At 67.1% G+C, this 50279-nt stretch carries 41 protein-coding genes and 1 pseudogene; 16 read left to right on the top strand and 26 right to left on the bottom strand.

What is annotated here, in order from left to right; genetic code table 11:
• Positions 1 to 1756, bottom strand: a 1756-nt coding sequence (gene hemDX, locus CF70_RS10250) for a fused uroporphyrinogen-III synthase HemD/membrane protein HemX (RefSeq protein WP_081862114.1), incomplete at its 3' end; no start/stop codon positions are given.
• A 9-nt stretch (positions 1757 to 1765) separates the two neighbouring features.
• Complete coding sequence (gene hemC, locus CF70_RS10245) at positions 1766 to 2770, bottom strand: hydroxymethylbilane synthase (protein WP_035863780.1); 1005 nt, start codon at positions 2768 to 2770, stop codon at positions 1766 to 1768.
• Positions 2771 to 2865: 95 nt separating this feature from the next.
• Here hemC and ppc point away from each other — a divergent pair, with 95 nt between their 5' ends.
• Complete coding sequence (gene ppc, locus CF70_RS10240) at positions 2866 to 5871, top strand: phosphoenolpyruvate carboxylase (RefSeq protein WP_035863778.1); 3006 nt, start codon at positions 2866 to 2868, stop codon at positions 5869 to 5871.
• Between the two features lie 168 nt (positions 5872 to 6039).
• On the opposite strand, the gene CF70_RS10235 is transcribed toward ppc, so the two are convergent.
• Positions 6040 to 6666: a ferritin-like domain-containing protein gene (locus CF70_RS10235; RefSeq protein ID WP_414629441.1), complete on the bottom strand. Its 627-nt coding sequence runs from the start codon at positions 6664 to 6666 to the stop codon at positions 6040 to 6042.
• A gap of 146 nt (positions 6667 to 6812) precedes the next feature.
• Between CF70_RS10235 and CF70_RS10230 the strand changes: the two genes are divergently transcribed.
• From CF70_RS10230 to CF70_RS10210, 5 genes are all read left to right on the top strand, one after another.
• Positions 6813 to 7484, top strand: coding sequence for a sigma-70 family RNA polymerase sigma factor (locus CF70_RS10230; RefSeq protein WP_081862113.1), 672 nt, complete (start codon positions 6813 to 6815; stop codon positions 7482 to 7484).
• Entirely contained in the window at positions 7481 to 8218 is a 738-nt protein-coding gene (locus CF70_RS10225) for an anti-sigma factor (RefSeq protein ID WP_035863775.1), read from the top strand. The genes CF70_RS10230 and CF70_RS10225 overlap by 4 nt, the downstream gene beginning before the upstream one ends.
• 107 nt (positions 8219 to 8325) lie before the next feature.
• The gene (gene argH / locus CF70_RS10220) at positions 8326 to 9735 is read left to right on the top strand and encodes an argininosuccinate lyase (RefSeq protein WP_035863772.1); all 1410 of its coding nucleotides are present in this window, start codon (positions 8326 to 8328) and stop codon (positions 9733 to 9735) included.
• Positions 9736 to 9939: 204 nt separating this feature from the next.
• A complete protein-coding gene (locus CF70_RS10215) occupies positions 9940 to 10482 on the top strand; it encodes a TRAP transporter small permease subunit (RefSeq protein WP_035863770.1) in 543 nt (180 codons plus the stop codon).
• Positions 10479 to 12218 carry a TRAP transporter large permease gene (locus CF70_RS10210; RefSeq protein ID WP_035863768.1) on the top strand — a complete coding sequence of 580 codons (1740 nt, stop codon included), beginning with the start codon at positions 10479 to 10481 and terminating at the stop codon, positions 12216 to 12218. The genes CF70_RS10215 and CF70_RS10210 overlap by 4 nt, the downstream gene beginning before the upstream one ends.
• A gap of 83 nt (positions 12219 to 12301) precedes the next feature.
• Here CF70_RS10210 and CF70_RS10205 read toward each other — a convergent pair whose 3' ends face one another.
• The 16 genes from CF70_RS10205 to apbC form a co-directional block, all read right to left on the bottom strand.
• A complete protein-coding gene (locus CF70_RS10205) occupies positions 12302 to 13282 on the bottom strand; it encodes a quinone oxidoreductase family protein (RefSeq protein WP_035864069.1) in 981 nt (326 codons plus the stop codon).
• 190 nt (positions 13283 to 13472) lie between these two features.
• The gene (locus CF70_RS10200) at positions 13473 to 15737 is read right to left on the bottom strand and encodes an arginine/lysine/ornithine decarboxylase (protein ID WP_035863766.1); all 2265 of its coding nucleotides are present in this window, start codon (positions 15735 to 15737) and stop codon (positions 13473 to 13475) included.
• 153 nt (positions 15738 to 15890) lie between these two features.
• The gene (gene dcd, locus CF70_RS10195) at positions 15891 to 16457 is read right to left on the bottom strand and encodes a dCTP deaminase (protein WP_017230746.1); all 567 of its coding nucleotides are present in this window, start codon (positions 16455 to 16457) and stop codon (positions 15891 to 15893) included.
• A gap of 202 nt (positions 16458 to 16659) precedes the next feature.
• Positions 16660 to 17490: a formate dehydrogenase accessory sulfurtransferase FdhD gene (locus tag CF70_RS10190; protein WP_035863762.1), complete on the bottom strand. Its 831-nt coding sequence runs from the start codon at positions 17488 to 17490 to the stop codon at positions 16660 to 16662.
• Positions 17491 to 17546: 56 nt separating this feature from the next.
• Positions 17547 to 18089: a superoxide dismutase family protein gene (locus tag CF70_RS10185; RefSeq protein WP_035863760.1), complete on the bottom strand. Its 543-nt coding sequence runs from the start codon at positions 18087 to 18089 to the stop codon at positions 17547 to 17549.
• 13 nt (positions 18090 to 18102) lie between these two features.
• Positions 18103 to 18504 carry a hypothetical protein gene (locus tag CF70_RS10180; protein WP_035863759.1) on the bottom strand — a complete coding sequence of 134 codons (402 nt, stop codon included), beginning with the start codon at positions 18502 to 18504 and terminating at the stop codon, positions 18103 to 18105.
• 48 nt (positions 18505 to 18552) lie between these two features.
• Positions 18553 to 19761 (bottom strand): formate dehydrogenase subunit gamma, encoded by a 1209-nt coding sequence (locus CF70_RS10175; RefSeq protein WP_035863758.1) that lies wholly within the window; start codon positions 19759 to 19761, stop codon positions 18553 to 18555.
• A 40-nt stretch (positions 19762 to 19801) separates the two neighbouring features.
• Positions 19802 to 20035 (bottom strand): hypothetical protein, encoded by a 234-nt coding sequence (locus tag CF70_RS10170; protein WP_035863756.1) that lies wholly within the window; start codon positions 20033 to 20035, stop codon positions 19802 to 19804.
• Positions 20032 to 20697: a formate dehydrogenase FDH3 subunit beta gene (gene fdh3B / locus CF70_RS10165; protein WP_035863754.1), complete on the bottom strand. Its 666-nt coding sequence runs from the start codon at positions 20695 to 20697 to the stop codon at positions 20032 to 20034. The genes CF70_RS10170 and fdh3B overlap by 4 nt, the downstream gene beginning before the upstream one ends.
• A gap of 37 nt (positions 20698 to 20734) precedes the next feature.
• Positions 20735 to 23752: a molybdopterin-dependent oxidoreductase gene (locus CF70_RS10160; protein ID WP_035863752.1), complete on the bottom strand. Its 3018-nt coding sequence runs from the start codon at positions 23750 to 23752 to the stop codon at positions 20735 to 20737.
• 56 nt (positions 23753 to 23808) lie between these two features.
• Positions 23809 to 24018 (bottom strand): formate dehydrogenase, encoded by a 210-nt coding sequence (locus CF70_RS10155; RefSeq protein WP_035863749.1) that lies wholly within the window; start codon positions 24016 to 24018, stop codon positions 23809 to 23811.
• A 216-nt stretch (positions 24019 to 24234) separates the two neighbouring features.
• Positions 24235 to 24873, bottom strand: a complete 639-nt coding sequence (locus tag CF70_RS10150; protein WP_035863747.1) for a TorD/DmsD family molecular chaperone — start codon at positions 24871 to 24873, stop codon at positions 24235 to 24237.
• A gap of 82 nt (positions 24874 to 24955) precedes the next feature.
• Positions 24956 to 27124 carry a 4Fe-4S binding protein gene (locus tag CF70_RS10145; RefSeq protein ID WP_035863744.1) on the bottom strand — a complete coding sequence of 723 codons (2169 nt, stop codon included), beginning with the start codon at positions 27122 to 27124 and terminating at the stop codon, positions 24956 to 24958.
• 99 nt (positions 27125 to 27223) lie between these two features.
• A complete protein-coding gene (locus CF70_RS10140) occupies positions 27224 to 27835 on the bottom strand; it encodes a DUF3306 domain-containing protein (protein WP_035863742.1) in 612 nt (203 codons plus the stop codon).
• A 16-nt stretch (positions 27836 to 27851) separates the two neighbouring features.
• On the bottom strand, positions 27852 to 28430 hold the full coding sequence (locus CF70_RS10135; protein WP_035863740.1) for a DUF3305 domain-containing protein: 579 nt from the start codon (positions 28428 to 28430) through the stop codon (positions 27852 to 27854).
• A 5-nt stretch (positions 28431 to 28435) separates the two neighbouring features.
• A complete protein-coding gene (gene apbC / locus CF70_RS10130; protein ID WP_035863737.1) occupies positions 28436 to 29524 on the bottom strand; it encodes an iron-sulfur cluster carrier protein ApbC in 1089 nt (362 codons plus the stop codon).
• A 305-nt stretch (positions 29525 to 29829) separates the two neighbouring features.
• Here apbC and CF70_RS10125 point away from each other — a divergent pair, with 305 nt between their 5' ends.
• Together CF70_RS10125 and metG are read left to right on the top strand one after the other, a co-directional pair.
• Complete coding sequence (locus tag CF70_RS10125) at positions 29830 to 30462, top strand: OmpA family protein (protein WP_035863736.1); 633 nt, start codon at positions 29830 to 29832, stop codon at positions 30460 to 30462.
• A gap of 313 nt (positions 30463 to 30775) precedes the next feature.
• Positions 30776 to 32845 carry a methionine--tRNA ligase gene (metG, locus tag CF70_RS10120; RefSeq protein ID WP_035863734.1) on the top strand — a complete coding sequence of 690 codons (2070 nt, stop codon included), beginning with the start codon at positions 30776 to 30778 and terminating at the stop codon, positions 32843 to 32845.
• 104 nt (positions 32846 to 32949) lie between these two features.
• Here the strand turns inward: metG and bamE are convergent, their stop codons facing one another.
• The 4 genes and pseudogenes from bamE to CF70_RS37635 all read right to left on the bottom strand — a co-directional run.
• Complete coding sequence (bamE, locus tag CF70_RS10115) at positions 32950 to 33498, bottom strand: outer membrane protein assembly factor BamE domain-containing protein (RefSeq protein ID WP_035863732.1); 549 nt, start codon at positions 33496 to 33498, stop codon at positions 32950 to 32952.
• A 58-nt stretch (positions 33499 to 33556) separates the two neighbouring features.
• Complete coding sequence (locus CF70_RS10110; protein WP_035863731.1) at positions 33557 to 37729, bottom strand: translocation/assembly module TamB domain-containing protein; 4173 nt, start codon at positions 37727 to 37729, stop codon at positions 33557 to 33559.
• 64 nt (positions 37730 to 37793) lie between these two features.
• Positions 37794 to 39169: pseudogene (locus CF70_RS10105) on the bottom strand (autotransporter assembly complex protein TamA); the annotation flags it as partial.
• A gap of 1 nt (position 39170) precedes the next feature.
• A partial coding sequence (locus CF70_RS37635; RefSeq protein ID WP_304413166.1) for a POTRA domain-containing protein occupies positions 39171 to 39695 on the bottom strand: 525 nt, incomplete at its 3' end.
• A gap of 215 nt (positions 39696 to 39910) precedes the next feature.
• On the opposite strand from CF70_RS37635, the gene CF70_RS10100 reads away from it, so the two are divergent.
• The 3 genes from CF70_RS10100 to panC all read left to right on the top strand — a co-directional run bounded on the left by CF70_RS10100 (position 39911) and on the right by panC (position 42004).
• Complete coding sequence (locus CF70_RS10100) at positions 39911 to 40099, top strand: DUF3460 family protein (RefSeq protein WP_035863727.1); 189 nt, start codon at positions 39911 to 39913, stop codon at positions 40097 to 40099.
• Positions 40100 to 40133: 34 nt separating this feature from the next.
• On the top strand, positions 40134 to 41015 hold the full coding sequence (locus tag CF70_RS10095) for a segregation and condensation protein A (protein WP_035863726.1): 882 nt from the start codon (positions 40134 to 40136) through the stop codon (positions 41013 to 41015).
• A gap of 140 nt (positions 41016 to 41155) precedes the next feature.
• Positions 41156 to 42004 (top strand): pantoate--beta-alanine ligase, encoded by an 849-nt coding sequence (gene panC, locus CF70_RS10090; RefSeq protein WP_035864067.1) that lies wholly within the window; start codon positions 41156 to 41158, stop codon positions 42002 to 42004.
• A gap of 117 nt (positions 42005 to 42121) precedes the next feature.
• Here the strand turns inward: panC and CF70_RS10085 are convergent, their stop codons facing one another.
• Entirely contained in the window at positions 42122 to 43309 is a 1188-nt protein-coding gene (locus CF70_RS10085; RefSeq protein WP_035863725.1) for a PepSY-associated TM helix domain-containing protein, read from the bottom strand.
• Between the two features lie 220 nt (positions 43310 to 43529).
• Between CF70_RS10085 and CF70_RS10080 the strand changes: the two genes are divergently transcribed.
• Entirely contained in the window at positions 43530 to 44081 is a 552-nt protein-coding gene (locus CF70_RS10080; protein WP_035864065.1) for a GNAT family N-acetyltransferase, read from the top strand.
• Here the strand turns inward: CF70_RS10080 and CF70_RS10075 are convergent.
• Both CF70_RS10075 and CF70_RS10070 read right to left on the bottom strand, forming a co-directional pair.
• A complete protein-coding gene (locus tag CF70_RS10075) occupies positions 44062 to 44712 on the bottom strand; it encodes a ParA family protein (protein ID WP_035863724.1) in 651 nt (216 codons plus the stop codon). The genes CF70_RS10080 and CF70_RS10075 overlap by 20 nt on opposite strands.
• Positions 44713 to 44867: 155 nt before the next feature.
• Positions 44868 to 46316 carry a cobyric acid synthase gene (locus CF70_RS10070; RefSeq protein WP_035864063.1) on the bottom strand — a complete coding sequence of 483 codons (1449 nt, stop codon included), beginning with the start codon at positions 46314 to 46316 and terminating at the stop codon, positions 44868 to 44870.
• A gap of 154 nt (positions 46317 to 46470) precedes the next feature.
• On the opposite strand from CF70_RS10070, the gene cobU reads away from it, so the two are divergent.
• From cobU to CF70_RS10050, 4 genes are read left to right on the top strand one after another with little or no spacing between them, the layout of a single operon-like run.
• Positions 46471 to 47184 carry a bifunctional adenosylcobinamide kinase/adenosylcobinamide-phosphate guanylyltransferase gene (cobU, locus tag CF70_RS10065; protein WP_081862112.1) on the top strand — a complete coding sequence of 238 codons (714 nt, stop codon included), beginning with the start codon at positions 46471 to 46473 and terminating at the stop codon, positions 47182 to 47184.
• A complete protein-coding gene (gene cbiB, locus CF70_RS10060) occupies positions 47184 to 48173 on the top strand; it encodes an adenosylcobinamide-phosphate synthase CbiB (protein WP_051648247.1) in 990 nt (329 codons plus the stop codon). Before cobU ends, cbiB begins: the two co-directional genes overlap by 1 nt.
• Positions 48170 to 49249 (top strand): threonine-phosphate decarboxylase CobD, encoded by a 1080-nt coding sequence (gene cobD, locus CF70_RS10055; RefSeq protein WP_051648233.1) that lies wholly within the window; start codon positions 48170 to 48172, stop codon positions 49247 to 49249. Before cbiB ends, cobD begins: the two co-directional genes overlap by 4 nt.
• Before the next feature lie 11 nt (positions 49250 to 49260).
• The gene (locus CF70_RS10050; RefSeq protein ID WP_051648231.1) at positions 49261 to 50169 is read left to right on the top strand and encodes a cobalamin-binding protein; all 909 of its coding nucleotides are present in this window, start codon (positions 49261 to 49263) and stop codon (positions 50167 to 50169) included.
• The last annotated feature ends 110 nt before the right edge of the window (positions 50170 to 50279 follow it).

The raw sequence follows: 50279 nt of genomic DNA, 5'->3' as shown, positions 1-50279 counted from the left end.
CCTTATCGGCCTTATCGGCCTTATCGGCCTTGTCGGCTTTTTCGGCCACGTCCGCCTTTGCGTCCGATTTGCGCGCATCGGCTTCGCTGCGCTCGAGCATGCGCTCGCTCGACAGCAGTGGCAGCGTGTCGATCTGGTTGATGGCTTCGTCGAGCTTGATGGCGGCGCCGGTCAGGTCGGTATCCGGCACGGCTTTCATGCGCGCCACATCGCGTGCGATGGCCCGGCGCAGCAGGTTGTATTGCGGCTTGTCAGTGCGCGCCAGGCGCGTATCGGCGCTTTGCAGCGCCGCCAGCGCGACCTGCACATTGCCTGTCAGCTGCAGTTGCTGGCCCGCGTTGGTCAGCAGTTGCTGGATCTCCGCGATCTCCCAGTCGTCACGGTTGCGCATCAGGTCCTGGTAGACCTGCTCCAGCGCGGCTTGCTTGTCGCGCGCCTCGCCCACCTGTCCGTCCAGCGCGCCAACCTTGGCCTGCAACTCCTTCACGGTTTCCTGCGCATTGCGCGACAGCACGCGGGTCTCCTGCACCAGCGCATCGTTGCTCTGCTGGCGCCGCGCCAGCTCCTGGGTCAGGTGGTCGACGCGCTGCTGCAACCACCAGAACCCGCCGCCAATGGCGAGGATCAACAGGAGCAGCAGCACCCACCACGGGTTGATGCGAGGCGTGCCGCGGACGGGCAGCGGGGCGCCAGCCGCGGGGGGCGGACTGGAGGCGGGAGGAGCGGTATTGTCTTGCGTCACGCGATCGACCTTCGTTGACGTTGCGGGCGGTGGATTGATTTGCGGGTCCGGCGCAAGCACCGGTGGCGGTGCCACGGCCGGGACTGGCGCCGGGGCGGCCGGTGGCGCGGGCATCGGCTCCGGCGGACCGGCATGCGCCTGCGCCCACTGGCGGCAAGCCGCCAGCAGGCCATCGTCCCCCGGCGCCGCGCGCAGCAGGTGCGAGAACCCCAGGGCCTGGGCCTGTTCGGCGATTCTCGCATGGGGCGCGATGCACTGCACCTGGCGCAGGCAAGCCAGTTCTTGCGGGCTCAGTGCCTGGCACGCCATTTCATCGAGATTGCGCACCGCCTCGGAACTGGTCAGCAGCCACGCCTGCGGCGGCGCGCCTGGCCTGAGGCCGTCGCGCACGGCCTGCCATTGCATGCTGCCGGGCGTGGGGACGGAGCGCTGGTAGGCCTCGACCGCGCGCACCTCGGCGCCCGCGCCGCGCAGGCGTTCGGCCAGCCAGTCGCGTCCCCCGTTGCCACGGATGATCAGGACCTGGCGCCCTTGCAGGGCGCCGGCGTCAAGCTGGGCTTCGAGTTGCTGCCACAGCGCCTCGGAATCGAAGCGGGCTTCGGCGCCTTCGCCACCATTGGCGGCATCACCGTTGTCGGCCTCATGGCCGGTCGTGCAGCCGGCGGGCGCGATCACCCGGCAGGCAGGCGCGGCAATGCCACGCTCGGCCAGTGCGGCCACGCTGGCTGGGCCGACCACGGCCACCGGCACGGATTCAGGCCATTGCGGTACGGGCTTGTCCTGAACCTGGGCCAGCGCGTCGAGCGCGAAAGCCACCGCATTGGGGCTGACGAAGACCACCAGCGCAAAGTCCGCCAGTTGCGCCAGCGCCGCGCGCAAGGGTGCATCGTCGGCCACGGGGCCGATCGCCAGCAGGGGAAAGCCAAGCACGTCCAGGCCCGCGGCCGACAAAGCCTCGGTGAGTTGCCGGGACTGCCCGGCGGGTCGTGTTACAACGACAGTCGGGCGGGGCATGGGCCGGTCTCAGGCAGGAGGAGCTTGATGGGAGGCGGGATCCGCCAGCGTCGCCAGGATCTCGGCTGCGCCTTGTCCCAGCAGATCCCGGGCGACGGCCTTGCCGAGCGCTTCCGCCTGGCGGGCTGCATCGGCACCCTCGACCACCGCTTCGGACCGGGCCCGCACGCAGCGGCTGCCGTCGGGCAAGGCCACGAAGGCCTCGATCTTCAGCGTTGCGCCATCCCAGCTTGCGTGGGCTGCCAACGGCACCTGGCAGGAACCGCCCAGCATGCGCGACACGGCGCGCTCGGCGGTAACGGCCAGCGCGCTGGGCGCATGGTTGAGCGGCGCCAGCCAGGCGGCCAGCTCGGGACGCCCGGCCGGAATCTCGATGCCAAGCGCGCCCTGCCCCGCGGCCGGCAGCGAGCTGACGGGATCGAGCACGGCGCGGATGCGATCGCCCAGGCCCAGGCGCTTGAGGCCGGCGGCGGCCAGGATGATGGCGCCATAATCGCCGCGGTCGAGCTTGCCTAGCCTGGTGTCGAGATTGCCACGCAGCGGCTGGATCACAAGATGCGGGTAGCGGGTGCGCAGCGCGGCCTCGCGGCGCAGGCTGGAAGTGCCGACCACGGTACCCGCGGGCATGTCCTCGAGCGAGCCGAAGCTGGCCGAAACCAGCGCGTCGCGCGGATCCTCGCGTTCCATGATGGCGGCCAGGGCAAAGCCTTCAGGTAACTCCATCGGCACATCTTTCAGGGAGTGCACGGCGAGGTCGGCGCGGCCTTCGGCCATCGCGATCTCGAGTTCCTTTACGAACAGGCCCTTGCCGCCGACTTTGGACAAGGTACGGTCTAGAATCTGATCTCCGCGCGTAGTCATTCCGAGAATGGACACATCGCACGCGGGATAGTATTGTTGCAACGCAGCACGCACATGCTCGGCCTGCCACATAGCCAGACGGCTTTCGCGGGAGGCGATGACTAGCTTGCGCGGTGCGGCGCTGGAGGAAGACGGGGGAACGGATGCTTGCATCCGCGAATGTTAGCACGCACCCCAAGCGTCTCCGGGCCAATAGACAGCAAGACAGCAAGACAGCAGACATTAAATAAGAGACGACAGGAGATTGCATGACGCAGCAAGCTGCGCGCCCCGCCGGCCGGCGCAAGCCAACCGCCAGCCGGGCAGACGCCCCCGATACCGTAGTAGCTTCCGCTTTGGTTCCCGCAAGCAGCCCAGCCACGCCATCTGCCAAGACCGCCAGCCGCAAGCGCGCCGCCGTCGCGAAGCCTGCGGCAAGCGCCCCGGCGCGGCGCGCCAGTGACAAGGACGTTCCCCTGCGCGAGGACATCCGCTTCCTGGGCCGCTTGCTGGGTGAGTGCCTGCGCGAGCAGGAAGGCGACGCCGCCTTCGAGGTGGTCGAGACCATCCGCCAGACCGCCGTGCGCTTCCGCCGCGAGAACGACCGCGCCGCCGGCGCCGAGCTGGACCGGCTGCTCAAGCGCCTGTCGCGCGACCAGACCAACTCGGTGGTGCGTGCCTTCAGCTATTTCTCGCACCTGGCCAATATCGCCGAGGACCAGCACCACAACCGCCGCCGGCGCGTGCACGCGCTGGCCGGCTCGCCGCCGCAGCCGGGCAGCCTGGCGCACGCGCTGGAAGCCATCGACGCGGCCGGCGTGACCGGCAAGACCTTGCGCAAGTTCTTCGATGAAGCGCTGATCGTGCCGGTGCTCACCGCCCACCCGACCGAAGTCCAGCGCAAGAGTATTCTCGACGCCGAGCGCGAGATCGCCCGCCTGCTGGCCGAGCGCGATCTGCCGATGACCGCGCGCGAGCGCGACCACAACACCGCACTGCTGCGCGCCCGCGTCACCACGCTGTGGCAGACCCGCATGCTGCGCAATACGCGGCTGATGGTGGTTGACGAGATCGAGAACGCGCTGTCCTACTACCGTACCTGCTTCCTGCGCGGCATCCCGCAGTTGATGAGCGAACTGGAAGAGGACATCGCCGCGGTGTTCCCCGCCACGCGCAAGAACAAGGCCGCGCCGGCCGCCTCCACCCAGCTCGCGCCCTTCTTCCAGATGGGCTCGTGGATCGGCGGCGACCGCGACGGCAACCCCAACGTCACCGCCGACACGCTGGAGCAGGCTGCCAGCAAGCAGTCCGCGCTGATCCTGGAGTGGTACCTGGACGAAGTCCACGTGCTGGGCGCGGAGCTGTCGATGTCGAGCCTGATGGTGGAGGCGAGCCCGGAACTGCTGGCGCTGGCCGAAGCCTCGCCCGACCATTCCGAGCACCGCGCCGACGAGCCGTACCGGCGCGCCCTGATCGGCATCTATGCGCGCCTGGCGGCAACCTGCCTGGCCGTCACCGGGCAGGCCGCGCCACGCCACCCGGTGGCCGACGCCGCGCCCTATGCCGACGCGCAGTCCTTCGGCGCCGACGTGCAGGTCGTGATCGACTCGCTGCGCGCCCACCACGGCGAGGCGCTGGCACGCACCCGCATCGACGCGCTGGCCAAGGCCATCGCCGTGTTCGGCTTCCACCTGGCATCGATCGACATGCGCCAGGTGTCCGACGTGCACGAGGCCGTGATCACGGAACTGTTCGCCGCCGCTGGTGTGGAGGCCAACTATGCCGCCCTGACGGAAGCGCGCAAGCTGGAGCTGCTGCTGGCCGAGCTGCGCCAGCCGCGCCTGCTGACCCTGCCCTGGCATACCTATTCCGAGCAGACCCGCAGCGAGCTGGCCATCCTGAACATGGCCCGCGAGCTGCGCGCCCGCTACGGCGCGCGCGTGGCCCGCAACTACATCATCTCGCACACCGAGACGCTGTCGGACCTGGTCGAGGTGATGCTGCTGCAGAAGGAAGCCGGCATGCTGCGCGGCACGCTGGGCAGCAAGACCGACCCGGCACGCCCGGAACTGATGGTGATCCCGCTGTTCGAGACCATCGAGGATCTGCGCAACGCTGCTGGCATCATGCAGTCGCTGCTGGAGTTGCCGGGCTTTGCCTCGGTGATCGCCCATCACGGCGGCGAGCAGGAAGTGATGCTGGGCTACTCCGACTCCAACAAGGACGGCGGCTTCCTCACCTCCAACTGGGAACTGTACAAGGCCGAGCTGGCGCTGGTGCAGGTGTTCGAAGCGCGGCGCGTCAAGCTGCGCCTGTTCCACGGCCGCGGCGGCACCGTCGGCCGTGGCGGCGGCCCGACCTACCAGGCCATCCTGTCGCAGCCGCCAGGCACGGTCAACGGGCAGATCCGCCTGACCGAGCAGGGCGAGATCATCAACAGCAAGTTCGCCAACGCCGAGATCGGCCGGCGCAACCTGGAAACGGTGATCGCCGCCACGCTGGAAGCCTCCCTGCTGCCGACGCAGAACGCGCCCAAGGACCTCGTCACGTTCGAAGCGGTGATGCAACAGCTCTCCGATCGCGCTTTCAGCTCCTATCGCGCCCTCGTCTACGAGACCCCGGGCTTCAAGGACTACTTCTTCGCCACCACGCCGATCACCGAGATCGCCGACCTGAACCTGGGTTCGCGTCCGGCTTCGCGCAAGCTGATGGACAAGAAGCAGCGCCGCATCGAGGACCTGCGCGCGATTCCCTGGGGCTTTTCCTGGGGCCAGTGCCGCCTGCTGCTGCCGGGCTGGTACGGTTTTGGCAGCGCGGTCAAGGCACTGCTGGACGAGGCGCCGGACGAGAAGGCGCACAAGGCTGCCGTCGCCACGCTGCGCCGCATGGTCAAGAGCTGGCCGTTCTTCTCCACGCTGCTCTCCAATATGGACATGGTGCTGGCCAAGACCGACCTGGCCGTGGCCTCGCGCTACGCGCAGCTTTGCGAGGATGCCGCGCTGCGCAAGAGCGTGTTCGCGCGCATCAGCGCCGAGTGGCACCTGACCTGCGAGATGCTGGCGCTGATCACCGGCCGCCATGAGCGCCTGGCCGACAACCCGCTGCTGGCCCGCTCGATCAAGAACCGCTTCGCCTACCTGGACCCGCTCAACCACTTGCAGGTGGAATTGCTCAAGCGCTACCGCTCGGGCAAGGATGGCGACGACATCCGCGTGCGGCGCGGCATCCACCTGACCATCAACGGGGTGGCCGCGGGCCTGCGCAACAGCGGCTGAAGCAAGACGACGCCCTGGCGTTGCAAAAAAGTCCCGCCATGGCGACTGGCGCCATGGCGGGAGAACCCGTCCGGCCCACAGGCCGGACGGCGCAGAGCATGGCTTGCCTTACAGCAGCTTATCTCCCGGCCAGGGCGGCAAGCGGGCCCACGCCCCCCCGCCTGCGGTTCAGCCAACGAACGCGCCCGGCACCGGGTCTTCGCCGAGCACGGACAGCAGCACCGCCCAGTGCATCGCCTCATCGCCCAGGATGCTGCCCGCAGCCTTGGTCAGCTCGCGGTTATGGAAATTTGGCAGCACGCCCAGATAAGCCGCGGTGGCACCTTTTTCCAGCCCGGCGGCAAAGCGCAGCACATCGGCCTGCGTCTTGAGCTGGTCGGTCGGGAAGCTGTACTCGGCCGGCTTCTTCGCCATCACCGGGCTGCCGCCCAGCTTGGACACGGTGCCCGCCAGCACTTGCGCGTGCGCCTTGTGGTGCGTCTGGAACTTGACCGCGGTATCCAGCACCGGCTTTTGCAGCAGGCCGCTCTCCGCGCCGACCTGATAAGCCGCGATGGCCTGGTATTCCAGCCCGAGGGCGACATTCAAAATGGCGATATCGTCCTTGGTGCTGCCGGACTGGGCCTGTGCCCAGGCGGGCATCGACTCGCCCAGGCTCATCACCGCCAGCGATCCAAGCGCAAATAGGCCGGGGACTTTGAGCAGGCCGCGCCGGCGCGCATCCGGCGCAACAAGAATGCGGCTCTCCGTGTCCTCGCTTGCCTGGCGCTTCGCCGTCTCGGTCATCGACTGCATGCGTTCCATGGTGTTCTCCTGTCTTGGGGTGAAGTGGCGCCTCGATTGCGTTGCGTTATCGAGGGGCAATCCGTTGAAATGCCGGCGCCTTTCACTTCTACGCACTGGCATCGCGATCGGATGCAACAACCGGTGCGATCGATGCCATGCCGCCGGCAAGCCGTGCCTATAATCCGGAAACGTCACTTGCCTCTTTTCACCAGGGATCCCCCACGGTGTCCTCCTCCGCCAACGCGTCCTTTGCCCCCAGGCCGGCCGATGCCGACCGGCTCGCTGCCTTGCTGCAAGCCGCGGCACTGGGCGACCGGCAAGCCCTGCGCCAGCTCTACGACGAAACAGCCACGAAACTGTTTGGCCTCGCGCTGCGTATCACCAACAGACATGACTGGGCCGAGGACGTAGTGCAAGAGAGTTTCGTCAGCATCTGGCATCACGCCGGCGATTACCGGCCGCACCTGGCTGCCCCGATGACCTGGATGACGGCCATCGTGCGCAACCGGGCGCTGGACTGCCTGCGCCGGCAGGCGGCAGCGCGCGCCAGCCAGACCGTGGAACTGGACGACAGCCTGGGCGAGTGGCTGGCCGACGATGCGGCCGGCCCGGCCGAACTGGCACTCGCCAGCCAGGAAGCGCGGGCGTTGAACCAGTGCCTGCAAAGGCTGGAGCAGCCGCAACGGCAGGCGATCTCGCTGGCCTACCTGAAGGACATGAGCCATAGCGAACTGTCCGAACAGTTGCAGGTACCACTGGGCACCATCAAGTCATGGATACGGCGCGGCCTGGAACGCCTGCGCATGTGCCTGGAAAGCCTGTCATGAATCTCAGCCGCCACCCCGACCTGATCGACCGCCTCGCCGCGCAGTACGCGCTGGGCGTGTTGCGCGGCGGCGCGCGCCGCCGGTTCGAGCAACTGGCGCGGCAGGAACCCGCCATCCGCGACGCGATCGGGCACTGGCAGGCGCGGCTGTCCGGCATCGCGGAGCTGCAGCCCGCCGCCGAGCCGGTCGACAAGGTGTGGTGCGGCATCGAGCAGCGGCTGGGCTGGCAGCCCATGCCCGACGCGGTCGCCAAGGCTGGCGTACCGGAACACTGGTGGCGGCGCCTGTGGAACGTGCCAGGCTTCTGGCGCGGCGTCACCCTGGCGACGGCTGCCGTGGCCGCGGTGGCGATCGGGCTCAATATGCGCATGGCGCGCCAGCTGGATACCGCGCCCCTGGTCAATGCCGTGGCCGTGCTGAACGACGACCGCGCCGAAGCCGCCGTGCTTGTGACGTGGGATGCACGCTCGCATTCGCTGACGTTGCGCCGCCTGGATCACCTGCCGCTGAGCAACGAGCAGGTATTGCAGCTCTGGGCCTTGCCGGACGGCGGCAAACCGCAATCCCTCGGCGTGCTCGGACACCAGCGGCAATTGCGCCTCGCGGTGGCGCAGGCGGTGGGCAAGGTACCGGCGCTGGCCATCAGCGTGGAGCCGCCGGGTGGCTCGCCCGACCCCAACGGGCCGACCGGGCCCGTGGTGTTCAAGGGCCGCGTCATCGACAACACGCTGTAGGCAAGGCTGGGAGACGGCCGGCAGCGATATAATCCTGGTTTCGCCGATTTTTCTCGTTTGCCCCGCGGCCTGCCGCCGGCTTGCGAGCCAACCCAGCCTTACCGCCCATGACCTCCCAACTTGCCAAGAAAGGCGAAGCCTGGTCCGCCCGCTTCTCCGAACCGATGTCCGACCTGGTGAAGCGCTACACCGCTTCGGTGTTCTTCGACAAGCGCCTGGCCCTGTTCGATATCCAGGGCTCGCTGGCGCACGCCGCCATGCTCGCCAGGCAAGGGATCATCGCCGAAGCCGACCGCGCCGAGATCGAGCGCGGCATGACGCAGATCCGCGGCGAGATCGAGGCGGGCAACTTCGAGTGGAAGCTCGACCTGGAAGACGTCCACCTGAATATCGAAGCGCGCCTGACCGCCCTGGTCGGCGACGCCGGCAAGCGCCTGCACACCGGCCGCTCGCGCAACGACCAGGTCGCCACCGATATCCGCCTGTGGCTGCGCAGCGAAATCGATACCATCATCGGCCTGCTGGGCGCGCTGCGCGGCGCGCTGCTGGACCTGGCCGAGAAGAACGCCGACACCATCCTGCCGGGCTTCACCCACCTGCAGGTGGCCCAGCCGGTTACCTTCGGCCACCATCTGCTGGCTTACGTGGAGATGTTCACGCGCGACGCAGAGCGCATGGCCGACTGCCGCCGCCGCGTCAACCGCCTGCCGCTGGGCGCCGCCGCGCTGGCCGGCACCAGCTACCCGATCGACCGTGAATTCGTCGCGCAGCAGCTCGGTTTCGACGGCGTATGCCGCAACTCGCTGGACGCCGTCTCCGACCGCGACTTCGCCATCGAGTTCTGCGCTGCCGCCGCGCTGGTGATGACCCACATCTCGCGCTTCTCCGAGGAACTGGTGATCTGGATGAGCCCGCGCGTGGGCTTTATCGACATTGCCGACCGCTTCTGCACCGGCAGCTCGATCATGCCGCAGAAGAAGAACCCGGACGTGCCCGAGCTGGCGCGCGGCAAGACCGGCCGCGTCAACGGCCACCTGATCGGCCTGCTGACCCTGATGAAAGGCCAGCCGCTGGCCTACAACAAGGACAACCAGGAAGACAAGGAGCCGCTGTTCGACACGGTGGACACCGTGGCCGACACGCTGCGCATCTTCGCCGACATGGTGCCAGGCATCTCCGTCAAGCCGGAAGCCATGCGCGCCGCCGCGCTGCAGGGCTACGCCACCGCCACGGACCTGGCCGACTACCTGGTCAAGCGCGGCCTGCCCTTCCGCGATGCCCACGAAGCCGTGGCCCACGCGGTGCGCGCCTGCGACGACCGCCGCTGCGACCTGGCCGACCTGACCGTGGCCGAACTGCGCGAAGTCACCGGCCTGGGCGACAAGGCGGCGCTGATCGGCGACGACGTGCACGAGGTGCTGACGCTGGAAGGCTCGGTCGCGGCACGCAACCACATTGGCGGCACCGCGCCGGCGCAGGTTCGCGCAGCCATTGCCGCTGCGCGCGCGACGCTTTAAGTGGACGCGCGGGCAACACTGCAGCGCAGCATGCCGATGTAAGTTTCACGTAAGTAATGCTTTGAAAATAAGCCGCCAGGGCGCATGCCCGGCGGCTTTTTTTATCTGGTTCGATTTTTGCGCAATGCGGTAGGTATTAGCCCCAAGCGCCGAAGCATATTGTTACAGATAAACTAATCGCCGCAAAAACAGGGGAGACAACCCATGTATTACTTGCTTGGTCTGTCACGACAGATCGACAGGTTGAATCAGCACACGGGCAGGCTTGCAAACATCATGATCCTGCTGTCGTGCCTGATCAGCGCAGGCAACGCCCTGCTGCGTTACGGCTTCAACCTTAGTGACAACTGGCCGCTTGAACTGCAGTGGTACATGTTCGCCATCGCGGTGATGTTCGGCGCCTCCTATACCTTCCAGCGCAACGAGCATGTGCGCGTGGACCTGATCTACGGCAACGTATCGGAGCGCGCGCAACACTGGATCGATATCTTCGGCATTATTTTCTTCCTGCTGCCTTCCTGCGTGCTGTTCATGTGGCTGTCGTGGGAATCGCTGTTCCTGCCCTCGTGGCGCATCCTCGAGCAATCCGGTAATTCCGGCGGCCTGCCGCGTTACCCGATCAAGCTGGTGGTGCCCCTCGGCTTCGGCCTGCTTGCCTTGCAGGGCGTATCCGAGCTGATCAAGCGCGTTGCCGCCCTCAAGGGCCTGGTGCGCATCGAATCGAAATACGAGAGGCCGGTGCAATGATTCCATTGGAATATATGCCGCCGCTGATGTTCGGCGGCCTGGTGGTATTCATGCTGATCGGTTTCCCGGTCGCATTTTCGCTGTCGGCCGTGGGGCTTGCCTTCGGCATCCTGTCCATCCAGTTTGGCTACTTCCCGGTCAGCTTCCTGCAGGCGGTGCCGAGCCGCGTATTCGGCAGCGTGCTGGCCAACGAGCTGCTGCTGGCCATCCCGTTCTTCACCTTCATGGGGGCGATCCTGGAGAAGTGCGGGCTGGCCGAGGATATGCTCGACTCCATGGGCCAGTTGTTCGGCCCGGTGCGCGGCGGCCTGGGCTACTCGGTCATCATCGTGGGCTTTATCCTCGGGGCCATTACCGGCACCGTGGCGGCCCAGGTGATCGCCATGGCGATGATCTCGCTGCCGGTGATGATGCGCTACCGCTACAACATGAAGTACGCCACCGGCGTGCTGGCGGCGTCGGGCACCATCACGCAGCTGGTGCCGCCGTCGCTGGTGCTGGTGGTGCTGGCCGACCAGCTCAAGACCCCGATGGGCAGCGCCGACGTGGGCAGCATGTACCTGGGCGCCTGGGGCCCGTCGGTGATCCAGATCGCGCTGTTCGCGCTCTACACCTTCGTGCTGACCCGCATCAAGCCTGACTGGCTGCCGCCGGTGCCGGTGGAAGAACGCACGCTGCGCGGCTGGCCCCTGTGGCGCAAATGCCTGCGCGGCATCATCCCCTGCGCGGTGCTGATCTTCCTGGTGCTGGGCACAATCATGCTGGGCATCGCCACACCGACCGAATCTGGCGCCATGGGCGCGGTCGGCGCGCTGGTGCTGGCAGTGCTGCGCGACCCCGGTTTCGGCAAGCTCGACCGCACCATCTACCGCGTCGGCCTTGCCGCCACCGGCGTGGCGATCATCGTCGGCGCCGTCGCCTTTGGCTCGCACGCCTTCCGCATCCCGCTGGCGGTGGTCTACCTGGTGATTGCCTGGCTGCTGCTGCGTGCGGGACAACTAAGCGCACTGCGCGCGCTGATCATCGATGCCTACCAGTCCACGGCGCGCATCACGGCCATGGTGGTGTTCATCCTGATCGGCTCCACCTGCTTCTCCGTGGTGTTCCAGGGCGTGGACGGCGGCGCCTGGGTGGAGCATATGTTCACCTCGTTGCCAGGTGGCTGGATCGGCTTCCTGCTGGTGGTCAACCTGTTCATCTTCTTCCTGGCCTTCTTCCTGGACTTCTTCGAGATCGCATTCATCGTGGTGCCGATGCTGGCGCCGGTTGCGGTCAAGGTACTGGCCCCGGTCGTCGCCGACTCGATGGGCGGCAACCCGGAAGCGGCGGCCACCGCGGCGCTGGTGTGGTTCGGCGTGATGCTGTGCGTGAACATGCAGACCTCCTTCATGCACCCGCCCTTCGGTTTCGCGCTGTTCTACCTGCGCGGCATCGCGCCCAAGGAAGTGAAGAGCTCCGACATCTACTGGGGCGCGCTGCCCTGGGTCGGCCTGCAGATGATCATGGTGGCGCTGGTGATGTTCTGGCCGGGCATGGTGACGATGTTCCTCGACAAGGGGTCGCTGCACCATACAAATGCGGCGGAGGTCACGATCCCGCTGGGGGGTGAGAGCAGCGGGCCAGCTTCGGCGCCATTGCCTGCCCGCAGTCCTGGCAGTGGCACGCTGGAGTTGCCTGCGGCACCGGCCGAGAGCGAACCCGCCGCACCGCAGTTCGAGTTCGACAAGAAGAAATAGCAGTGGAATCGCCGGCGGCCGTGGCCGCCGGCAGCAAGAAGGCCCCGCGAGTCGGGGCCTTCTTGTTTGCCGTGACACGAATATCAGGGCAGCAATACGATAGCGCCGGTGGTAGCGCGCGCCTCCGCTGCACGGTGCGCTTCGGCCACCTGCGCGAGCGGATACCGCGCGCCGACGGCCGCCCGGATCGCACCCTGCCCGATGGCCTGGAATACGTCCGCCGCGTTGGCGCGGAAGGTCTGCGCATCGGCGTTGTGCGGGAACACCGACGGCCGCGTCAGGAACAGGCAGCCCTTCTTGTTGAGCAGTTCGGGCTCGATGGCCGGCGCCGGCCCCGAGGCCGCGCCATACAGCGCCACCAGTCCGAACGGCGCCGCGCAGTCCAGCGAACCCATGAAGGTGTGCTTGCCCACGGAGTCGTAGACCACGCGTGCCTTGCGTCCGCCGCTGGCATCAATCACCTGGCGCACCCAGTCCGGCTGCGAATAGTCGATGGCGATATCACACCCTGCCGCCAGCGCGACTTCGCATTTTGCCGGCGAGCCCGCGGTGCCGATCACCGTGGCGCCGAGCGCCTTGGCCCAGCTGCTGAGAATCTGCCCCACGCCACCCGCGGCGGCATGCACCAGCACGATGTCGCCGGCAGCCACGCGATGCGTCTTCCTGACGAGGTATTGCGCGGTCATTGCCTTGAAGAAGACTGCCGCCGCCGTGACGTCGTCAATGCCGTCGGGCAGCTTGACCAGCTTGTCGGCCGGCACGTTGCGCCGGTCGGCATAGGCGCCGATGCCGGCATGCATGTAGACCACGCGGTCGCCTTCGCGCAGGCCAGTCACGCCCTCGCCCACGGCCTCGACCACGCCGGCGGCTTCGTGGCCCAGCCCCGTGGGCGACGGCAAGGGATACTTGCCCGCGCGCTGGTAGATGTCGATGTAGTTGAAACCGATCGCGGTCTGGCGCAGCTGCACCTGGCCGGCCGCCGGCGCCGGCAGCACCGATGTCACCAGGCGCATCACTTCCGGACCGCCGAACTCAGTCAATTCCACCGCGCGTGCTGAAGCCATTTCCACTCCGTCGAAGTTGCTTGGATACGTCCAATGCCAGCCATTGCCGCAGGGCATGAGGCAGGACATGAGGCAGGACACAGAGCGCAACTCTATCGCAATCTTGCAACTGGCGCCCGCCCGCCGGGGCCGGGAAAGCAATGAAAAAGGGCCCCCCCCCAGGGGGGCCCCCTTTTTCTATCGGCTTGCCTTACTTCACGCAATCCACGAAGTACGCCTTGCCGCCACCTTCGACCTCTTCCTCGACCAGGCCGTGGATGTCGGTTTCGAAGCCGGGGAACAGCTTGTTGAAGTCGCGCGCGAACTTCAGGTACTGCACGATGATGCGGTTGAAGCGTTCGCCCGGGATCAGCAGCGGGATGCCCGGCGGGTACGGCGTGAGCAGGATGGCGGTGACGCGGCCTTCCAGTTCGTCGACCGCCACGCGTTCGATTTCGCGGTGGGCCATCATGGCCCAGGCGTCCGATGGCTTCATCGCCGGCTCCATGTCCGACAGGTACATCTCGGTGGTCACGCGTGCCACGTCGTTGGCCTTGTAGACGCTGTGGATGGCGTCGCACAGGTCGCGCAGGCCGAGCTTCTCATACTGCGGATGCTTGCCGACGAATTCCGGCAGCACGCGCCACAGCGGCTGGTTCTGGTCGTAGTCGTCCTTGAACTGCTGCAGCTCCGTTACCAGCGAGTTCCAGCGGCCCTTGGTGATGCCGATGGTGAACATGATGAAGAACGAGTACAGCCCGGTCTTCTCGATGATGATGCCGTGCTCGGCCAGGTACTTGGTGACGATGGCCGCCGGAATGCCGCGATCGCTGAACTCGCCGTCCACGTCCAGGCCCGGGGTGATGATGGTGGCCTTGATCGGGTCGAGCAGGTTGAAGCCATCGGCCAGGTCGCCAAAGCCGTGCCAGCGTTCGTTGGCCTTGAGCATCCACTCTTCGCGGTCGCCGATGTCGTCCTCGACCAGCGCCTCGGGGCCCCACACCTTGAACCACCAGTCGCCGTTGTTGCCGGCATCGTAGTCGCCTTCCACCTTGCGCATGGCGCGGCGGAAGTCCATCGCTTCCTGGATGCTTTCCTCCACCAGCGCGGTGCCGCCCGGGGCTTCCATCATCGCCGCCGCCACGTCGCACGAGGCGATGATCGAGTACTGCGGGCTGGTGGACGTATGCATCAGGTACGCCTCGTTGAACCGGTAGCGGTCCAGCTTGCGCGTGTCCGAATCCTGCACGAGGATCTGCGAAGCCTGCGACAGCCCGGCCAGCAGCTTGTGCGTGGATTGCGTGGCAAAGACCAGCGCGTCCTTGCTGCGCGGGCGGTCTTTGCCGATCGCGTGCATGTTGCGATAGAAGTCGTGGAAAGCCGCGTGCGGCAGCCAGGCTTCATCGAAATGCAGCGTGTCGATCTCGGTGGCCAGCATCTCCTTGATCTGCTCGGCGTTGTACAGCACGCCGTCGTAGGTACCCTGGGTGATGGTCAGGATGCGCGGCTTCTGGTTCTTGGCCTGGCTGGCGAACGGGTGCGCGGCAATCTTGCGGCGGATGGTTTCCGGATCGAACTCGCTCTTCGGGATCGGGCCGATGATGCCGTAGTGATTGCGCGTGGGCATCAGGAACACCGGAATCGCGCCCGTCATCATGATCGCATGCAGGATCGACTTGTGGCAGTTGCGGTCCACCACCACGATGTCGCCCGGCGCCACGTTGGCATGCCACACCATCTTGTTCGAGGTGGACGTGCCGTTGGTGACGAAGTACATGTGGTCGGAGTTGAAAATGCGCGCGGCATTGCGCTCCGAGGCCGCCACCGGGCCGGTGTGGTCAAGCAGCTGGCCGAGTTCATCGACGGCGTTGCAGACGTCGGCGCGCAGCATGTTCTCGCCGAAGAACTGGTGGAACACCTGGCCCACCGGGCTCTTCAGGAAGGCCACGCCGCCGGAGTGCCCCGGGCAGTGCCACGAGTAGGAGCTGTCCTGCGCGTAGGCGATCAGCGCCTTGAAGAACGGCGGTGCCAGCGAATCCAGATAGACCTTGGCTTCGCGGATGATGTGGCGCGCGACGAATTCCGGCGTGTCCTCGAACATGTGGATGAAGCCGTGCAGCTCGCGCAGGATATCGTTGGGGATATGCCGCGAGGTGCGGGTCTCGCCGTACAGGAAGATGGGCAGGTCGGTATTGCGGCGGCGCACTTCGTTGACGAAGGCACGCAGTTTCTCGATGGCCGCGGCTTCGGGCCGGTCGTCCTCGCTGACGAACTCATCGTCGTCGATCGACACGATGAACGAGGAGGCACGGCTGGACTGCTGCGCGAACGAGGTCAGGTCGCCATAGCTGGTCAGGCCCATCACCTCCATGCCTTCTTGCTCGATGGCCTGCGCCAGCGCGCGAATGCCCGAGCCGGAAATGTTCTCGGAGCGGAAGTCTTCATCGATGATGATGACGGGGAAGCGGAATTTCATTTGGCATCCTTGGACGGCAAGAAGGACTTGAGCCACATGGCCCGGGGACTCATCCCCCTGGGTCGGCATGTGGCTCGACGTTCAGGCTTCGCGCACGGCCCGGCTCGCCCTGCTGTGCTACCGGTCGTGCCGCAACGCGCGCATTGTATGCGATCAGGTTTTCGGCAGTGTGACGCCCTGCTGACCCTGGTACTTCCCGCCGCGATCGCGGTAGGAAGTCTCGCAGATCTCATCGCTTTCGAAGAACAGCACCTGCGCACAGCCTTCGCCGGCGTAAATCTTGGCAGGCAGCGGCGTGGTGTTCGAGAACTCCAGCGTCACATATCCTTCCCATTCCGGTTCGAACGGGGTCACGTTGACGATGATGCCGCAACGCGCGTAGGTGCTCTTGCCCAGGCAGATGGTCAGCACGCTGCGCGGAATGCGGAAATACTCCATCGTGCGGGCCAGCGCGAAGGAGTTCGGCGGGATGATGCAGACATCGCCCTTGAAGTCGACAAAGGACTTCTCGTCGAAGTTCTTGGGGTCGACGATGGTGCTGTTGATATTGGTGAATATCTTGAATTCGTCGGCGCAGCGGATATCGTAGCCGTAGCTCGAGGTGCCGTACGACACGATCTTGCGGCCGTCTTCCTCCCGTACCTGGCCGGGCTCGAACGGCTCGATCATGCCGTGCTGTTCCGCCATGCGGCGGATCCACTTATCGGATTTGATGCTCATAGGGGTATCGGGATGAACAAATGAGGGCAGGCTCGGGCGCGGTCAGGACTGACCGAGAACACTGCTCGCATTTGCTCACAGGCGCGCCGGACCTGCCGGGGCCTTGCGATGGGCCGCATTGTACAACCAAAAACCGGCGCCCCCGCCGCAATAGCACCCGCCCCCCGGCACATGGCCGGGCCAGGCGGCCCGGAGCCCCGCCTCAGGCGGTGGCCTGCTCCGGCAACTGGTGCCGGAAGCGCTCACGGCCGGTATAGAGCAGGAAATGGCGTCCGGTGCACCGCGCGAACAGGGCCAGGTTGACGCGCTGGGCCATCTGGTAGCCCATCTGGGTCACGCCCGAGCGCGACAGCAGGAAGGGAATGCCCATCTGGGCACCCTTGATCACCATCTCGGAGGTCAGCCGGCCGGTGGTGTAGAAAACCTTGTCGGCGCCACTCATATCCTCCAGCCACATCAGGCCGGCGATGGCATCCACGGCGTTGTGCCGGCCCACGTCCTCGATGAACATCAGCAGCTCGCGCCCGCGGAACAGCGCACAGCCATGCACCGAGCCAGCCTGCTTGTAGACCGACTGCTGCAGCCGGATGGTATCGACGATGCTGTAGAGCGTTTCCTGGTCCAGGGTGGCGTCGTCCGGCAGGCGGATGTTGTCGACCTCGTCCAGCAGCGAGCCGAACACCGTGCCCTGGCCGCAGCCGGTGGTCACCACGCGGCGGGAGGTGCGCTCCTCGATACGGTCCACGCCCGTGCGGGTCGTGACGGCAGCGGATTCGGTTTCCCAGTCGACCTGGATCGCGGCGATATCCTCGATCGACTCGACCAGGCGCTGGTTGCGCAGGTAGCCCAGCACCAGTGCCTCGGGCGCACCGCCCAGCGTCATCAGCGTCACCAGCTCCCGCTTGTCCAGGTAGACCGTGAGCGGACGCTCGCCCGGCAGGAAGGCCGGCCGCACGCGCCCCTGCTCATCGACCACCTCGACTTCTTCGATGAGGGGAACGCAAGCATGGGTGAGTTCGGGACGCAGGGGCATGGGTAGGGGAAAATGGACGGGCAGCGCGACCGGGCGGCGCTGCCCTGCCCCGTCCGTCAGGACTTGGCGATCACGCCGCAGGCGATGCGGCCGCCGGAGTTGCCGGTAGGCTGGGTCTTGTAGTCGTCCGGGTCCTTATGCACGACCACCGCGCGGCCCACCACGCTGTTCGGGCCGGGGGCCACGGTCACGTCGGCCAGCTCGAAGCTGGCCTGGGCGCGCCCGCTGGCGTCGGCCTTGAGGTTGTTGATATCGCCGGCATGATGGTCGGGCATCGACATCGATCCATGCGGCTTGGCCGTCGGGTTGAAGTGACCGCCGGCGCTCATGGCGTCGGGCGTGGAGCAGTCACCCTTCTCGTGCACGTGGAAACCATGTTCGGTATTGGGTGGCAAGCCCGTCACATCGACTTTGACCAGCACCGTGTTGCCGCGCTGGGTGAATGTCACGCTGCCCTGCGTCGCGGTGCCGCTCTTGGAGGCCAGCGCGGCGACGGCGGTGTCCGAACCATCTCCCATTCCCGTGCCGGCGCAGCCGGCCAGGCCGCCTGCCAGGGTTCCCGCTACCGCCAGGCCGAAAAGTACGCGTACATGCTTCATGCCGAACCTCCTCTCACGGTGATGTCCGGGGCGATTGTACCGCCCCGGTGCCCGGCGCTGCGGCCGGTTTGTGATCTGAAGGTGCCGCGACAGGGGCGGTGGAAGGGCCGCCGGCGGTAGCAGCGGCTTCGCCGGTGGCGGGCGCTGCCGCCACAAAGGGTCCGGGATCGGCACACGGCGGGGCTGACGCGCCGGCCGGTACTTCTTTGCCCTTGGCTTTCATATCGTTGAAATAGTACGCAGCCGTCTTGTCTTGTGAACGACAGAGCTGGTAGGCGGCCACCTTGTCGGCCCAGGCTGCACGTGCCTTGGCCTCGTCGGCCTTGAGTTTTTGCGCTTCGGTAGGGGGCGGCAGCTTGGCCAGGGCGCCCGTGCCGCCAAGTGCGAGGGCGAGCAGCAGCAGGATGCGTTTCATCGGTCTGATTCCTCTTCCTCGGTTTCTGTGGCGCGGCGCCGCGTTCGCTCAGGCTTCGCCGGTGCTGGCCCGGCCACCGGCACGCTCGCCGGGTTGCGGCTCGGCCGCCCGCTGCGCCGGGATCTTGCCGGACTTGATATCGTCGTACCAGAGTTCGTGATGCTCCTTGGCCCAGGCTTCGTCGACCCAGCCGTCGCGCATGGCGCGGTAGGCGCCTTCCATGCCGATGGTGCCCATGTAGATATGGCCGCAGGCCATCGCCATCATCAGCACCGCCGCGACGCCATGGATCACATTGGCGATCTGCATGGTGGCACGGTAGAAATCCATGCCAGGCACGATCATGTCGAGCACCCAGCCTGAGGCGGACAGGATCAGGCCGAACAGCACCAGCCCACCCCAGAACCAGGCCTTCTCGCCAGCGTTGAAGCGCCCGCTTGGCACATGCTTGCCGGAAACGAGCCCGCCCAGCTTGGCGAGCCACTGCCAGTCCTCGCGGGCGGGCAGGTTGTCGCGCACGAAGATCACAAAGCCGACGATCACCGCCAGCGTGAAGACCGGCCCGACGATGTTGTGGACGTTCTTCAGCAGGTACGTCAGCCAGCCGAACAAGGTGTGGCCCATCAGCGGCAGCAGGAAATGCTTGCCGAACAGCATGACGATGCCCGAAACCGCCAGCGTGACGAATGAGATCGCCATGGTCCAGTGCACCACGCGCTCCAGCGGCGTGAAGCGCTGGATCATGCGGCCGGTACGCGGCGTCCTGAGCGGGATGGTGCCGCGCCAGAAAAAGAAGGCCAGGATCGCGGCGGGCACGGCGACGATCAGCCAGCCACCCCAGACCGTGATCACGCCGTTGCGGAACAGCCGCCACTTCTGGCCGGTGCGCTTGATCAGCACGCCGGCCTCCTTGGCGGGCAGGCTGCTGTAGTGCGCCTGGTCGGAATTCACCTCGCGCCACACCGGCGCGTTATTGCCGGGCTGCGATTGCATGCGCGCCTGCTGGGCCTGCGCCTCGGCGGCGATATCGCGCTTGGGCACATTGAAGATGTTCTCCGACGCGATGCCCGCGAAGGGCTGGACCGGGTGCGTGGCCGGATTGTTCGCGTCGGCAGTCACGGCGGCGGCAGGCGTGGCGGGCGTGGCCTGTGGCGCCGACGCCTGGGCCCGCGCGGCGCCAAGCGGCGCCAGCAAGGCCAGCGTGCAGGCCACTCCCGCCAGGTAGCGGAACCAGCCAGGATTGAGCGTCGGCTTCATATGCCCTCCATCGGCTCGGCCGGGGTTCGCGTTGCCGGGGTCATGGCGTGCGGTTGTATTCGTTCTGGTTCTGGTTGCGCTCGTGGATCTGGTTCTGCCAGCTAGTCTTGTCGCCCGGCGTCCAGCCCTTGGCCACGAAGGGATCGCCCGGCGCGCCCTCGTAAGCCGGCGCGTCGGACTTCTTGTGCGCCGCGGTGGATGTCTGCGGGCGTTCGCCGCATGCGGCCAGCGCGGTGCTGCCGGCGGCCAGCAGGATCATGAGCAGGCGGATCATGATGGCTGCGCTCCGGACGCGGCTGGTGCGGCAGGCGGTGCCGCGGGCGCGGCCGGGGCTCCCTGCGCGGCGCCCTTGTTGCCATAGGCCGTCCCCCAGCCGAACACATCGCCGCCCTTGCCGCGCTTGATCACGCGGTTGCGCAGGATGTCGGCGATCACGTCGCCGTCGCCGCCCAGCAGGGCCTTGGTCGAGCACATTTCCGCGCACAGCGGCAGCTTGCCTTCGGCCAGGCGGTTGCGGCCGTACTTCTCGAACTCTTCCTCGCTGCCGTTCTTCTCCGGGCCGCCCGCGCAGAAGGTGCACTTGTCCATCTTGCCGCGCACGCCGAAAGTCCCGGCGCCGGGGAACTGGGGCGCGCCGAACGGGCAGGCGTAGGAGCAGTAGCCGCAGCCGATGCAGACGTCCTTGTCGTGCAGCACCACGCCGTCGTCGGTGCGGTAGAAGCAGTCGACCGGGCAAACCGCCATGCAGGGCGCGTCCGAGCAATGCATGCAGGCCACCGAGATGGACTTCTCGGCGCCGACGATGCCGTCGTTGACGGTCACCACGCGGCGCCGGTTGACGCCCCACGGCACTTCGTGCTCGTTCTTGCAGGCGGTGACGCAGCTATTGCATTCGATGCATCGCTCGGCGTCACAGATGAATTTCATGCGTGCCATGGTCGTTCCTTGCCCTTGATCTCAGTCTCTGTCGCAATCAGGCGAACCGTTCGATCTGGCAGATCGTGGTCTTGGTTTCCTGCATCATCGTCACCGCGTCATAGCCGTAGGTGGTGGCGGTGTTGACCGCCTCGCCGCGCACGATCGGCATCGCGCCCTCGGGGTAGTAGTCCTTGAGGTCCTTGCCCTGCCACCAGCCCGAGAAGTGGAACGGGATGAAGGCGGTATCCACGCCGACGCGCTCCGTCACCAGGGCACGCACCTTGATGCGCGCGCCGGGGGGGGTGCTGACCCAGCAGAAGTCGCCATTGCGGATGCCGCGCTCGGAAGCCGCGCGCGGGTTGATCTCGACGAAGTTCTCCTGCTGCAGTTCGGCCAGCCACGGATTGGAACGCGTTTCCTCGCCACCGCCCTCGTACTCGACCAGGCGGCCCGAGGTGAGGATGATGGGAAACTTCTCATAGAGCTTGTTATCGATATTGCGCTGCTGCAGTGACTTGTACAGCGTGGGCAGCCGCCAGAACGCCATCTTGTCGTCGTGCGTCGGGTACTTGGCGACCATCTCGGGCCGCGTGGAATACAGCGGCTCGCGGTGCTGCGGAATCGGGTCGGGGAAGTTCCACACGATGGCGCGCGCCTTGGCGTTGCCAAATGGGTGGCAGCCATGGTTCTTCAGCACCACGCGCTGGATGCCGCCGGACAGGTCGGTCTTCCAGTTCTTGCCCTCGGCCTTCTGCTTCTCCGCGTCGGTCAGCTCATCCCACCAGCCCAGCTTCTTCAGCAGCACATGATCGAACTCGGGATAGCCGGTGGTGATGTCCGCGCCCTTGGAGCATGAGCCATCCTCGGCAAGCAGGCTGACGCCATCGCGCTCCACGCCGAAGTTGGCGCGGAAGTTGCCGCCGCCGTCCATGACGTGCTTGCTGGTGTCGTACAGGTTGGGCGATCCCGGGTGCTTGAGCTCCGGCGTGCCGTAGCAGGGCCACGGCAGGCCGAAATAATCGCCCGTCAGGTCGTAGCCGGTCAACGGATCCTTGCCGCCCTTGCAGCGCAGCGTGCGCACATCGAACATCTGCATATTGCGCATATGCGACTTGAGCCGCTCGGGCGATTGCCCGGTATAGCCGATGGTCCAGTTGCTGGCGTTGATCTCGCGCAGGATGGACTCGGGCTCCGGCTCCATCCAGGTACGCCCCGCGCGCTTGACCTCGAGCAGCTTGAAGTTCTTCGACAGTTCCTTGCCAAACCCCAGGCGATCGGCGAAGGCCTGCATGATGGTGTGGTCCGGCATGGACTCGAATAGCGGCTCGATCACCTTCTCGCGCCATTGCAGCGAGCGGTTGGAGGCCGTGCAGGTCCCGGATGTCTCGAATTGCGTGCAGGCCGGGAGCAGGTAGACCGCTCGGTTCGGGTTGACCTTGTCGCCTTCGGCCGGCGGCATATTGGCCATCGCCGCGGTGGCCGACGGATAGGGGTCGATGATCACCAGCAGGTCGAGCTTGTCGAGGGCCTTCTTCATCTCCAGCCCGCGCGTCTGCGAGTTGGGTGCGTGGCCCCAGAAGAACACGCCGCGGACGTTGTTGTCCTGGTCGATCAGGTCGGGCTTCTCGGTGACGATATCGATCCATCGCGATACGGTGGTGCCAGACTTCTCCATCATCGCCTGCGAGGCGTACTGTTTCTTGATCCATTCGTAATCCACGCCCCACACCGCTGCGAAATGCTTCCACGCGCCGGTGGCCAGGCCGTAGTAGCCCGGCAGCGAATCGGGGTTGGGGCCCACGTCGGTGGCGCCCTGCACGTTGTCGTGGCCGCGGAAGATATTCGCGCCGCCGCCCGACACGCCGATATTGCCCAGCGCCAGCTGCACCAGGCAGGAGGCCCGCACGATCGCGTTGCCGATGGTGTGCTGGGTCTGGCCCATGCACCACACCAGCGTGCTGGGGCGGTTCTTGGCCATGATCTCGGCAACCTGGTGGACCTGGGCCTCGGGCACGCCGCAGACTTCCTCGACCTTGTCCGGCGTCCACTTGGCGAGGACTTCCTCCTTGACCTTGTCCATGCCGTAGACGCGGTCGTTGAGATACTTCGGGTCTTCCCAGCCGTTCCTGAAGATGTGGTACAGCACGCCGAACAGGAAGGCGATGTCGGTGCCGGAACGGATGCGCACGTAGTAATCGGACTTGGCCGCCGTGCGTGTATAGCGCGGATCGACCACGATCACCTTGCAGCCGTTCTCCTTCGCGTGCAGCAGGTGCAGCATCGATACCGGGTGCGCCTCGGCCGCGTTGGAGCCGATATACAGCGCCGCCCTGGCGTTCTGCATATCGTTGTACGAGTTGGTCATCGCACCGTAGCCCCAGGTATTCGCCACGCCGGCCACCGTGGTGGAGTGGCAGATGCGAGCCTGGTGGTCGGTGTTGTTGGTGCCGAAGAACGACACCCACTTGCGCAGCAGGTAAGCGCCCTCGTTGCTGTGCTTGGAGGAGCCGACGAAGAACATCGAGTCCGGCCCGGTCTGCTGGCGGATCTCCTTCATCCTGGCGGAGATCTCGTCGAGCGCCTGGTCCCAGCCGATGCGCTGGTACTTGCCGTTCACCAGCTTCATCGGGTACTTCAGGCGATACTCGCCATGGCCGTGCTCGCGCAGCGCGGCGCCCTTGGCGCAGTGCGCGCCCATATTGATCGGCGAATCGAAGACCGGATCCTGGCGTACCCATACGCCGTTCTGCACCACCGCATCGACCGCGCAACCCACCGAGCAATGGCCGCAGACGGTGCGGCGCACCACGATATTGCTCTTACCCTCGCCGCCGCCCCCCGGCGCATCCGCGGCGTCCGCATGGCGCAACAGCGTCAGTTGCGAGGCCGCCAGACCCGCCCCCACCCCGATGCCGGAGCGCTTGAGGAAACTGCGGCGGTCCATGGTGGGCATCGCGCCGGCCAGGCCGGCGGCCAGACGGTCGGATAGCCTGCCGGTGGCATGCCCGGCCACGGTGCCGGCCAGTTGCGAGGATGCGCTGCCCTGCGCCGCGCGCTTGCGGGTCAAGATCATGTATCACCCCTGGATGGAAACGAGGTCGAACGGGCGCGCACAAGGCGCGACACGGCTCACACCAGCGTTGTCCGGTAGTACTTGCGAATGTGTTCGGTAACCCGGTAGCCCTCGCCGTCGCCGGGCGTGACATCCGGAATGGCCGCGGCCTGCGTGGGCATGGCCGGGCCGCGCGCGGTCAGCGCAGCGGCCGCGCCGGCTGCGGCAATGACCCCCGTGCCGGCGAGGAAAGTACGGCGTGCGACCCTGGGCTGCTTGTCTTTCATGTGGGGCTCCTCGGCGGATTAAAGCCGATAACCAATCCAGTTATGTATTCTTTTGTCTATTTTAGATTGATATGTGCTGAAAAACCATGCAATACGCGGGTTTTTACTGATACCTGCCTTTAAAAAATGCCATGCCCGGTTTGTTTGAAACAAGGTTGCGGACGAGGCCGCCTCCTTCCGGCGATCCCGGCGATCCCGGCGATCCGCCTTAAAGGCTCAGCGCATGTCGAGCGCGATCGCCTCGACTGCAATGAAGGCTTTCAGCAAAGCGGCTACCTGTACATAGAAACGGGCTTGCGGATGCGCCGCCATGGCATCGCATAGCGTTTCCACCCATGGCTGAACATGGCGCGCAAAGAAGTGTTGCTGCTCTGCGAGATTGGAAACTCCCGCATCCTCGCCCGCCACCAGGAAACGCATCACTTCGCACAGCGTGGCGATATGGTCCTCTGTCTCGCTGACATTGTCCTGGCGCACCAGGCCATAGCGTGCCAGGTCGTCTCGCAGCGCCACCACCGGGCGTTCGTTGAGGAAACCGGTCTGGTAGTAGGAGCCGTAGAGGAGGACTTCCGGCTTGCCCACGCCGATGAACAATTCCTGGTACTCGTCGGCCGTCTCGGCGGCCGTCGCGATCGATGCTGCGTCGCACAAACCATTCCAGGCTTCGCCCAGCGTGGTCGCGGCGTCTTCGCCAATGGCACGGTTGGCGGCAATATGGTGCAGCAGCGCGGCGTCGGGCGCGCGATACAACAGCGTGGCCAGCAAGCCGTACAGGTCCGCGCGGGCGGTGTCCTCGGCATTGGCAGTGGCTTCGATAACCGGGGGGATCAGCTGGATGGGCTGGAAATCTGTCATTTCGTGATGGTTCTCAAGGGTACCGGGAGATCGGATTGCGGATTTGGCCGGCGCAAGCGTGCCTTGCGTCCCACCGGCTGCACTACTGCACCACGGTACCGCTTGGGGTGCCGCTGCTCTTTTCCATCATATCGACGACGCGGCAGTCGCCACACATCTTCAGGCGTTCGGCAGCCTCGCCGGCGAACGCGGGGTGGTCCGCGAGCCTGGCCAGCATGGCATGCACCATCTGCGCGGTGCCAAACGGCTTGGCGCAGCGGATGCAATGGAAGGGCTGGGTTTCGGCCAGTGTTACCGTGCGGCGCGCGTCCTCGCCGGTCAGCAGCCGCGGCACCAGGGTGATGGCATCTTCCGGGCAGGTGCTTTCGCACAGGCCGCACTGTACGCAGTTGCGTTCCAGGAAGCCAAGCACCGGACGCTCGGGATTATCGCGCAAGGCCTGCGAGGGACAAGCACCGACGCAGGCCATGCAAAGCGTGCAGCGCGTGGTATCGACAGCTACCGCACCCAACGGCGCCCCGGCCGGCAGCGGCACGCTGGCCTGAGAGCGCGGCGCGTTGCGCACCAGGTAGTCGAGCGCGAAATCCAGCGTCTCGCGTTTGGCCGCCGCGGCATGGAACAGCGCCGGCGGGAGCGCCGGCCGGCTGCTCGATTGCGTCAGTTGCGCCAATTGCGCATCCAGCGTGGCCGCATCAGGGCCATCCACCAGCGACAGGCATTCGCCCTCATAGCCAAGGCCCGCGAGAATCGCCTGCCCTACCGCCATCTGCTCTACCAGCGCCGTGCGATATTGCGGCGCTTCGTCGCCCGTGAACATCACCGCGACGCGGCTGGCGCCCCAGCAAATGGCCGATAACCACAACTCAAGTCCGCTCGCGGCCGGATGGAACAGCGCCACCGGTATCACATTGGGCGGCATGCCGCTCGCCTGGCCGGCACGCGCGGCGCGGCCAAGCGCCAGGATGGGCGCGTTACCGTATTCCTCGCCGTGCAGCAGCAGTACGGCGTCGCGGCCACCTGCAGCGCGGTAGGCCGAAACCAGCGTGCGCAAGCGCTCGCCGAGATAGTCCGGCTTGGGGTAAGCGTAGCTGATGGCACCGGTCGGGCACACCGTCGTGCAGGCACCGCAGCCCATGCACAGGTTGGGCGTGACCTCGATACGGCCGCGCCCGTCATGCCATTGCGAGCGGATCGCCTCGGTGGAACAGATATCGATGCAGGCCGTGCAGCCTGTGGTCTGGTTGCGGCCGTGCGCGCAGATTTTCTCCTTGTACTGGAAGAACTTTGGCTTCTCGAACTCGCCCACCATCTGGACCAGAGCCAGTGCCTGCGCCTGCTGGCGCACCGGATCCGCGCCGGCGTAGAGGTAGCCTTGCGGCGGCGAGTGCATGGTGAAGGCCGGCGTATCGGCCAGATCGAACACCAGGTCGAAACGCTCGGTGGCGGTCTTGACGGGACGATCGAAATCGATCGCGGCGGCGGCCCCGCAAGCCTTCACGCAGGCGCGGTGGGAGCGGCAACGGTCCAGGTCGATCTGGTAGCTGAAATCGATGGCGTCCTCGGGGCACGCCTCGATGCAGGCGTTACAGCGCGTGCAGAGATCCAAGTCGATCGGGTTGCCGCGCCCCGCGCCGGTCTCCCAGCTTGCCTCGAAGGCGCCGAGCCAGCCGCCGAGCCTGACCAGCTTGCCGCTGTGCACCGGGAAGTCCCGCGAGGCGGGTTGAGTGGCTGCGCCCATGGCCTCGCCGGTGCCGCCCAGCAGCACCGACACTTCCATGCCGGATTCGGCCAGCTTGCCGGCCCAGGGCATGGCACGGGCGGCCGGGCCGAGCACCAGCACGGCGCCGCCCGAGTGGTAGTCCACCACGGGCACCGGCTCCGGATCGGGTAGCGCGGCAGCGGCCAGCAGCGCGGCGATCTTGGCGTTGGCAGTCTTGGGATCGCGCCGCGCCCCCTGCGACCATCCGCCGGTTTCCCGGATATTGACGAAGCGCACCGGTGCCGTCATGGTGCCTTCGGCCTGGCGCCGGCCAGCTACCTCGGTGAACAAGGCGCGCTCCTGCGTGCAGGCCACGATGACATCGTCCGTGCCATCGAGCGCGGCGGTGAAGTCGCCGATCTCGCGGCGGCACAGCAGGTGGTGCACCTTGAGCGGCGGCCTGGTGCCGCTTGCGGGGGTGGAACCATTGCCCGACAGCGCCGCCCCGTCAAGCGGCATGGTGTCGTTGCAATTGCAGATCAGCGTCGGCATGGCGATGCGGCTGGCCGGCGTGGCTGCCCCTTTTTTAAGGCGTCTTGCGGCCGGCAAATTGTGGGGGAAGCCCATTGTAGGCCGCTGCGGGGGCGGCGGCTACGCGTGTTTGCCTGGGGCGGAATCGTCTGGCATGGGCGCGGTGGGATCGCCACCATGTTCTTGCGCGCGACCCTGCATTTCACGCGGCACGGCATCCGGAGGCTCCGGCGTGGCGGGCTGGCCCGGGCTTGCCTGCTCTGCCTCCGGCACCGCAGTGCCGGGCGCATCCAGCGCCTGCTCCGCCGCGCGTGCCGCAGCCAGTTCGTCGTCGGTCGGCGCAAACAGGCCCAGCGTCTCGGACTGGCGCATGCGCCGCAGCACATCGAGGGGAATCGGGTCGGGCTTGCTGTAGTCGTCGATGTAGATATCCAGCCCGTCCATCACATTGAAATGCGGATCCGCAAACAAGGTCTTGAGCGCGGCGCGCTTGACGGTTTCGTCTACGCCGCGCGCCACGAATCGCGCGATGCTGTCGCCCGGCTGCAGCAAGGCGGCGTCGGCAAGCGTGGGAAGAGGCTCGGCCGGCGCGGCAGGTTCCGCCTGCAACCGGTCAGCGGGCGCTGGCGGTTCGGCCGGCACGGGTGGCGCCGGCTCGGGCGCCAGCGGCTGCCCCTGGCGCGCCGCGGCCTTGCGGCGTGACCAGCGCGACAGGAAAGTGTCATCGCTCATGCGGTACCAGCCTGCATCAGTAGCGCGCCCGGTCCTCCGGCGCCTTGAACGATTCCGGGCGGCGGCGTTTCTTGGGCTCCGGGCGGTAATGCTCTGCCACGTAGGCGCGCAGCCAGTCGAGTTGCTCGGGCGCCAGCGGCACATTCTCGACCGTTTCGCCGGCATCGAGCCAGCGTCCGGCCTCGTTGTAGGAGAGTGTCACGGTGACCGGCAGCGGCAACGGCTCGCCATTGTCCGATGCGGGGACGGCGGCCTGGCCGCCCTCCTCCGCCATGCGCCAGAGCACGAACCAGCAGGGCGCGGTGGAGGTCAGGTTGAGGTAATACCCCTCCGCCTCATCGCGGAACAGCGTGACGCCGTAGCCTGGATACAGCCAGCGCGCGCCATGCTCGTCCTGCGCCAGGCAGTGCGGCACGGCACCGAACTCGCCGAGATCGGGCAGGACGGCGTCGAGTTCCCATTTCCACGGTTGCCAGGGGCTGCGCAGCGCCACGCGGCGCATCACCACGGCCATGGTGACGCCGGGCCGGCCAGCGGGCACAGCATCGGCCCCGGTGGCCGGGACGCCTGCGGCGGGGTCGGCTGGCGTGCCCATGGCGTTCAGGTGTTCTGCACCACGATGCTGGGGAACTTGCTGGTCATGTCGCGGGCACGGTCGGCCACCTTCACGGCCACCTTGCGCGCCATGGCGCGGTAGAGCTCGGCGATCGGGCTGTCAGGGTCGGACACCACAGTCGGGCGGCCAGTGTCGGCCTGCTCGCGGATCGAACGGTTCAGCGGCATGCTGCCGAGCAACTCCACGCCGTAGTCCTCGCACATCTTCTCGCCGCCGCCTTCGCCGAAGATATGCTCGACGTGGCCGCAGTTCGGGCAGCAGTAGACCGCCATGTTCTCAACAAGACCGAGAATGGGAATCCCCACCTTCTCGAACATCTTCAGGCCCTTCTTGGCGTCCAGCAAGGCAATGTCCTGGGGCGTCGTGACAATCACCGCGCCCGTAACCGGCACTTTCTGCGACAGCGTCAGCTGGATGTCGCCGGTGCCCGGCGGCATGTCGACGATCAGGTAATCGAGATCGTGCCAGTTGGTCTGGCGCAGCAACTGCTCCAGCGCCGAGGTCACCATCGGGCCGCGCCACACCATGGGATTGTCCTGCTCGATCAGGAAACCGATGGAGTTGGCCTGCAGGCCGTGGCCTTCGAGCGGCTCCATGGTCTGGCCATCGGAGGACTCGGGGCGGCCGTCGATGCCGAGCATCATCGGCAGGCTGGGACCGTAGATGTCGGCGTCGAGCATGCCCACGCGGGCGCCCTCGGCGGACAATGCCAGCGCCAGGTTGACGGCGGTGGTGGACTTGCCCACCCCGCCCTTGCCCGACGCCACGGCGATCACGTTCTTCACGCCCGGCAGCAGCTTGACGCCGCGCTGTACGGCATGCGCCACGATCTTCATGCTGACGGCCACGCTGGCATTGGTCACGCCCGGCAATTGCCGCAGCGCAGCAACCACCTGCTTGCGGATCGGTTCCAGCTGGCTCTTGCCGGGATAGCCCAGCTCGACTTCAAGCGACACATCGCCGCCTTCGACCCGAACGTTGCGGGCAGAGCGGGTAGACACCAGATCGCGGCCCGTGTTGGGGTCGATCACAGTGCGCAGGACTTCGGTAACCTGGTCGACGGTGAGGCTCAAGACAATCTCCGCTACTGAATATGGGGAAGGCGCGTACTGTATCAAAGTATGCGCGAAGCGCAGGCGGCGGGTGGCGCGCGGACGACAAGCCCCTCACGAGGGCGTGGAATTACACGCACTTACAACTGTCACAGCAACAGACTTGTGCACCCGGCTTCATCTCCCTATTGTAGTGCGCCAGGAACGCACGCCAGCGGAATACCGCCCGGACTCTTGTGTTCACGTGCCGTCCGCGTTATTTCTAGTGGTGTAGCTCACGCCACTTCAACAATCATCTCAACAAGATCCGTCCTGAAGGAGAAAGCATGAAATTCAAGCTTGCCAGCCTTGCCGTTGTCGCCATTCTTGCCGCCGGCTGCGCTACAGAACAAGGCACACAGACCGCGGTCGGAACCGGTGTGGGCGCTGCGGTCGGTGCCGGCCTGGGCAACCTGATCGGCGGCAACACTACCGGCACGCTCGTCGGCGCGGCGGTAGGCGGGGCACTCGGCGGCGCTACGGGTTACAACTGGAACGCGATCCGCGGCAAGCTGAACAAGGACACTGCCGGCACCGGGACCCAGATCACCGAGCAGCCGGATGGCTCGCTGAAGGTAAATATCCCGAGCCAGGTAACCTTCGACACGGACAGCGCCACCATCAAGCCTTCGTTCCGCTCGGTGCTGGACCAGGTCTCGCAGACCCTTGCCCAGCAACAGGACGTCTCCGCCACCGTGGTCGGCCATACCGACAGCACGGGCAATCCCAGCTACAACATGCAACTGTCGCAGCGCCGCGCGCAGAGCGTGGCGACCTATCTGGGTGACCGCGGCGTGGCCCGGACCCGCCTGGCAGCTGAAGGCCGGGGGCAAACCCAGCCCCTGGCGGACAACGCCACTGAGGCGGGTCGCGCACAAAATCGCCGGGTCGAAATTTATTTGAAACCAATTCAGCGATGATGCTGTCATAGAAACAGGTACCGCTTGTCACCGTTGCTGGCTCGCGATGGGTGGCTGACCTCCCGGGCGGTACCTGATTTCTCCTCCTTTTCCGTTGTGGAAAGCTGCGCCGGTACTAACCGGCGCTTTTTTTGCCCAGTTGTTTTTCAGTGCCTTTTCAGGCACTTACAGCACTCTCTTCCCGCTCCGCCCTGCCGGAGTGCACGCGCTGCCTGCCCCGCTTGCTAGAATAGCCCTCTCACGGTGCCCGCCTGATTCTCGCGGCGGCGCCCCCGCCTTACTGTCCAACCCCCTCCTGACCGGCAATTTTTCCATGACCGCACGTCGCATCCTCGTCACATCTGCCCTGCCATACGCCAACGGCCAGATCCATATCGGCCACCTGGTGGAGTACATCCAGACCGACATCTGGGTGCGCTTCCAGCGCATGATGGGCAACGAGGTGTACTACGTCGGCGCGGACGACACGCACGGCACCCCGGTGATGCTGCGGGCCGAAAAGGAAGGCATTACCCCCAAGCAGCTGATCGACCGCGTGTGGACCGAGCACAAGCGCGATTTCGACAGTTTCATGGTGTCGTTCGACAACTACTACAGCACCGACTCCGACGAGAACAAGCAGCTCTCCGAGAAGATCTACCTGGCGCTGAAGGCCGAAGACCTGATCGCCGAACGCGAGGTCGAGCAGTTCTACGACCCCGTCAAGAACATGTTCCTGCCGGACCGCTTCATCAAGGGCGAGTGTCCGAAGTGCGGCGCCAAGGACCAGTACGGCGACTCCTGCGAGGTCTGCGGCACCACCTACGTGCCCACCGACCTCAAGAACCCGTATTCGGTGGTGTCCGGCGCCACGCCGGTGCGCAAGTCTTCCGCCCATTACTTCTTCAAGCTCTCCGACCCGCGCTGCGAAACCTTCCTGCGCGAGTGGGTGGCCGACCTGGCCCAGCCGGAAGCGGCCAACAAGATGCAGGAATGGCTGGGCGCCGAAGGCGAGGCCTCGACGCTGTCGGACTGGGACATCTCGCGTGACGCGCCGTACTTCGGCTTCGAGATTCCCGGGGCACCCGGCAAGTACTTCTACGTGTGGCTGGATGCGCCGATCGGCTACTACGCCAGCTTCAAGAACCTGGCCGAGAAGAAGGGCATCGATTTCGACGCCTGGGTAGGCCCGCATTCCACCGCCGAGCAGTACCACTTCATCGGCAAGGACATCCTGTATTTCCACACGCTGTTCTGGCCGGCCATGCTGCGTTTCTCGGGCTACCGCACGCCCACCAACGTGTTCGCGCATGGCTTCCTGACGGTCGACGGCGCCAAGATGAGCAAGTCGCGCGGCACCTTCATCACCGCGCAGAGCTACGTCGATACCGGCATGAACCCGGAGTGGCTGCGTTACTACTTTGCCGCCAAGCTCAACGCCAGCATGGAAGACCTCGACCTCAACCTCGACGACTTCATCGCACGCGTCAACAGCGACCTGATCGGCAAGTACGTGAATATCGCCAGCCGCGCCGCCGGCTTCCTGGTCAAGCGCTTCGATGGCGTGGTGGACGAGGCCGCGCTGGCCCACCCGCTGCTCAAGCAACTGCGTGAAGCCGCGCCGCAGGTGGCGCATTTCTATGAAGGCCGCGAGTACAGCAAGGCACTGCGCCTGGTGATGGAACTCACCGATGCAGTGAACGCCTTCGTCGACACCGAGAAGCCGTGGGAACTGGCCAAGGACGAAGCCAGGCGTGCCGCCCTGCACGCCGCCTGCTCGGTCTCGCTGGAAGCCTTCCGCCTGCTCACCGTCTATCTCAAGCCGGTGGTGCCGCAGATGGCCGCGGGCGTCGAGCGATTCCTCAATATCGAGCCGCTGGACTGGCGCGGCATCGACAAGCAACTGTCGGCCTCGCGTCCGGTGCAGCCGTACTCGCACCTGATGACCCGCGTGGATGCCAAGCAGGTCGATGCCCTGCTGGCCGCCAACCGCGATTCGCTGCAGGCCACCGCCCCCGCCGCCACGGCGGACGCCGCTGCCGCCTCGATCGAGCCGATCGCCGAGACCATCACCATCGACGACTTCGCCAAGATCGACCTGCGCGTCGCCAAGATCGTGGCATGCCAGAAGGTGGAAGGCTCGAACAAGCTGCTGCAGCTGACGCTGGACCTGGGCGAAGGCAAGACGCGCAACGTCTTCTCCGGCATCCAGTCGGCGTACACGCCCGAACAGCTGGTGGGCAAGCTCACCGTGATGGTGGCCAACCTGGCGCCGCGCAAGATGAAGTTCGGCCTGTCCGAAGGCATGGTGCTGGCCGCTTCTGCGGCGGACGAGAAGGCCACGCCCGGGCTCTGGATCCTGGAGCCGCACGAAGGCGCGGTCCCGGGCATGCGTATCCGCTGATGTACCGAGGCGGTGAGGCGCGCCCGCGCTGATCCGCCAATATCGCTACGGCGCCGGCGTCGATCGACGCCGCGCCGCCAGCAAGCCCCGCTGCCCGTAGTGGGCTAGCCGCCCTGCATCCTGGAAGGATCGTCGCTGCGCGAGGTGTGGGTTACCTTGCCGTCGGCATCGAAATGCACGTTGAAGAAGGCCTTCTCCTGCGAGCTTTCCCACCAGCGATAGCCCCAGACCTCCTCCTTCTTGAGCGCGAAGGCTTCCACCTTGGTGGGCTTGCCCAGCAGGCGGCGGATGTCGTCGCGGCTCATTCCGGCCCGCACGCGCGCGAAGTTTTCCGCGGTCAGCACCTGCTCGATGGCGCGCACCTTGCCGTCTGCGCCGATCGTCACCATCCAGGTAGTGCCGCCCTCCGGCCCGCGCGGGTATTCGAGGCGGCGCCCGCCCCCATCCTCTTCCCAGACAATCTCCGGGCGCCCGGCCTGGCGCCGCACGTCCTCCTCGCCCGACTCGCCCACCACGATGCCCTTGAACAGCTGGCTATCGGGCTTGACCGAGTTCCAGGTAGAGCGCGCGGCATCACCCGCCTTCTTCATCGCTTCGTCGACCTTCTGCTGGTCGCACCCGAACAGGGCAAGCACGGAGGAAATCAGTCCCATGGCGGCAAGGCGTCGGTACGACGCGGCAGTATCTGAAGGGAGGCGATAGCGTTGCCCCTCAGGGCCGCGCAGGCGCGGCATCCGAGGCGGCACCGCGGGGGGCATCGTCGCTGGTCTTGCTGTTGATTTCATTGCTGCCATCGGTCTGGCTCCCTTCGGATCTGGCGCGGCCGCCCGCGCCGGTAAACAAATTGCCCCAACTGTCAAAGCGGCGGTTGAACAACAGGGAGAGGCCGCTGATCGAACCACCCTTGGCAACCAGGGACCAGCGCCGCGAGAATGCCCAGGTCAGCTTGAACACGCTGGAAGCACTGGTCAGGCTCTGCTCATAGCCCACCGAGATCTGCTCGGTCACTGCCTTGCCCACGCTTACCACCTGCTGGTCGTTAAGGCCCGCGGTACTCGGACCGATGGAAAACTCGTCGATGCCGAAATGCTGCACGATTCCCTTGCCGGCGCGCCCGCCGATCATCCCCAGCGCAGCGCCGCCCAGGGCCGCACCACCGAGCTGCTTCTGCTGTCCGGCGGCGGCGGATTCGGCACCATAACCGAACATCAGCCATGACAGCTTATCCTCCTCCGGCACATTCGGCTCCGACACCAGCCTGACGCGCGGCAGGCGCACCGTGCCGGTCACTTCCACGCCGGCCTCCACCTCCTGGTTGCGGCGCATGGCGCGGATATTGATGTTGGGATTGTCCACCGGACCGTTGAAATTGACGATGCCGCGCTCGATGTTCAGCTTGCGCCCGAAGGCTTCATAGGTACCGTCGGTCACGCGAATGGTGCCGGTGGCGCGCAGCGGGGTCAGCGGCGCGCTCTTGATGCCGAGCTGTCCTCCCAGGCGCAGGTCCGCGCCGGCCCCGCGGAAGCGGAAGTTGTCTCCCAGGTCGAGCGTGAGATCGATCAGCGGGCTGAAGCGGCTGGCCGGCCTGGTTTCCGGCACGGGCGTGGCGGCAGTCTTGATCTCGCGCTGGTCGCGGCGGCGCACCACCACCACGTCGTCGCCCAGCTCCGGGGCACCGGCCTTGGGCAGGTCGAACAGGCCACTGTCCACGCGGAACTTGCCGCGGATCACGATCTGGCGGTTCTCGTTCACGATACTGGCATCACCGGAAACGATCAGGGTGCGCTCGGGGCTGGCAAAGATCTGGAGCTTGTCGGCCACGATCTTGCCGGTCAGGTTGGGATCGGTCTCGCCCAGCTTCACGTTGCCGGTGGCCACGATCTTGCCGTCGCCGCCGCGGAATTCCACTTGCTTGAGCTCAATGGCGTTCTGGTCGAGCGCGACGCGCACGATGCCGTCGGTCAGGCGGATGCCCAGGTCGTACAGCGTGATAGCGATGCCACTGCCGTCGATATTGCCGGTGAGCAACGGGTTGCCGACCGTGCCGGCAAGCTGCAGGGTGGCCGCCAGCTTGCCATCGAACGCGTATTGCGGCCCGGTGAATGCTTCCAGCGTCTTGATCTTCGGCACATCCAGCGACACCTTGCCCGCCAGCGCGGAAGCCGGCGTCACCGTCATCAGGCCCTGGTCCTGGAGCAGTCCGGCGGACGCGTCCACCACCAGCTTCCCGAGGCGCGCGGCTTCGACGCCGCCGCGCAGGTTGACGCGGCTGCCGGCAAACTCGGCGCGCAGCGCGCTCTCGCCAAGTCCCAGGGTGGTGAAGCCCCGACCCGCGCTCACTGAGACATCGCCGCTGCGGCGGCGCAACTCGGCGAAGCCGGAGGCGGTCTCGGCCAGCGTGATGTTCCAGCGCCCGTCCAGCACCAGGTCCGAGCGCACCGGCGGCGCCTCGCCGCTGAGCGCCTCGGCCAGGCGCAGCAGGTTTGCCACCTGCAAGCCGTCGAGGTTGCCCTGCGTGCGGATGCGGCCATGATCGAACTCGAAACTGTCCACATTGACGCGGGCGCGCTCGAACTGCAGGCCGGCGGCGCCCAGCCGCACATGCTGGTCGGCCACCAGCAGCTGTGCAGGCGCTATCAGCCGCACATTGACGGTGCCGCGTTCTTCCAGGGTGCGGATGGTGCCGTTCCAGCCGGCCTGGCCCTGCCAGGCACCCTGCCCCGCCAGCGTCAGCTGCATCGGCTTGTCGTGCAGTGCGCCGGCCGTCTTCAGCTCGAAACTGTGCCTGGCCTGGGTGCCGCTGAGCGTCACGTCGAGCGTGCGCAGCGTGGCAACCGGGCCGCGATAGTCGTGTGCGTTCAGTTGGAGCGCGAGCGTGCCGTCCAGCCCCCCGCGCAGCTCCGCGCTGCCGCTGGCGCTGGCGACATGGTGCGGGCCCACCACCAGCGACTGGGCGCTATAGGTGCCCACGATTTCCGGCCGCGCCAGGGTGCCGGTGACGTCGGCATCGAGCTTGAGTACGCCGGCCACGCCGAACTTGAGCCGCTCGAGCTGCGGCGCGTCCACATGCAGCTTCAGGCGGTCGCCGCGCGCGCCGAAACTGCCGCTGAGCTGAGCCTGGTTGCCGGCCATGTCAATCGTGGCCTGGCTCGGCAGCAGGCGCTCGCCGGCCAGGCGCAGCTTGCCCTCGCCGCGCATGGGCAGCCCCGCATAGACGCTGTCGCGCACCGAGAAATCGAGCCCCACGCGCAACTCCGGCGCAAGTGTCCCGCTGGCGGTGAAATCGGCATTGATGCGGCCGGGCGCCACCGTGGCGACGCGCGCGGGGTCGAAGTTGGTGAGCTTGCCCTTGAAGCTGAAGGGCTGCCCGTCCTTGAGCGAAAGCTTGCCCTCGGCGTTGAGCGTGCCCGAACCGATGCCGGCGCGCAGCGCGGTCAGCGTCACTGCCTCGGCGTCCAGGCGCGCATCGGCGAACAGCTTGAACTCGCCGCCGGCAAGGTCCAGCGCCGCGCTCTGGCGGCCGGGCTCCAGCCGCAGGATCACCGGGCCGGACAAACGCACGCGCTTCAGGCTGCCATAGAGGGCTTGCGGGTCGAGGTTGCGCACGTCGAGGTCAAAGCCGCCGCGGCCCTCGTGCAGCGCGCCGCCGCCACGGATCTCGCCGCCGCCGGCCAGTGCCACGCGCAGGTCGCGCACCGTCTGTGCCGTCTCGCTGACCTCGATGTGCCCCTGCACCGACTCCACCGGCAGGCGCTCGGCGTCGAGCTTGCCGGCGTCATGGTTGACGATGCGCACGTCGCCCGCTACCCGCAGGGGCGCCTCGTCGGTGGCGCCGGCGGGCTTTGCGCCGGCGGCGGAGGCGGGAACCGCCGATGCCGTTGCAACCGGGGCACTGGCAGCCGCCGGCGAGGATGCCGCCGCTGCCGGTGCCGGTGCCGGTGCGCCCGCCCCGTCCACCGGCCGCAACTCGGCCTGCACGGACAGGTTGGCTTGCGGCGCCGAAGCGCTGAACAGGCGCGGATTGATGTGCTCGCCGTTGACCACCACATGGGTGAACGGCACCTTGCCGAACGGCGTCAGGTCGGCCCCGGCGCGGCCGCGCATTCGATCGCCGCTGGCCTCGACTTCCGCGCGCAGGGCGGCGAGCGAGCCACGCATGCTGGCGCTGATGCTGAAAGCCTCCTTCTCCCAGCTGCCCTCCAGCAGGCCCGCACCGGTCAACGCGAAAGGCGCCTGGCCGGCGATCTGCGCATTGGCGGCGAGATTGCCATACGGCGTGACCAGGTGTTCCACGCTGGCGCGATGGTGCTGCCCGTCGGAATGCAGCGAACCCGCCAGGTCGGCAAACACCATCTCGCTGGGCGTAGCCGCCGGCCCCTCCAGCAAGGCCAGGCGTGCCAGGGTGAGCGTATCCACGTCCACCGACAGCGGCAGCTCGAGCGACTTGGGCAGCGTGGCAGGCGCGCTGCCGGGCTGGGCCGGAGGCAAACGCAGCGTCACCGCACCGATGCGCAGCCATTTGACATGCAAGCGGGTCGGCGACCAGTTGAACGACCAGTCGCCATCGAGGCGGTCCACCGTCACGCGTGTCTCGCCGCTCGCGAACACTACGTCGCGCAGGCGCAGGCCCCGGGCCACCGTGCCGCCCTCCAGCTTGCCGGACAAGACGCCGTCGGACAGCCGCGTGGCCATTGACCAAAGCTGGCGCGTACCCGCCTCGGTGCGCAGGGCCAGCGCCACTGCCGACAGCGCCGCCAGCAGCAGCACGAGCAACACCGCCACCAGCCACGCCAGCCAGCGCCAGACGCGCGTCCGGCGCGGACGCGCCGGTCCGGGTGCGCCAGCATCGCGGGCGGGAACGGGAGGCATGTCGGGGATGCTCATGCGGCAAACGCCTCGCGGCTGCGTGGACGGGAGGCGCCGGCCTGCCGGCAGGGTCGCATCGCCATCAGAACGCAACTCCAAGTGAAATATGCGGGCGGAACTGCGTCTGCTGGATGCCGTAGCCGATATCGAGCTGCACCGGCCCGACCGGGCTGCGCCAGCGCGCCCCGATACCCACGCCGTTATAGAGCTTGACGCCCGTCAGGTTGTCGGTGGCGGTCCCCACGTCCCAGAAAACCGCGGCGCCCCAGTCGGGCAGGAACCAGTACTGGTATTCCAGGCTGGCAGTGCCGAGGTATTTGGCGGGCAGCACGCTGGCGCCGTCGCGCGTGCCGATCGACTGATAGCTGTAGCCCCGGATCGAATCGGTGCCGCCGGCGCGAAAGCGCAGCGAGGCCGGCACCTTGGTGACGTCGCCTCTGGTGATATCGGCGCCCAGTTCCAGCCGGGCCACCACCAGGTCGCGTTTGCCCACCGGGATGTACTGGCGGATACGGCCGTAGACACGGAAGAAGGTCTCGTCGCTCAGCACGTGCTGGGCCGCCACGCCAACCTGCGTATTGATGACATTGCCGCGGCGCGGGAACACCGGGTTGTCCACGTCGCGCCGCGTCCATGCGAAGGCCGGCACCAGCGCCCGGCTGAGCTGGTTCGGCTCGCCGAACGGCTGCAGGTTGTCGTAGTAATAGTCCAGCGAGATGGTGGTGTCGTAATTCTCCCGCGAGCGGGAGCGCTTCAGGCCGGTGCGCAGGCTGGTCAGGTCGGTGCTTTCCAGGTCGATGGTGCGTTCGTAGCTGCTGTAGACGCTGTTGCGGTACGTCCTGCTATCGGGCGGCATGGCCATCTCCGCGAAAACGTACTGGCGTTTTTGCTCGATGCGTGCCTGCGAATCGAACACCCAGGCACGGTTGAACAGGTTGTAATAGGAATAGCGGCCTTCGACCTGGGCGCCGGTATCGGTGGTGTAGCCCACGCCGCTCGAGAGCCGGTTGACGGGATACTCGCGCACGCGCACATACACCGGCACGGTGACCTTGTCGGCGTTCATGTCGACCTTTGGCTCGGCATTGCTGGCCGTGCCCGCCTCGGTCACCTTGCCCTGATCCGTCGACTCCTGCTGGCCCAGGTCGATCTGCACGTTGGAAAAATAGGGCTGGTTCTGGATTGCCCGCTGGAATTCCAGCAAGCGCTCCACGCGGTACGGCTCGCCCTCGTACAGCGGATTGACGTTGCGGATGATCTGCTCGGGATAACGCCGCAACCCGCTGATCTTCAGCGGTCCCATGCGGTATGCCGGGCCGCTGGCAAAACGCGCGCTCAGATCCGCAGCATGTTCGTCCGGGTCGACGCGCGCCTGCGAGCCGGTCATGCGGGCGCCGTAGTAGGTATGGCTCTGCAACTCCACCAGGGCGTCGTCCTTGGCCTTGGACCAGTCCGCCTNGCCCCGCCCCCCCTGCCGGAACGGCTCGCCCACCGGCAGGCCCCATTTGGCCCGGATTTCGGCAATCTGCTCCGGCGACTGGGTGACGGCGGGGCCGCTCACGCTAACGTCGACCGCACGGATCACGGTGCGCGCGCCAGGGTCCACCGTGATGGTCACGGTACGCTTATCGCCGCTGCCTTCCACCTTGGCGGTGGTCTGCGGATCGAAATAGCCTTCGGTGGAGGTGAACTGGCGGACCTGCTCGCCAACCGTCTCGACCATGTAGTTGAACTGGTCCGGCGAGATGTCGTCGCGCGCGCTGTAGCGTGACAGGTCCAGGTGGTCTTGCAGGATTTCCTTGATCGCCTTGGGCGCCTCCACCTCGACGTTGTAGGCGGCAGCGGCCGGCCCCGCGGACAGCGCCAGGGCCGCCAGCAACGGACGCGCCAGGCGGCGCAGCGCGGCCACGGCCCCCGGCTCTGCGCCGGAGGCGGCGACAAAGCCGGCAAGCATGGTACGCGGGGGCCCTGGATCCATCCTCATCGATTGGTGCACGTCACGCAAAGTCGATATTTGACCACACCCGGGCGGCCAGCCTGCCCGATGGCGCCAAAAAGACCACCCCCAGGCACCACCCCCAGGCGGCCGCGCATCAGGGGCGTGGGATCAAAATGGTGGAATCGCGTGCAATCCCGTTACTGACCCTGCCAATACGGTAAAATCCGGGCTCGTTCGACAATTCCCCACTGTTTCCCGTCATGGCTCTCTACGAATCGGATATCACCCAGTTCCTGAAGTCGCTCAAGGATGAGCGCCCTTCCCTGGAAGCGGAACAACGCCAGGGCCGCGCCCTGCTGTGGGACAAGAGCCCGATCAATCTCGAAGAACGTGCCCGCGCCGACGCCTCCCGCGTGGCGCAGAAGCCTTACGTCTATTCGCTGGACTGAAGCCGTACCCGCCCCCTCGAGCGCCCGCCCCTAGATGAACCAGAGCGAGCAGGACAAGCTGAAGCCGCCGATCGAGTTGCCCAGCGTGGCACCCGGACAGGACTCCACGCCGGCCGCCGTCGACGGCATGGCCTTCGCGCGCCTGTATGGCGAGCCGCTGTTCAAGCTGCCCCAGGACCTGTACATCCCGCCGGATGCGCTGGAAATCTTCCTGGAAGCGTTCGAAGGGCCGCTGGACCTGCTGCTCTACCTGATCCGCAGGCAGAACTTCAACGTCCTCGATATCCCGATGGCGCAAGTGACGCGCCAGTACCTCACGTATATCGACCAGATCCGCAAGAGCAATCTTGAGCTGGCGGCCGAGTACCTGCTGATGGCGGCCATGCTGATCGAAATCAAGTCGCGCATGCTGCTGCCGGTGAAGAAAAGCGACAGCGACGAGGAAGAAGAGGATCCCCGGGCCGAACTGGTGCGCCGCCTGCTCGAATACGAGCAGATGAAGCTGGCGGCCATGCGCATCGACCAGGTGCCACAGCTCGGGCGCGACTTCCTGCACTCGCAGGTCTATATCGAGCAAAGCCTCGCGCCGCGCTTTCCCGATGTCGAGGTCGTGGACCTGCAGGCCGCCTGGGCCGACGTGCTCAAGCGCGCCAGGCTCAACCAGCACCACAAGATATCGCGCGAGGAATTGTCGGTGCGCGAGCACATGAGCCATATCCTGCGGCGCCTGCAGCATACGCGCTTCATGGAATTCAGCGAGCTCTTCGACGAAGCCGTGCGCTCCGGCAAGGGCGTGCCGGTTGTGGTGGTCAACTTCATCGCCATGCTGGAGCTCTCGCGCGAAGCCCTGGTGGAGATCACCCAGGCCGAGCCGTTTGCGCCGATTTATGTGCGATTGGCGTACATTCCCAGCTAGGCCGCACCGATAGCGGCGCCCGCCTCGGGCCACATGCTCTACAATCCGCCGACAGTCGGCGCCACCAAGAGCACCAGACCGGCTTTTCGGGCGCGCGTATGCGCCAGGGTCATTCCTACCACGACCAGCACACCAACTTCATGAAAGTCATCTCCTCCATTCACGAGTTGCGGGACCAGTTGCGCGGACAGAACCGGGCGGCCTTCGTGCCGACCATGGGCAACCTGCACGAAGGCCACCTGTCGCTGATGCGCCTGGCGCGCCAGCACGGTGACCCGGTGGTCGCGTCAATCTTCGTCAACCGGCTGCAGTTCGGTCCCAACGAGGATTTCGACAAGTACCCGCGCACGCTGCAAGACGACATCGAGAAGCTGCAGAAGGAAGGCGTGTACGTGCTGTTTGCGCCGACTGAGCGGGACATGTACCCCGAGCCCCAGGAATACCGCGTGGAGCCGCCGCACGACCTCGGCGACATCCTCGAAGGCGAATTCCGCCCCGGCTTCTTCAAAGGCGTCTGCACGGTCGTGATGAAGCTGTTCTCGTGCGCGCAGCCACGCGTGGCGGTATTCGGCAAGAAGGACTACCAGCAGCTGATGATCGTGCGCCGCATGGTGAACCAGTTCGCGCTGCCGATCGACATCGTGCCGGCCGAGACCGTGCGCGCCGAGGACGGCCTGGCCCTATCCTCGCGCAACCGCTACCTGACGCCCGACGAGCGCACCGAGGCACCGGTGCTCTACAAGACGCTGCATGACGTGCGCAATACCGTGCTGGCCGCCAACAGCGCCAGCGCCGACCTGGCCGCGATCGAGGCCAATGCACAGGCTGCGCTGCAGGCGCGCGGCTGGAAGCCGGACTACATTGCCATCCGCAAGCAGGTAGACCTGCAGCCGCCGACCCGCGAGGAATACGTGGCGGGCGAGCCGCTGGTGATCCTCACGGCAGCCAAGCTGGGGGCTACCCGGCTGATCGACAATCTCGAGATCTGACGCCGGGAGCGGCTGGCGCCGCACCTACCCCGCAGCAAAGAGAAGCGGCCCCAGGGCCGCTTCTCTTTTTGTCGTTCAAGGCCCTGCCGGGGCACCGCCCGGGCAGACCCGGCCCGGTCAGGCGGTCCGCACCCCGGCGCGTTGCAGCGTCCGGGCCACATGGCGCCGATGCCCGCGCCGCCGCTTCCACCAGATCAGCACTCCGGTCACGGCGAACAGCAGCGGCACCAGCCCGAACACCGAGATAAAGATCCGCCCCGGCAAACCGAAGGCTTCACCGGTATGCAGCGGGTACATCCAGTTGAGGAAGGTATCGCCGGCGGGCGCGGCCATCGGATCGCGCACGCCGAGGCCTTTGCCCGTGTGGGCATCGAGCCAGATCCGGGTGGCGCCGCTGCCCTGGCGGACCTCTCCGGGCTGGCGCACGCGGACCTCGAAGGGATCGCCGGCCTTGCGCGGGAAACTCACCCGCGTGACCTGCGCGGCGGGGTAAAGCGCCTGGGCCGCGCTGACCGCTTGCGCCGCGCCGAGCGGCGGCGTTCCGGCGGGCACAGGCGCCGATGCCGGCTTGCCGGGTGGCGTCACCGTCATCACGCCGGCCACCAGCGGCGTCACCCACTTGGGCAGGTCCAGGTACCAGCCGGAAAACGCCATGGTAGCCAGCACCGGCGCCGCGAAGATGCCGCCCGCGCGGTGCAGCGAATAATTGAAGCGCGACCAGGAGCCGCCGTGCGTGATGCGAAAGGCATGCAACACCGCGCGCGGCTTGAGCTTGGGCCACCACATCGCGACACCGCTAATCACCATCACCAGCAGCAGCATGCCGGCAATGCCGAGAATGGTCCGGCCCGTCTCGCCAGACAGCAGGTAATGGTGCACCTGGAACAAGGTGGGCATCAGCAGCGGGCGCGACAGCCCCGGCTCACCCCAGACCCGCTCCCCTTTTACCGCCAGCGTGACGGGATCGACCATGACCTGGCGCGAACGGCCGGCATCCGCGCCCTTGAGCGGATACCAGGCCACGAACACCTCGTGCGGCGTGGACGGCAGCATCAGCAGCCCGGGACGGCCGTAGCGCGGATCGGCCTGCAGTTTGTCGGTCGCCGCCTGTACCGTCGCCGGCGCGACCGGCAGCGGCACCTCGGCCGAGGCGGTCAGCAATCCGGGGTTGAGCAGCGCATCGAGTTCGTCGCGCCAGGCGATGGCGGTGCCGGTCAGGCCCAGCATGACGAACAGCAAACCCAGCGTTAAGCCGATGTAGAGATGAATCTTGACGATGACAACGCGCAGGCGGCCGGTGACCATGGGAGGCAGAGAGCAGATTTGGGGGGGTTATGTATTACGCATCACAGGCTGGCAACGCATGGATACGTAGCGCCAGTAAAAATGAGAATGCGAAAGATTCGCGATTCTATCAGGCGTTACAAGCCGGCGCGTGACGGGAGCAAGACTGTGGCGGGGCCGCACCGGATTGCGGCAGAATGGCGTGCGCGGCCACCGCCGGCCCCGCATTCCTGCCCTGAAGATGCCCAGATCGATCGAATTGCTGCCCGCCGCGGCCCAAGATGCCTCGCTGATTGCCGGCCTGCACACCCAAAGCTGGCGCCACGCCTACCAGGGCCAGTTGCCGGCGGATTACCTGGAACGGGAAGTGCCGACCGAGCGCCTGCGGGCCTGGCGGGCACGCCTGGTGGATGGCGCCGAGGGGCCGCTGGAGGTCACGCTCGCCCGCGTGGATGGCGAGCCGGCCGGCTTTGCCTGCCTGCAACCGGAAGCCGAGCCGCAATTCGGCGTGTACCTGGACAACCTGCATGTGCTGCCGCAATGGCATGGACTGGGCCTCGGCAAGCGCTTGTTCGCGCATTGCGCGCGGCGCGCGGCCAGCGGATGGCCCGGGCAGCCGCTCTTCCTCTATGTGCTGGACAGCAACACCCAGGCGCGCGAGTTCTACCGGCGCCTGGACGGCATCGAAAGCGAACCGTTCGACGATGCGTTTCCCGGCGCCAGCCTTATCGTGACCGTACGCCGCGTCAGCTGGCCGTCGGTGGACGCCCTGCTCAGGCGGCTGGGCGCTTAGCCAGGGCGGGCTGCTCCAGCCAGCCGATGATGGGCTGCCACTGCTCCCAGTCGCGCGCCATGCGGGATGGCGCCACGTCCCACAAGGTCAGCCCGTGCGCGGCCAGCTGCACGTAGTTCTGCGTATCGCGCAGGAAACCCAGCACCGGCAGCCCCAGGTCCGCGACAAAGCGCTGCAACTGCTCGGCCGAGCGGGTGCGCAGGTCGACCCGCATGCCGATCACGCCAACCTCCACCTCGCCGTGGCGCACGCGCTTGTCGTCGGTCAGGCGAGCGAGGAAATCCTGGGTGGCCAGGATATCGAACAAGGAAGGCTGCAGCGGCACCACCACGCGGTGGGCCAGCTTCATCACGTCGTTGAAGCGCCAGCCGTGCAGGCCGGCCGGGGTGTCGAGCACCACATGGGTGGTGCCCTTGGGCGGACGTGCGATCTGGTCGGAGCTGATGTCCCAGGTGCGGATGGCCGGCGCCGAGGCCGGCCGCAAACCCAGCCAGGCGCGCGAGGATTGCTGGCGGTCCGTATCGCCCAGCATCACGGCATGGCCGGCGCTGGCGAAATAGCCCGCCAGGTTGGTGGCCAGCGTGGTCTTGCCTACGCCGCCTTTGGGATTGGCGATCACAACTACAGGCATGGGTGTCTCCGCAATGGCTTTCCATGGCGGCGCTGCCCTCGGGCGCGCCGCTCCGGGTTCCGCCACGGCCTTGCCGTTTGTCGTAAGCGGGCCCCGGCGGAGCGGACCCGCCTGCGAGTTTAGCAGTTGCCGCGCGCGGGCGGCCCGGCCAGCGGCTAAGTTTGCAAGGGCGCCAGCAAGGCGCCCAGGTCGAGATGCGCGGCAAGCGTGTCGGCCAGCCGCTCCAGCGACGCCTCGCGCAGCGCGGCCAGGTCGACGCCTTCGGCCCGCGCCAGCCCGGCCCAGCGCAGCAGCGCGCCGCACGCCTCGGGCCGGTCGAACAGGCCGTGGACGTAGGAGGCCAGCACCTGGCCGTCCTCCGACTGCGCGCCGTCCGGGCGCTCGCCTTCGAGCCATAGCGCCGGGCGCGCCAGCGCCGCGCCGGTGGTCACGCCCATATGAATCTCGTAGCCTTGCACGGCGGCCTCGCTGTCGTCCTCCAAGGCCAGCCGGCCGCTCACCACACGCAGCTGCTTGTGCGGCGCCAGGACCGTCTCGTAGTCCAGCAGTCCGAAGCCTTCGCTGCTGCCGGGCGTGCCCTCGTTGCCGGCCGGGTCGTCCACACGCCGGCCCAACATCTGCATGCCACCGCAAATGCCGATCACCTTGCCGCCATAGCGCAGGTGCCGGCGCAGGGCCGGCTCCCAGCCATTGGCGCGCAGGAAGGCCAGGTCGGCGCGCACGCTCTTGCTGCCTGGCAGCACGATCAGGTCGGCCGGCGGGATCGGCATGCCAGGGCCGATGAAGCCCAGGTCCACCTGCGGATGCGCGCGCAGCGCATCGAAATCGGTGTGATTGGAAATGCGCGGCAGCACCGGCACGATCACGCGCAGCAGTTCGCCCTCTTTGGCCGACTGCGAGCCGATGATGGCGTCCTCGGCGTCCAGGTGCAGGCCATGCAGGTAGGGCAGCACGCCCAGCACGGGTTTGCCGGTGCGCGCCTCCAGCCAGTCCAGCCCGGGCGTCAGCAGCGCGATGTCGCCGCGGAAGCGGTTGATGATGAAGCCCTTGATGCGCGCGCGTTCGGATTCCGACAGACAGTCCAGCGTGCCTACCAGGTGGGCGAACACGCCGCCGCGGTCGATGTCGGCCACCAGCACCACCGGGCAGTCGACCGCTTCGGCAAAACCCATGTTGGCGATGTCGCGGTCGCGCAGGTTGATCTCCGCCGGGCTGCCGGCGCCCTCCACCATGACTACCTCGTAGGCGCTGGCCAGGCGCCGGTGCGAGGCCAGCACCGCCTGCATCGCCACCGGCTTGTAGGCGTGATAGGCGCGCGCATCCAGATCCAGCCGCGCCTGGCCATGGATGATGATCTGCGCGCCGGTATCGCTGCTGGGTTTGAGCAGCACCGGATTCATGTCCGTATGCGGCGCCAGCCCGGCGGCCAGCGCCTGCAAGGCCTGCGCGCGCCCGATCTCGCCGCCGTCGGCGGTGACCGCGCTGTTGAGCGCCATGTTCTGGGGCTTGAACGGGACCACGCGCACGCCGGCGCGGGCCAGCACCCGGCAAAGGCCTGCCACCAGGGTGCTCTTGCCGGCGTCGGAGGTGGTGCCCTGCACCATCAAGGTACCGCGCAAGCCACCCGGCAGCGCCTGCGCGGTGGCTTCGGAGAGATTTTTTTGCATCGTGGGATTATCGCACCGGCGTGCTTCCCGGCGGTCCTGCGCGCGCCATTGCGGGCGTGCGATCCATGGATGCGCCCGCTACAATACCCGGATGATCCCGGCACATGCCTCCGCCACCGCCACCGAGCCCGTCGGCGCAACCATCCACGCACCGGCCGGCGAACGCTCGCCCCAGGCCGCGACCGCGCCGCACGCCGCAGCGGCGGCCGGCCGCGCACGCCAGCTCACGCTGGTGCTCGGCGGGGCACGGTCGGGCAAGAGCCACTTTGCCGAGCAGATGGCGGCCGACCATGCCGCGGCCACCGGGGGCCCCGTCACCTATATCGCCACCGCGCGCCACGACGACAACAGCGCCGATGAAGAGATGGAGGTGCGCATTGCGCTGCACCGCGCCCGGCGCCCGGCCGAGTGGGGCCTGGTCGAGGCGCCGCTGCACCTTGCCGACGCCTTGTACGCGCACGCGACCCACAATGGCTGCATCCTGGTCGACTGCGTTACGCTCTGGCTCAACAACCTGCTGTTCCTCGACGCCCGCAGTTATCCCGAGCATGGCCTGGTGACGCCGCCGGCCGCCTTCACCGAGGAAATCGACGCGCTGCTGACTGCGTTGCCCACCCTGCCCGGCCACGTCATCCTGGTCTCCAACGAGATCGGCTTCGGCGTGGTGCCGATGGGCGCCATCACCCGTTTCTACGTGGACGAACTGGGCCGCCTGAACCAGAAGCTGGCCGCCGCCGCGGACCGCGTGCGGCTGCTGGTGGCAGGCATTCCCGTCAGCGTGAAAGGCGCCGACCCGGCGTGCTGATGCTGTCTTCGCTGCTTTCGTGGTGGCCGTTTCCCGACTTTACCTGGACCGCCTGCGTGGCCGCCGCCGTAGCCGGCGTGCTGATTGACCAGTGGCTGGGCGAGCCGCGCCGCTGGCATCCGCTGGTGGGTTTCGGCCGCCTCGCTGCGGCCTTGGAACGCCGCTTGAACCGTGGCGGCGCGCCGCTGCGCCAGCGGCTCACCGGCCTGGCCGCCTGGGCGCTGATGGTGTTGGCGCCGGCAGCGCTGGCCGGCGTACTGGTGCATGCCGCCACGCAGTTCAGCGCGGTGCTGGGCTGGCTGTTGCAGGCACTGGCGCTCTACGCCGCGCTGGGCGCGCGCAGCCTGGCCCAGCATATCGCGCCGATCGCCGGGGCGCTGGCGCAAGGCAATCTCGCCGATGCGCGCCAGCTCACGGCACGCATCGTCTCGCGCGACACCGCCGACGCGGACGGCGAGGCGCTGGCCCGCGCCGCTTGCGAATCGGCGCTGGAGAATGGCAACGACGCCATCTTTGGTGCCTTGTTCTGGTTCCTGCTGGGCGGCGCGCCGGCGGTGATCGCCTACCGCCTTGCCAATACGCTGGATGCGATGTGGGGCTACCGCACGCCCCGCCTGCTGTATTTCGGCTGGGCCGCCGCGCGCCTGGACGACGTGCTCAACCTCGCGCCCGCCCGCCTTACCGCGCTCTCCTACGCACTGCTCGGACGCACCGTGCAAGCGCTGCGCTGCTGGCGGGCGCAGGCGCCGGCATGGTCCAGCCCCAATGCGGGCCCGGTCATGGCCGCCGGCGCCGGCGCCGTCGGCGTGGCACTGGGCGGGCCCGCGCGCTACCACGGCGAATGGGAGGAGCGTCCGCCGCTTGGCGAGGGACGCGCACCCGGCGCCGCCGATGTGCACGCCTGCCTCCGGCTGGTTCAACGCACGCTCTGGCTATGGCTGGCCGCCGCCGGCGCCAGCGCCGCCCTCCTCCAATACGGCATCGCATGAGTACACCGATCCGCCACGGCGGCGACCTGCTCGCCGCCGTGCGCCGCTACGGCCGGCCAGCCGAAGACTGGCTCGATCTTTCCACCGGCATCAATCCCGACGGCTATCCCGTGCCGGCCCTGCCCGCCGACGCATGGCAACGGCTGCCGCAGGACGGCGACGGCCTGGCGGAGCTTGCGGCGCAGGCGTACTGCGCGCCGCAAGCCCTGCCGGTGGCCGGCTCGCAGGCTGCCATCCGCACCCTGCCGCAATTGCTCAAACCGGGCCGCGTCGGCGTGGCGGCGCAGGGCTACAGCGAATACGCGCCCGCCTTCGCCCGCGCCGGGCATCAGGTTATGCCGCTGGCCGAAGCGGATTTCGCGCGCGGCGACCTTGCCGCGCGGCTCGACCACCTGGTGGTGGTCAACCCCAACAACCCCACCGGGCGCACGCTCACGCAAGACACGCTGCTGTCGTGGCATGCCGATCTGGCGGCGCGCGGCGGCACGCTTCTGCTCGACGAAGCCTTCATGGATTGCACGCCCGCGCTGTCGCTGGCCGCGCGCTCGGATCTCCCCGGCCTGGTGGTCCTGCGCTCGCTCGGCAAGTTCTACGGACTGGCCGGCGTGCGCTGCGGTTTCGTGCTGGCGGAGCCCGCCTTGCTGGCGGCGCTGGCCGAACAGCTCGGGCACTGGACCGTGGCCGGCCCGGCGCGCGCGGTGGCGCGCCTGGCCCTGGCCGACCACAACTGGCAGGCCGCCACGCGCGAGCACCTACGGCAAGCAGGCCAGCGGCTCGCGGCGATGCTGCGCGCGCACGGCCTGGCGCCGGTGAGCCACCCCTTGTTCAGCTGGGTGCCGCGCGCGGATGCGGCGCTGCTGCACGACACGCTTGCGCGGCAAGGCGTATGGACGCGGCTGTTCGACGCACCGGCCAGCGTCGATGCCACGCCCAGCCTGCGGCTGGGATTGCCCCCGGCGCAAGAAGCAGCGTGGCAATGGCTCGACGCGGCGCTGGCATCCGCATGCGCCGCGATGTCCATGGACATGCATCAAGACGGCTCCACACAGGCACCTTCCCCGACACAACCCCGATGATCCCTATCCCGATGACTGCCCGTTCCCTGCTGGTCCTGACAACACTGCTGGGCACCGGCCTTTGCGGCAACGCCGGCGCCGCCGTCTCGGTGGTCGACGATGCCGGGCAAACCGTCACGCTGGAACAACCCGCGCGCCGCGTGATCTCGCTGGCGCCACATGTCACCGAGATGCTGTACGCCGCCGGCGGCGGGGCGCGCATCGTCGGCACCGTGAGCTACAGCGACTACCCGCCGCAGGCACGCGACATCCCGCGCGTAGGCGACAACAAGGCACTGGATCTCGAACGCATCGCCGCGCTCAAGCCGGACCTGATCGTGGTATGGCGCCACGGCAATGCGCAAAAGCAGACCGACCGGCTGCGCGCACTCGGCCTGCCGCTGTTCTACAGCGAACCGCGCAGGCTGGAGGGCATTCCCAGCAATATCGAAAGGCTTGGCGTGCTGCTCGGCACCGAATCCACCGCCAACGGCGCCGCCGCCAGCTTCCGCCAGCAAGTTGACAAACTGCGCCAGACCTACGCCGCACGGCCGCCGGTAACGGTCTTCTACCAAGTCTGGCAGCAACCGCTGATGACCCTCAGCGGGCAGCACCTGATCAGCGACGTGCTGGCGCTCTGCGGCGGGCGCAACCTGTTCGCCAACGAATCCCTGCTGGTACCGACGGTATCGGTGGAAGCCGTGGTCGCCGGCAACCCCGAAGTGATGATGACCGCCAGCATGGGCGCGACCCGATCCGACCGCCCGCTGCCCGACTTCGCCATGTGGGAACGCTGGAAACAGGTAACAGCGGTAGCGCGCGGCAACCTGTACGCCATCGACGGCGACCTGGTCAACCGGGCCGGCCCGCGCATCACCCAGGGCGCGGAAGTCGTCTGCAAGGACCTGGACAACGCGCGCCGCAAGCGGCCGGCGCAATAGGCAGGACAGGTCCAGGAACGCCCGCCCCATCCCGCCTGGGCGAGAGGACTGCCATTCGCAGGAGCGAGCCCGCCAAACCAACGATTGGTAGCCGTGTGGAGCGCCCCCAA

Source organism: Cupriavidus sp. SK-3, assembly GCF_000611145.1.
Lineage (GTDB): Bacteria > Pseudomonadota > Gammaproteobacteria > Burkholderiales > Burkholderiaceae > Cupriavidus.
Note: the sequence above shows the minus strand (reverse complement) of the source record. Positions and strands in the feature narration are given on the sequence as shown.

Bases quoted from the DNA above. Each gene is read 5' to 3' on its own strand.
- hemC (WP_035863780.1), bottom strand. From the start codon at position 2,770: ATGCAAGCATCCGTTCCCCCGTCTTCCTCCAGCGCCGCACCGCGCAAG.
- ppc (WP_035863778.1), top strand. From the start codon at position 2,866: ATGACGCAGCAAGCTGCGCGCCCCGCCGGCCGGCGCAAGCCAACCGCC.
- CF70_RS10235 (WP_414629441.1), bottom strand. From the start codon at position 6,666: ATGCAGTCGATGACCGAGACGGCGAAGCGCCAGGCAAGCGAGGACACG.
- CF70_RS10230 (WP_081862113.1), top strand. From the start codon at position 6,813: ATGCCGCCGGCAAGCCGTGCCTATAATCCGGAAACGTCACTTGCCTCT.
- CF70_RS10225 (WP_035863775.1), top strand. From the start codon at position 7,481: ATGAATCTCAGCCGCCACCCCGACCTGATCGACCGCCTCGCCGCGCAG.
- argH (WP_035863772.1), top strand. From the start codon at position 8,326: ATGACCTCCCAACTTGCCAAGAAAGGCGAAGCCTGGTCCGCCCGCTTC.
- CF70_RS10215 (WP_035863770.1), top strand. From the start codon at position 9,940: ATGTATTACTTGCTTGGTCTGTCACGACAGATCGACAGGTTGAATCAG.
- CF70_RS10210 (WP_035863768.1), top strand. From the start codon at position 10,479: ATGATTCCATTGGAATATATGCCGCCGCTGATGTTCGGCGGCCTGGTG.
- CF70_RS10205 (WP_035864069.1), bottom strand. From the start codon at position 13,282: ATGGCTTCAGCACGCGCGGTGGAATTGACTGAGTTCGGCGGTCCGGAA.
- CF70_RS10200 (WP_035863766.1), bottom strand. From the start codon at position 15,737: ATGAAATTCCGCTTCCCCGTCATCATCATCGATGAAGACTTCCGCTCC.
- dcd (WP_017230746.1), bottom strand. From the start codon at position 16,457: ATGAGCATCAAATCCGATAAGTGGATCCGCCGCATGGCGGAACAGCAC.
- CF70_RS10190 (WP_035863762.1), bottom strand. From the start codon at position 17,490: ATGCCCCTGCGTCCCGAACTCACCCATGCTTGCGTTCCCCTCATCGAA.
- CF70_RS10185 (WP_035863760.1), bottom strand. From the start codon at position 18,089: ATGAAGCATGTACGCGTACTTTTCGGCCTGGCGGTAGCGGGAACCCTG.
- CF70_RS10180 (WP_035863759.1), bottom strand. From the start codon at position 18,504: ATGAAACGCATCCTGCTGCTGCTCGCCCTCGCACTTGGCGGCACGGGC.
- CF70_RS10175 (WP_035863758.1), bottom strand. From the start codon at position 19,761: ATGAAGCCGACGCTCAATCCTGGCTGGTTCCGCTACCTGGCGGGAGTG.
- CF70_RS10170 (WP_035863756.1), bottom strand. From the start codon at position 20,035: ATGATCCGCCTGCTCATGATCCTGCTGGCCGCCGGCAGCACCGCGCTG.
- fdh3B (WP_035863754.1), bottom strand. From the start codon at position 20,697: ATGGCACGCATGAAATTCATCTGTGACGCCGAGCGATGCATCGAATGC.
- CF70_RS10160 (WP_035863752.1), bottom strand. From the start codon at position 23,752: ATGATCTTGACCCGCAAGCGCGCGGCGCAGGGCAGCGCATCCTCGCAA.
- CF70_RS10155 (WP_035863749.1), bottom strand. From the start codon at position 24,018: ATGAAAGACAAGCAGCCCAGGGTCGCACGCCGTACTTTCCTCGCCGGC.
- CF70_RS10150 (WP_035863747.1), bottom strand. From the start codon at position 24,873: ATGACAGATTTCCAGCCCATCCAGCTGATCCCCCCGGTTATCGAAGCC.
- CF70_RS10145 (WP_035863744.1), bottom strand. From the start codon at position 27,124: ATGCCGACGCTGATCTGCAATTGCAACGACACCATGCCGCTTGACGGG.
- CF70_RS10140 (WP_035863742.1), bottom strand. From the start codon at position 27,835: ATGAGCGATGACACTTTCCTGTCGCGCTGGTCACGCCGCAAGGCCGCG.
- CF70_RS10135 (WP_035863740.1), bottom strand. From the start codon at position 28,430: ATGGGCACGCCAGCCGACCCCGCCGCAGGCGTCCCGGCCACCGGGGCC.
- CF70_RS10125 (WP_035863736.1), top strand. From the start codon at position 29,830: ATGAAATTCAAGCTTGCCAGCCTTGCCGTTGTCGCCATTCTTGCCGCC.
- metG (WP_035863734.1), top strand. From the start codon at position 30,776: ATGACCGCACGTCGCATCCTCGTCACATCTGCCCTGCCATACGCCAAC.
- bamE (WP_035863732.1), bottom strand. From the start codon at position 33,498: ATGGGACTGATTTCCTCCGTGCTTGCCCTGTTCGGGTGCGACCAGCAG.
- CF70_RS10110 (WP_035863731.1), bottom strand. From the start codon at position 37,729: ATGAGCATCCCCGACATGCCTCCCGTTCCCGCCCGCGATGCTGGCGCA.
- CF70_RS10100 (WP_035863727.1), top strand. From the start codon at position 39,911: ATGGCTCTCTACGAATCGGATATCACCCAGTTCCTGAAGTCGCTCAAG.
- CF70_RS10095 (WP_035863726.1), top strand. From the start codon at position 40,134: ATGAACCAGAGCGAGCAGGACAAGCTGAAGCCGCCGATCGAGTTGCCC.
- panC (WP_035864067.1), top strand. From the start codon at position 41,156: ATGAAAGTCATCTCCTCCATTCACGAGTTGCGGGACCAGTTGCGCGGA.
- CF70_RS10085 (WP_035863725.1), bottom strand. From the start codon at position 43,309: ATGGTCACCGGCCGCCTGCGCGTTGTCATCGTCAAGATTCATCTCTAC.
- CF70_RS10080 (WP_035864065.1), top strand. From the start codon at position 43,530: ATGCCCAGATCGATCGAATTGCTGCCCGCCGCGGCCCAAGATGCCTCG.
- CF70_RS10075 (WP_035863724.1), bottom strand. From the start codon at position 44,712: ATGCCTGTAGTTGTGATCGCCAATCCCAAAGGCGGCGTAGGCAAGACC.
- CF70_RS10070 (WP_035864063.1), bottom strand. From the start codon at position 46,316: ATGGTGCAGGGCACCACCTCCGACGCCGGCAAGAGCACCCTGGTGGCA.
- cobU (WP_081862112.1), top strand. From the start codon at position 46,471: ATGATCCCGGCACATGCCTCCGCCACCGCCACCGAGCCCGTCGGCGCA.
- cbiB (WP_051648247.1), top strand. From the start codon at position 47,184: ATGCTGTCTTCGCTGCTTTCGTGGTGGCCGTTTCCCGACTTTACCTGG.
- cobD (WP_051648233.1), top strand. From the start codon at position 48,170: ATGAGTACACCGATCCGCCACGGCGGCGACCTGCTCGCCGCCGTGCGC.
- CF70_RS10050 (WP_051648231.1), top strand. From the start codon at position 49,261: ATGACTGCCCGTTCCCTGCTGGTCCTGACAACACTGCTGGGCACCGGC.